General features: G+C 59.8%; 52 protein-coding genes (1 of these 52 cut by a window edge). 25 read left to right on the top strand and 27 right to left on the bottom strand.

Annotated features, from left to right (window positions below):
• From L6D63_RS26685 to rpsU, 4 genes are all read right to left on the bottom strand, one after another.
• Positions 1-655, bottom strand: partial view of a bifunctional diguanylate cyclase/phosphodiesterase gene (locus tag L6D63_RS26685; RefSeq protein WP_131670538.1) — the start only. 3,092 nt of this gene lie to the left of the window's left edge; the window shows 655 of its 3,747 coding nt (coding positions 1-655); it begins with the start codon at positions 653-655; its stop codon lies beyond the left edge, outside the window.
• Positions 656-781: 126 nt separating this feature from the next.
• On the bottom strand, positions 782-2,629 hold the full coding sequence (gene rpoD, locus L6D63_RS26680; protein ID WP_041070030.1) for an RNA polymerase sigma factor RpoD: 1,848 nt from the start codon (positions 2,627-2,629) through the stop codon (positions 782-784).
• A gap of 67 nt (positions 2,630-2,696) precedes the next feature.
• Positions 2,697-4,661 carry a DNA primase gene (gene dnaG / locus L6D63_RS26675; RefSeq protein WP_047296995.1) on the bottom strand — a complete coding sequence of 655 codons (1,965 nt, stop codon included), beginning with the start codon at positions 4,659-4,661 and terminating at the stop codon, positions 2,697-2,699.
• A gap of 478 nt (positions 4,662-5,139) precedes the next feature.
• Positions 5,140-5,355 carry a 30S ribosomal protein S21 gene (rpsU, locus tag L6D63_RS26670; protein ID WP_002551877.1) on the bottom strand — a complete coding sequence of 72 codons (216 nt, stop codon included), beginning with the start codon at positions 5,353-5,355 and terminating at the stop codon, positions 5,140-5,142.
• A gap of 199 nt (positions 5,356-5,554) precedes the next feature.
• Between rpsU and tsaD the strand changes: the two genes are divergently transcribed.
• Entirely contained in the window at positions 5,555-6,580 is a 1,026-nt protein-coding gene (gene tsaD, locus L6D63_RS26665) for a tRNA (adenosine(37)-N6)-threonylcarbamoyltransferase complex transferase subunit TsaD (protein WP_039768071.1), read from the top strand.
• A gap of 23 nt (positions 6,581-6,603) precedes the next feature.
• Here tsaD and plsY read toward each other — a convergent pair whose 3' ends face one another.
• Positions 6,604-7,173, bottom strand: a complete 570-nt coding sequence (gene plsY / locus L6D63_RS26660) for a glycerol-3-phosphate 1-O-acyltransferase PlsY (protein ID WP_041070041.1) — start codon at positions 7,171-7,173, stop codon at positions 6,604-6,606.
• A 74-nt stretch (positions 7,174-7,247) separates the two neighbouring features.
• Here plsY and folB point away from each other — a divergent pair, with 74 nt between their 5' ends.
• Both folB and folK read left to right on the top strand, forming a co-directional pair.
• Positions 7,248-7,604 (top strand): dihydroneopterin aldolase, encoded by a 357-nt coding sequence (gene folB, locus L6D63_RS26655; RefSeq protein ID WP_041070044.1) that lies wholly within the window; start codon positions 7,248-7,250, stop codon positions 7,602-7,604.
• Positions 7,595-8,110, top strand: a complete 516-nt coding sequence (gene folK / locus L6D63_RS26650) for a 2-amino-4-hydroxy-6-hydroxymethyldihydropteridine diphosphokinase (protein WP_121187488.1) — start codon at positions 7,595-7,597, stop codon at positions 8,108-8,110. The genes folB and folK overlap by 10 nt, the downstream gene beginning before the upstream one ends.
• A gap of 90 nt (positions 8,111-8,200) precedes the next feature.
• Here folK and L6D63_RS26645 read toward each other — a convergent pair whose 3' ends face one another.
• The 11 genes from L6D63_RS26645 to L6D63_RS26595 form a co-directional block, all read right to left on the bottom strand.
• Positions 8,201-9,424: a multifunctional CCA addition/repair protein gene (locus L6D63_RS26645; protein WP_131670537.1), complete on the bottom strand. Its 1,224-nt coding sequence runs from the start codon at positions 9,422-9,424 to the stop codon at positions 8,201-8,203.
• Between the two features lie 64 nt (positions 9,425-9,488).
• Positions 9,489-11,051: a SpoVR family protein gene (locus L6D63_RS26640; RefSeq protein WP_047296987.1), complete on the bottom strand. Its 1,563-nt coding sequence runs from the start codon at positions 11,049-11,051 to the stop codon at positions 9,489-9,491.
• The gene (locus L6D63_RS26635) at positions 11,048-12,319 is read right to left on the bottom strand and encodes a YeaH/YhbH family protein (protein ID WP_041070055.1); all 1,272 of its coding nucleotides are present in this window, start codon (positions 12,317-12,319) and stop codon (positions 11,048-11,050) included. The genes L6D63_RS26640 and L6D63_RS26635 overlap by 4 nt, the downstream gene beginning before the upstream one ends.
• Positions 12,320-12,524: 205 nt before the next feature.
• Positions 12,525-14,447, bottom strand: coding sequence for a PrkA family serine protein kinase (locus L6D63_RS26630; RefSeq protein WP_003228848.1), 1,923 nt, complete (start codon positions 14,445-14,447; stop codon positions 12,525-12,527).
• A 294-nt stretch (positions 14,448-14,741) separates the two neighbouring features.
• Positions 14,742-15,071 (bottom strand): thiosulfate sulfurtransferase GlpE, encoded by a 330-nt coding sequence (gene glpE, locus L6D63_RS26625; RefSeq protein ID WP_041070058.1) that lies wholly within the window; start codon positions 15,069-15,071, stop codon positions 14,742-14,744.
• A 33-nt stretch (positions 15,072-15,104) separates the two neighbouring features.
• A complete protein-coding gene (locus L6D63_RS26620) occupies positions 15,105-15,986 on the bottom strand; it encodes a symmetrical bis(5'-nucleosyl)-tetraphosphatase (protein WP_047296986.1) in 882 nt (293 codons plus the stop codon).
• Positions 15,986-16,366 carry a Co2+/Mg2+ efflux protein ApaG gene (gene apaG / locus L6D63_RS26615; protein ID WP_047296984.1) on the bottom strand — a complete coding sequence of 127 codons (381 nt, stop codon included), beginning with the start codon at positions 16,364-16,366 and terminating at the stop codon, positions 15,986-15,988. Before apaG ends, L6D63_RS26620 begins: the two co-directional genes overlap by 1 nt.
• 113 nt (positions 16,367-16,479) lie before the next feature.
• Complete coding sequence (rsmA, locus tag L6D63_RS26610) at positions 16,480-17,298, bottom strand: 16S rRNA (adenine(1518)-N(6)/adenine(1519)-N(6))-dimethyltransferase RsmA (RefSeq protein ID WP_121187483.1); 819 nt, start codon at positions 17,296-17,298, stop codon at positions 16,480-16,482.
• Complete coding sequence (pdxA, locus tag L6D63_RS26605) at positions 17,295-18,284, bottom strand: 4-hydroxythreonine-4-phosphate dehydrogenase PdxA (protein ID WP_131670536.1); 990 nt, start codon at positions 18,282-18,284, stop codon at positions 17,295-17,297. Before pdxA ends, rsmA begins: the two co-directional genes overlap by 4 nt.
• Positions 18,281-19,597 carry a peptidylprolyl isomerase SurA gene (gene surA / locus L6D63_RS26600; RefSeq protein ID WP_121187481.1) on the bottom strand — a complete coding sequence of 439 codons (1,317 nt, stop codon included), beginning with the start codon at positions 19,595-19,597 and terminating at the stop codon, positions 18,281-18,283. Before surA ends, pdxA begins: the two co-directional genes overlap by 4 nt.
• Complete coding sequence (locus L6D63_RS26595; protein ID WP_131670535.1) at positions 19,578-22,385, bottom strand: LPS-assembly protein LptD; 2,808 nt, start codon at positions 22,383-22,385, stop codon at positions 19,578-19,580. Before L6D63_RS26595 ends, surA begins: the two co-directional genes overlap by 20 nt.
• 130 nt (positions 22,386-22,515) lie before the next feature.
• Here L6D63_RS26595 and L6D63_RS26590 point away from each other — a divergent pair, with 130 nt between their 5' ends.
• Genes L6D63_RS26590 through L6D63_RS26580 form a run of 3 tightly spaced genes read left to right on the top strand, consistent with a single transcriptional unit; the run spans position 22,516 to position 24,972 of the window.
• Positions 22,516-23,535: an aminoglycoside phosphotransferase family protein gene (locus L6D63_RS26590; protein ID WP_131670534.1), complete on the top strand. Its 1,020-nt coding sequence runs from the start codon at positions 22,516-22,518 to the stop codon at positions 23,533-23,535.
• On the top strand, positions 23,532-24,203 hold the full coding sequence (gene murU / locus L6D63_RS26585; RefSeq protein WP_047296970.1) for an N-acetylmuramate alpha-1-phosphate uridylyltransferase MurU: 672 nt from the start codon (positions 23,532-23,534) through the stop codon (positions 24,201-24,203). The genes L6D63_RS26590 and murU overlap by 4 nt, the downstream gene beginning before the upstream one ends.
• A gap of 1 nt (position 24,204) precedes the next feature.
• A complete protein-coding gene (locus tag L6D63_RS26580; RefSeq protein ID WP_131670533.1) occupies positions 24,205-24,972 on the top strand; it encodes a TerB family tellurite resistance protein in 768 nt (255 codons plus the stop codon).
• Positions 24,973-25,050: 78 nt separating this feature from the next.
• Here L6D63_RS26580 and L6D63_RS26575 read toward each other — a convergent pair whose 3' ends face one another.
• Positions 25,051-26,040 carry an alpha/beta hydrolase family protein gene (locus L6D63_RS26575; protein WP_131670532.1) on the bottom strand — a complete coding sequence of 330 codons (990 nt, stop codon included), beginning with the start codon at positions 26,038-26,040 and terminating at the stop codon, positions 25,051-25,053.
• A 74-nt stretch (positions 26,041-26,114) separates the two neighbouring features.
• Between L6D63_RS26575 and L6D63_RS26570 the strand changes: the two genes are divergently transcribed.
• From L6D63_RS26570 to trpE, 10 genes are all read left to right on the top strand, one after another.
• Positions 26,115-28,511, top strand: coding sequence for a PAS domain-containing sensor histidine kinase (locus L6D63_RS26570; protein ID WP_131670531.1), 2,397 nt, complete (start codon positions 26,115-26,117; stop codon positions 28,509-28,511).
• An 85-nt stretch (positions 28,512-28,596) separates the two neighbouring features.
• Entirely contained in the window at positions 28,597-29,226 is a 630-nt protein-coding gene (locus L6D63_RS26565) for a response regulator (protein ID WP_003228820.1), read from the top strand.
• 341 nt (positions 29,227-29,567) lie between these two features.
• Positions 29,568-30,692, top strand: a complete 1,125-nt coding sequence (locus L6D63_RS26560; protein ID WP_047296967.1) for an ABC transporter ATP-binding protein — start codon at positions 29,568-29,570, stop codon at positions 30,690-30,692.
• Between the two features lie 48 nt (positions 30,693-30,740).
• Positions 30,741-31,784, top strand: a complete 1,044-nt coding sequence (locus tag L6D63_RS26555) for an ABC transporter substrate-binding protein (protein ID WP_121187472.1) — start codon at positions 30,741-30,743, stop codon at positions 31,782-31,784.
• A gap of 258 nt (positions 31,785-32,042) precedes the next feature.
• Positions 32,043-33,290 carry an ABC transporter permease gene (locus tag L6D63_RS26550; protein WP_131670530.1) on the top strand — a complete coding sequence of 416 codons (1,248 nt, stop codon included), beginning with the start codon at positions 32,043-32,045 and terminating at the stop codon, positions 33,288-33,290.
• Positions 33,291-33,302: 12 nt separating this feature from the next.
• A complete protein-coding gene (locus L6D63_RS26545; protein WP_041070101.1) occupies positions 33,303-34,127 on the top strand; it encodes an ABC transporter permease in 825 nt (274 codons plus the stop codon).
• Between the two features lie 136 nt (positions 34,128-34,263).
• Positions 34,264-35,412 (top strand): iron-containing alcohol dehydrogenase, encoded by a 1,149-nt coding sequence (locus L6D63_RS26540; protein ID WP_047296965.1) that lies wholly within the window; start codon positions 34,264-34,266, stop codon positions 35,410-35,412.
• Between the two features lie 80 nt (positions 35,413-35,492).
• A complete protein-coding gene (rpe, locus tag L6D63_RS26535) occupies positions 35,493-36,167 on the top strand; it encodes a ribulose-phosphate 3-epimerase (protein ID WP_003228808.1) in 675 nt (224 codons plus the stop codon).
• On the top strand, positions 36,164-36,982 hold the full coding sequence (locus tag L6D63_RS26530) for a phosphoglycolate phosphatase (RefSeq protein ID WP_047296963.1): 819 nt from the start codon (positions 36,164-36,166) through the stop codon (positions 36,980-36,982). The genes rpe and L6D63_RS26530 overlap by 4 nt, the downstream gene beginning before the upstream one ends.
• A 71-nt stretch (positions 36,983-37,053) precedes the next feature.
• Positions 37,054-38,535, top strand: coding sequence for an anthranilate synthase component I (gene trpE / locus L6D63_RS26525; protein ID WP_041070110.1), 1,482 nt, complete (start codon positions 37,054-37,056; stop codon positions 38,533-38,535).
• Positions 38,536-38,654: 119 nt separating this feature from the next.
• Here trpE and estP read toward each other — a convergent pair whose 3' ends face one another.
• Positions 38,655-40,565: an esterase EstP gene (gene estP / locus L6D63_RS26520; RefSeq protein ID WP_131670529.1), complete on the bottom strand. Its 1,911-nt coding sequence runs from the start codon at positions 40,563-40,565 to the stop codon at positions 38,655-38,657.
• 407 nt (positions 40,566-40,972) lie between these two features.
• Here estP and L6D63_RS26515 point away from each other — a divergent pair, with 407 nt between their 5' ends.
• The 4 genes from L6D63_RS26515 to L6D63_RS26500 all read left to right on the top strand — a co-directional run bounded on the left by L6D63_RS26515 (position 40,973) and on the right by L6D63_RS26500 (position 44,284).
• Positions 40,973-41,566 (top strand): aminodeoxychorismate/anthranilate synthase component II, encoded by a 594-nt coding sequence (locus L6D63_RS26515; RefSeq protein WP_047296959.1) that lies wholly within the window; start codon positions 40,973-40,975, stop codon positions 41,564-41,566.
• Positions 41,567-41,574: 8 nt separating this feature from the next.
• Positions 41,575-42,624, top strand: coding sequence for an anthranilate phosphoribosyltransferase (trpD, locus tag L6D63_RS26510; protein ID WP_047296957.1), 1,050 nt, complete (start codon positions 41,575-41,577; stop codon positions 42,622-42,624).
• Complete coding sequence (gene trpC, locus L6D63_RS26505) at positions 42,621-43,457, top strand: indole-3-glycerol phosphate synthase TrpC (RefSeq protein ID WP_041070123.1); 837 nt, start codon at positions 42,621-42,623, stop codon at positions 43,455-43,457. Before trpD ends, trpC begins: the two co-directional genes overlap by 4 nt.
• A 125-nt stretch (positions 43,458-43,582) precedes the next feature.
• Positions 43,583-44,284, top strand: a complete 702-nt coding sequence (locus tag L6D63_RS26500) for a lipoate--protein ligase family protein (protein WP_047296955.1) — start codon at positions 43,583-43,585, stop codon at positions 44,282-44,284.
• Positions 44,285-44,294: 10 nt separating this feature from the next.
• Here L6D63_RS26500 and crp read toward each other — a convergent pair whose 3' ends face one another.
• On the bottom strand, positions 44,295-44,939 hold the full coding sequence (gene crp, locus L6D63_RS26495; RefSeq protein WP_047296952.1) for a cAMP-activated global transcriptional regulator CRP: 645 nt from the start codon (positions 44,937-44,939) through the stop codon (positions 44,295-44,297).
• Between the two features lie 239 nt (positions 44,940-45,178).
• Between crp and L6D63_RS26490 the strand changes: the two genes are divergently transcribed.
• Positions 45,179-45,601, top strand: coding sequence for an OsmC family protein (locus L6D63_RS26490; protein ID WP_016772921.1), 423 nt, complete (start codon positions 45,179-45,181; stop codon positions 45,599-45,601).
• A 237-nt stretch (positions 45,602-45,838) separates the two neighbouring features.
• The gene (gene speD, locus L6D63_RS26485; RefSeq protein WP_047296949.1) at positions 45,839-46,633 is read left to right on the top strand and encodes an adenosylmethionine decarboxylase; all 795 of its coding nucleotides are present in this window, start codon (positions 45,839-45,841) and stop codon (positions 46,631-46,633) included.
• A 116-nt stretch (positions 46,634-46,749) separates the two neighbouring features.
• On the opposite strand, the gene coq7 is transcribed toward speD, so the two are convergent.
• The 6 genes from coq7 to hemJ form a co-directional block, all read right to left on the bottom strand.
• Entirely contained in the window at positions 46,750-47,397 is a 648-nt protein-coding gene (coq7, locus tag L6D63_RS26480) for a 2-polyprenyl-3-methyl-6-methoxy-1,4-benzoquinone monooxygenase (protein WP_047296947.1), read from the bottom strand.
• 200 nt (positions 47,398-47,597) lie between these two features.
• Positions 47,598-47,936, bottom strand: coding sequence for a histidine triad nucleotide-binding protein (locus L6D63_RS26475; protein ID WP_003228789.1), 339 nt, complete (start codon positions 47,934-47,936; stop codon positions 47,598-47,600).
• 80 nt (positions 47,937-48,016) lie between these two features.
• On the bottom strand, positions 48,017-48,805 hold the full coding sequence (locus L6D63_RS26470) for an SDR family NAD(P)-dependent oxidoreductase (RefSeq protein WP_041070136.1): 789 nt from the start codon (positions 48,803-48,805) through the stop codon (positions 48,017-48,019).
• A 61-nt stretch (positions 48,806-48,866) separates the two neighbouring features.
• Positions 48,867-49,814, bottom strand: a complete 948-nt coding sequence (locus L6D63_RS26465) for a DUF805 domain-containing protein (protein WP_047296945.1) — start codon at positions 49,812-49,814, stop codon at positions 48,867-48,869.
• 79 nt (positions 49,815-49,893) lie between these two features.
• Positions 49,894-50,862, bottom strand: a complete 969-nt coding sequence (locus tag L6D63_RS26460) for an NAD(P)H-dependent flavin oxidoreductase (protein ID WP_095668182.1) — start codon at positions 50,860-50,862, stop codon at positions 49,894-49,896.
• 35 nt (positions 50,863-50,897) lie between these two features.
• On the bottom strand, positions 50,898-51,326 hold the full coding sequence (hemJ, locus tag L6D63_RS26455) for a protoporphyrinogen oxidase HemJ (RefSeq protein WP_236170458.1): 429 nt from the start codon (positions 51,324-51,326) through the stop codon (positions 50,898-50,900).
• A gap of 134 nt (positions 51,327-51,460) precedes the next feature.
• Here hemJ and argC point away from each other — a divergent pair, with 134 nt between their 5' ends.
• A complete protein-coding gene (gene argC, locus L6D63_RS26450) occupies positions 51,461-52,495 on the top strand; it encodes an N-acetyl-gamma-glutamyl-phosphate reductase (protein WP_047296942.1) in 1,035 nt (344 codons plus the stop codon).
• Between the two features lie 168 nt (positions 52,496-52,663).
• Positions 52,664-53,014, top strand: a complete 351-nt coding sequence (erpA, locus tag L6D63_RS26445; RefSeq protein ID WP_003228776.1) for an iron-sulfur cluster insertion protein ErpA — start codon at positions 52,664-52,666, stop codon at positions 53,012-53,014.
• Positions 53,015-53,089: 75 nt separating this feature from the next.
• Here the strand turns inward: erpA and L6D63_RS26440 are convergent, their stop codons facing one another.
• Both L6D63_RS26440 and L6D63_RS26435 read right to left on the bottom strand, forming a co-directional pair.
• Entirely contained in the window at positions 53,090-54,181 is a 1,092-nt protein-coding gene (locus L6D63_RS26440) for an anhydro-N-acetylmuramic acid kinase (protein ID WP_131670528.1), read from the bottom strand.
• Between the two features lie 3 nt (positions 54,182-54,184).
• On the bottom strand, positions 54,185-55,609 hold the full coding sequence (locus L6D63_RS26435) for a peptidoglycan DD-metalloendopeptidase family protein (RefSeq protein WP_131670527.1): 1,425 nt from the start codon (positions 55,607-55,609) through the stop codon (positions 54,185-54,187).
• Positions 55,610-55,821: 212 nt separating this feature from the next.
• Between L6D63_RS26435 and tyrS the strand changes: the two genes are divergently transcribed.
• Positions 55,822-57,021: a tyrosine--tRNA ligase gene (gene tyrS, locus L6D63_RS26430; protein WP_047296939.1), complete on the top strand. Its 1,200-nt coding sequence runs from the start codon at positions 55,822-55,824 to the stop codon at positions 57,019-57,021.
• The last annotated feature ends 517 nt before the right edge of the window (positions 57,022-57,538 follow it).

Raw genomic sequence — 57,538 nt, 5'->3', positions numbered from 1 at the left:
GGTAGCGATACGGGGTTTCGCCGCTTACGTATAAACCGTCGAGCTTGAGTTGGCGCAGGCTCCAGACGCTGGAGGCGAGATCGCCGACGACCGCATCTACTTCATCGGTAGCCAGGGCCTGCAAGGCCGAGCTGACATTGGGCATGGCCACCAGATTCAGGTCCGGATGGTGGGTGCGCAGCAGTTCGTGGGGGGCGTAGTTTTCCACCACGGCGATCTTCAGTCCGTACAGGTCTTCGATTTTGCGCGGTTGCGCGCCGCCGATATGGGCGAGGATCACGATCGGGAAATCGAGATAAGGGCGAGTAAACGACAGATAGTTCTGGCGCTCGGGCGTGGACATGATCCCAGGCAGCAGATCGATCTTGCCGGTTTTCACCTGCGCCAGCACCTCAGTCCAGCTCGACGGCTCGACCGGAGTGAGTTTGACGGCCAGGTGCTGGCGGATCACGTCGATGTAATCAGCGGCCAGACCTTGATAGCGATTCTGTTCATCACGGAACTCGAACGGCGGCCACGAGGCGTCTACACCCAGGCGCAAGTCCGGGTGAGCCGCGAGCCAGCTACGTTCTTCATCGGTCAGAGTCAGCGCGTTAGCCGTTGCGGTCCAGATCATCAGTGACAGCAAGAAAAGCACGGGCGCCAGTCTGGGCATAACCGTCTCGTTAGGGCACGGGATTGATTGTTTCGAGTGTAGACGGGGTATGCGGGGGAGGGGCGGTGCGAGGGATTTAATCTGCCGTATAAACAAAACCCCCGGCCTGGGCCGGGGGTTCTGGTATCACTCGTCGAGGAAGGAGCGCAGATGCTCGCTTCGCGTCGGGTGGCGCAGCTTGCGCAGCGCCTTGGCTTCGATCTGACGGATCCGCTCGCGCGTTACGTCAAACTGTTTGCCCACTTCTTCGAGTGTGTGGTCGGTGTTCATGTCGATACCGAAGCGCATGCGCAGTACTTTGGCTTCACGGGCAGTGAGGCCGGACAGCACTTCGCGGGTGGCTTCTTTCAGGCTTTCAACGGTTGCCACATCGATTGGCGACTGCATGGTCGAGTCTTCGATGAAGTCACCCAGATGAGAGTCTTCGTCATCACCGATCGGGGTTTCCATGGAGATCGGCTCTTTAGCGATCTTCAACACCTTGCGGATCTTGTCCTCAGGCATTTCCATGCGTTCGCCCAGTTCTTCCGGAGTCGGTTCACGACCCATTTCCTGCAACATCTGGCGGGAAATACGGTTGAGCTTGTTGATCGTCTCGATCATGTGCACCGGAATACGAATGGTGCGAGCCTGGTCGGCGATCGAGCGAGTGATCGCCTGACGGATCCACCAGGTGGCATAAGTCGAGAACTTGTAACCACGACGGTATTCGAACTTGTCCACCGCTTTCATCAGACCGATGTTGCCTTCCTGGATCAGATCGAGGAATTGCAGGCCGCGGTTGGTGTACTTCTTGGCGATCGAGATCACCAGACGCAAGTTGGCTTCAACCATCTCTTTCTTCGCGCGGCGGGCCTTGGCCTCACCGATCGACATGCGACGGTTGATGTCCTTGATTTCAGCGATGGTCAGACCGGTTTCGGTTTCCAGCGCAATCAGCTTCTGCTGGCAACGGATGATGTCTGGCTGCACGCGACCAATGGCTTCGGCGTATTTGCTCTTGCCTTTCGCCAGTGCGTCGGACCAGCTTTCGTCGACTTCATTGCCCGGGAACTGACGCAGGAAATCGGCGCGTGGCATACGTGCATCACGGACGCACAGTTGCATGATCGCGCGCTCTTGCTGACGCAGGCGATCCAAAGCACTGCGAACACGCTCGACCAGGGCTTCGAATTGCTTCGGCACCAATTTGATCGGCATGAACAGCTCGGCCAGGGCCAGCAACTCGGCAACGGCGGCCTTGTTGTGACGACCGTGCTTTTTCAGGGCCTTGCGGGTGATTTCCATCTGGTCGGAGACAGCGCCGAAACGCTGCGCAGCGATGACCGGATCCGGACCGCTTTCGGCTTCTTCTTCGTCATCCGAAGCTTCGGCGTCATCGTCGTCGGTATCGTCGTCAGCCTTGGCGGCTTTCGCGTCGATCGGCGGTGGCACTTCGGCAGCAGGCGGCGCAATACCGTCGTCCGGGTCGATGTAACCGCTCAGAACGTCGGACAGGCGACCACCTTCGGTGGTGACGCGAGTGTACTCGGAGAGAATGTGGTCAACCGTGCCTGGGAAGTGCGCGATAGCGCTCATCACTTCACGGATGCCTTCTTCGATACGCTTGGCGATTTCGATTTCGCCTTCACGAGTCAGAAGCTCGACCGTACCCATTTCACGCATGTACATGCGCACCGGGTCAGTGGTGCGACCGATATCGGTCTCCACCGCGGCCAACGCGGCGGCTGCTTCTTCCGCAGCGGCCTCGTCGGTATCGGCGTCGGCCAACATAAGGGCGTCCGCATCCGGAGCACTCTCGTGTACGGGGATCCCCATGTCGTTAATCATGCGGATGATGTCTTCCACCTGCTCCGGATCTGAAATATCCTCGGGCAGGTGGTCGTTGACCTCGGCGTAAGTCAGATACTTCTGCTCACGACCCAGTTTGATCAACTCAATAATACGAGACTGCTGTTGCGCTTTTCCGGACATAACACCCTATCCACTGAAGGTCTTGGCGGGCAAAAAACAAGCCGAGGATTATACCTGAGCTATGACCTCACGCGCCAGTTGAGGTCGGGTTTGATGCGGAAACATTGCGACTTAATAGGTCGCGCAGTTGATTTTTCTCTTCGGCGCTCAGTTCGCTTTGACGCGCTTTCCTGAGCAACTGTTCCAGATTTCGCTCGCGTTGGCGGGCTGACAAGCTAGTAATGGTGTCGAAAAACTGTTGTTCAAGGTTTTCTCCGTCAATCAGCCACTCCTTTTCCGCCAACGCCTTGAGCAAGCGACCCTGTTCAGTGCCATGCCATCGCGCGATCAACTGAAATGAGTTTAGCTTGGGATTCTTCTGTACGGCTTCGAGCAGCGCCACAAGCAACTGGGCATTGGTCTGATTTTCGTCCGCAATGTGTCCGGCGTCTTCGACGCGTTCGGCCAGTTGCGGGTGGTGCAGCAATGTACGCAGGGCGGTCAGCGTCGGCGACTCGACACCAATCGGCGTGCGTGGGCGCTGTTGATCGCGATCGCCGCCACGCTTGCCGTTCTTGTCCCAAGGTTTCTTGTCCCATTTCTTGCCGCCGGCGCCGGGTTTCTTTGGCGTCCACTCCTGCTGCGGCACATACATGTCCTGTGCCTGCGGCTGATGGTAGTCGCTGTAGTCCGGCATTGCGTCGTAATCGATGCCCGGATCGTAGGTCGGAGGAGCTTCCTGCGGCGCACTTTGCGCAAGCTGGCTGACCGTTTCGCTGCTCAGGCCGGTGATTTCGGTCAGGCGCTGACGCATCAGAATGCGCAAGTTGGCGCCGGGCACTTTGTCGATCAGCGGCGCGGCGAGGGTAGCCATGTGGGCCTTGCCTTCGAGCGAGCGCGGATCGGCTTCCTCGGTCAGTTGCTGGAAGAAATAGTCTGCCAGCGGCTGCGCATGCTGATTGATGCGAGCCTTGAAGGCGTCAGTGCCTTCGGCGCGAACCAGCGTATCCGGGTCTTCGCCTTCGGGTAGAAACAGGAAGCGCGCACGGCGCCCGTCCTGCAGGCACGGCAGTGTCGCTTCCAGTGCGCGCCATGCAGCATTGCGGCCAGCCTGGTCGCCATCGAAGCAGAACAGAACGTTGGGCACGACGCGAAACAGGCGCTTGAGGTGCTCTTCGCTGGTCGCCGTGCCCAAGGTTGCGACGGCATTGCGCAAGCCTTGCTGGGCGAGGGCGATGACGTCCATGTAACCCTCGACGACGATGATTTCGTCGAGGTTGCGGTTGTTCTTGCGTGCTTCATAGAGGCCGTAGAGTTCCTGGCCTTTATGGAAGACCGGGGTTTCCGGCGAGTTCAGGTATTTCGGCTTGTCGTCACCCAGTACCCGGCCACCGAAAGCGATGATCCGGCCACGGGTATCGCGGATCGGGAACATCACGCGATCGCGGAAGCGGTCATAGCGTTTGCCGGTTTCGGCGTTCTCGATCAGCAGGCCGGCGTCGATCATGGCCTTCTGCTGCAACGTGTCGCTGCTCAAGTGCTTGAACAGATTGTCCCAGCCCGGCGGCGCAAAGCCGAGACCGAAGTCCCGGGCGATCTCGCCGGTCAGACCGCGGCCCTTGAGGTAATCCACCGCAGCCTTGCGCGCCGGATGGCTCTTGAGCGCCTGGCGGTAGAAGTCGGCGGCGGCGGTGAGCAGCGGATACAGCGGCGAGTCGGTTGGCTGCCGCGGTTTGTGCGGGCGGCCGCTTTCTTCGCGGGGGACTTCCATGCCAGCGGCTTTGGCCAGGTCCTCGACAGCCTGGGGGAAATCCAGGTTGTCGTGGTCCATGAGAAAGCCGAGGGCATTGCCGCCGGCGCCGCAGCCGAAGCAGTAATAGAACTGCTTGTCGGGGCTGACGCTGAACGACGGGGTTTTCTCTTTGTGGAACGGGCAGCAGGCGGTGTAGTTCTTGCCGGCCTTTTTCAGTTGCACGCGCGAGCTGACCACGTCGACGATGTCGGTGCGGTTCAGGAGGTCGTCAATAAAGCTCTGGGGAATCAGCCCGGCCATGGCGTTCTCGTCTGCGCTGTAATGAGTCCGATGCGAAGGGCGGCCGGACACAGGTCTTGAGTGAAGCGCACAAAATGGGCGGTTCGACCGGTCGGTGCATATTCGCTGTCGGGAAGTGTATCTGCCGAAAATCCACTGACGTTAGTAACCATCAGTCTTCGACTATTTGAAAGTGTTGCGCTGAATCCGCTGACGGCCGATAAATGGCCTCGGATAGCTCAATAAAGCGGGCACGCATGGAGGTGCCTTGGGCTGATCGTCGTGAGAGGAATCAGTGGGTGTGCTCGTCAGTAGCCTTGAAAGGCTCGTCAGAAAAGACGTGCACCGCTGGCAAAAGAGCCAGGTCTGACGCGTGAAGCAGATTTGTCTCGGTCGCGTGTGCGGCTTCGACGGTGAAGCATCAAGCGTTTTACGCAAATGCCATTAGCCCGGCTGAAGGCCGGGCTTAGGCAAGAAGCTTGCTACGAACGTCTGTGTATTAGTACAGACGAACGGCGCGGCGCTGTTCGCGCTGAACTTTCTTGGCGTGACGCTTAACAGCGGCTGCTGCTTTGCGCTTACGCTCAGAAGTTGGCTTCTCGTAAAATTCGCGGCTACGAACTTCAGCCAGTACACCGGCTTTTTCGCAGGAGCGCTTGAAACGACGCAGAGCTACGTCGAAGGGTTCGTTCTCTTTAACTTTGACGGCTGGCATCCAGAGCTACCTTCATTCATTACCGGGGTCAACATCCTCGCGGCAAAAGAGCACTTGAAGACGTCGGTTTTTAAGGGTTGCGGATGTTAACCCCTCATCGCTCGGAATGCAAAGCCTCTGATCGAAAACCGCTAGTCGGGGCATCGCGTGGCGACTATTATGCGCGCCTTCGAATTCAGCCTAAACAAGGCGCAAACCCATGCTAGTACTGGGATTAGAAACCTCCTGCGACGAAACCGGCGTCGCATTATACGACAGTGAACGCGGCCTGCTGGCCGACGCGCTGTTCAGCCAGATCGACCTGCACCGCGTCTATGGCGGCGTGGTGCCGGAGCTGGCCTCGCGTGACCACGTCAAACGCATGCTGCCCTTGATTCGTCAGGTGTTGGCCGAGGCCGACTGCGTGCCGACCGAGATCGATGCGATCGCCTACACAGCGGGCCCGGGCCTGGTCGGCGCGCTGCTGGTCGGTGCCTCGTGCGCTCAGGCGCTGGCGTTTGCCTGGGGTATTCCGGCACTTGGTGTGCACCACATGGAAGGCCACTTGCTGGCGCCGATGCTGGAGCCCAAACCGCCGGAATTTCCGTTCGTCGCTTTGTTGGTGTCCGGTGGGCACACGCAACTGGTTCAGGTCGATGGCATTGGCCAATACAGCCTGCTTGGCGAGACCCTCGACGATGCCGCCGGTGAAGCGTTCGACAAAACCGCGAAAATGATGGGCCTCAATTATCCGGGCGGGCCGGAAATCGCCAAGCTGGCCGAGAAGGGCGTTGCGGGACGTTTCACCTTCCCGCGTCCGATGTGTGATCGCCCGGGTCTGGATTTCAGCTTCAGTGGCTTGAAGACCTTTGCCCTCAACACCTGGCAGCAATGCGTCAGCGCCGGGGACGACAGCGAGCAAGCCCGTTGCGACATTGCGCTGGCGTTCCAGCAGGCCGTGGTGGAGACTTTGACCATCAAATGCAAGCGGGCCCTGAAACAGGCAGGCATGAAACGTCTGGTGATCGCTGGCGGCGTCAGTGCCAACAAGGCGTTGCGTGTTTCGCTGGAAAAGATGCTCGGCGATATGAAGGGCGATGTGTTTTACGCCCGTCCCGAGTTTTGCACCGACAATGGCGCGATGATCGCGTTTGCCGGTTGTCAGCGTTTGCAGGCCGGTCAGCAGGAAAGTCTGGCGATCAGCGTGCAGGCGCGCTGGCCGATGGAGCAGTTGTCGGCGCTGTAATGTGCGGCGCTCATGGGCGGTATTTAAAAATGCCGTTCGCGCCCGGCAAACAGGTCGCGTAGATTGCCGCGGTGGCGCCAGACGATCAGAAGCGTCAGCGCGCTCATCGGCAGCAGCGCCTCCGGCTCTTGCCATGCAAGTAGGGGCAAGGTCAGTGGCGTGGCGATCAGCGCCGCCAGCGAGCTGGTACGGGTCAGGTAGAACGTCAGCAGCCAGGCGCACACCGCCAGCAGCGCGGCGGGTGGATACAGGCCCAGCAGCATGCCGGCAGCCGTGGCGACGCCTTTGCCACCGCGAAAACGGAAATACAGCGGGAACAGGTGACCGATCACGGCGCACACGCCGATCCAGGCCTGATCCTGCAGCGAAAGGCCAGCGGCTGCTGCGATCAGCACCGGCAACAGGCCTTTGCACAGATCACCGAGCAAGGTCAGGATCGCCAGTTTGCGACCGGCCAGGCGCAGCATGTTGGTGGCGCCGGCATTACCCGAGCCACTCATTCGCGGGTCCGGATTTCCGGTCAGGCGGCTGAGCAAAATGGCGAAGGACAGAGAGCCGAGCAGGTAGGCGAGGGTCGCCAGTAACCAAAACATGCTAACTATTCCGGGCGAGGACGCCCTGATTCTAACGGCGCATTGCGCCCTTGTCGTGCAGCGGAGAAAAGTGCTTGGACAGAGTGTTTATCGAGGGCCTGGAAGTCGACACCGTGATCGGTGCCTATGACTGGGAGCGCGGCATCCGTCAGTGCTTGCGTCTTGATCTGAGCTTCGCCTGGGACAATCGTCCGGCTGCGGCCGGTGACGACCTGACTCTGGCGCTCGATTACGCCAGCGTTTCCACGCGCATCCAGGCCTTTGCCGAACAAGCGCAATATCAATTGGTCGAGACCTTTGCCGAGCGTCTGGTCGAAGTGCTGATGACCGAGTTCAAGATTACCTGGGTTCGCCTGAAACTGACCAAGCCGGGCGCCGTGCCGGCCGCCAAGGGTGGCGTGGGTGTGGAGATCGAGCGCGGATGTCGCTGACTCAGGTGTACCTCGGGCTCGGTAGCAATATCGAGCGCGAAACCCATTTGCGCGCCGGGCTCGACGCTTTGGCGACATTTCTGGTGGATATCCGCTGTTCGGCGGTGTTCGAGAGCCAGCCGGTGGGAATCAAGAGCGGGCCGTTCTTCAATTTCGTGGTCTCGGCGTTTACCGATCTGCCGTTGATGGAACTGGATCGACGCCTGAAATTCATCGAGGCCGATAATGGTCGCTATGCCCCTGATCGCAAAGGGCTGCCGCTGGATATCGACGTGTTGTTGTACGGCGATCTGACGGGTAATTTCGACGGTTTGATCCTGCCGCGTGCCGAAATTCTGAAAAACGCCTTTGTGCTGTGGCCGCTGTCGCTGATTGCGCCGGATCGGGTGCATCCGGGTGTGGGAAAAAGCTTCGCGACATTGTGGGCCGAGGCGCAGATTGATCAGGTGTTGGCACCGGTGGGGTTTGAATGGCGTGGCGAACAGCTCACGCCTTTGAACCTTTGAAGCAAAAGATCGCAGCCTGCGGCAGCTCCTACACGGGGACGCGCGTTTCCATGTAGGAGCTGCCGCAGGCTGCGATCTTTTGATCTTGCTTCAGCGGTTTTCCTTGTACGCTTTCAACGCCTTGAGTCGCTCACGCTTGAGCGCTTCCCCAAGCTCCGGCCCTTTAAAGCCCTTCTCCAGCAGCGGCTGCACCGCCACCCCGCGTGCCACATCGGCCGCCCCACGCAGATAATCGGCCTGTGGATAACTGCGCTGTTCCAGCCCCTTGCGTCCGCGCGCATCCATCTCGCACGCGACGATGAACTCCTCGAAACGCTGCGGGCGACGATACACGTCAAAGCTCTGCAAAAGCTCCAGCAAGGTCGATGCCTTCAGCTCCAGGGCGCGGTGGCCGTGGGTGTGGTACTGGCCAACCAGCAACGCCAGTTCCTGACAGTCCTTTGGCGCCTTGAAGCGTTCGTTGACCGCTTTGATCAGCTTCAACCCCGTGTGTTCATGGGCGATGTGCCGTGGCCAGGCTTCTTCAGGAGTCAGGCCTTTGCCAAGATCGTGGAGCAGGCAGGCCCAACGTACGGTTAGCGGTTGTTTGTGCAGCGCTGACTGTTCCAGCACGCTAAGTGTGTGGAGCCCGGTATCGATTTCCGGGTGATGCGCCTCCGGTTGCGGCACACCAAACAGCGCGTCAACTTCCGGCATCAGTACTTTCAGCGCGCCGCAGTCGCGAAGTACCTCAATGAATACCTGTGGCTGATCCTCCATAAGCGCGCGGGATATTTCTTTCCAGCTGCGCTCAGCGGTCAACGCTTCCAGCTCGCCGGATTCGCTGAGCTGACGCATCAATTCCAGCGTTTCTGAGGCAACGGTGAAACCCAGTCCGGCATAACGCGCGGCAAAGCGCGCAACGCGCAGTACCCGGAGCGGATCTTCGGCAAATGCGGGGGAAACGTGACGCAGAATGCGCGCTTCGAGATCGCGCTGGCCATGGTACGGATCCGTCAGGTTCTGCTGATCATCCTCGGCCATTGCATTGATGGTCAGGTCGCGGCGGATCAGGTCCTCTTCAAGGGTGACTTCGGGGCTGGCGTGAAAGGTGAAGCCGCCATAACCGCGACCGCTTTTGCGTTCGGTGCGGGCGAGAGCGTATTCCTCGCCGGTTTGCGGGTGAAGGAATACCGGAAAATCCGCGCCAACCGGGCGATAACCCTTGGCGAGCATCTCGTCCGCCGTGGCGCCGACCACTACCCAATCAATATCGGTCACCGGTAACCCGAGCAAGCGATCGCGTACCGCACCGCCAACCTTGAAAATCTGCATAAAAAACCTCCGTTAGCCCGACAGGATAAACCTTGTGTCGGACTTTCGGAGGTCAGAACCGCATCTAGAGATGAATCACGGCCAGGTCGAGCCGACCGTAATCACCCTCGCTGTGCTCACTGCGTGGCGGCACGTGGTGGGTTTTCATGATCTGGTCGCCCTGCAGGGTTTCCAGGTGAATGTCGAAGCCCCACAGCCGGTGCAGATGCTTGAGTACCTCATCGGTGGAGTCGCCCAGCGGTTTACGGTCGTGTTGCTGGTGACGCAAGGTCAGCGAGCGGTCGCCGCGTCGGTCGATGCTGTAGATCTGCACGTTCGGCTCACGGTTGCCGAGGTTGTACTGCGCCGCCAGGGTTTCACGGATGATCCGGTAACCGGTTTCGTCGTGGATCGCCGGCACCAGCAAATCGTCCTTCTGGTCGTCATCGAGGATGCTGAACAGCTTGAGGTCGCGGATGACCTTGGGTGACAAGTACTGCAGGATGAAGCTTTCGTCCTTGAAGCTGCTCATGGCGAACTTGATGGTCGAGAGCCAGTCGGAACCGGCAATGTCCGGGAACCAGCGCCGGTCTTCCTCGGTAGGGTTTTCGCACATGCGGCGGATGTCGCGATACATCGCAAAGCCCAGTGCGTAGGGGTTGATTCCGCTGTAATACGGGCTGTCGAAACCTGGCTGGAACACCACGCTGGTGTGCGAGGTAAGGAATTCCATCATGAAGCCGTCGGTCACCAGGCCTTCGTCATACAGGTCGTTCATCAGTGTGTAGTGCCAGAACGTGGCCCAGCCTTCGTTCATCACCTGCGTCTGACGCTGTGGATAAAAATACTGGGCGATCTTGCGCACGATGCGCACGATTTCCCGCTGCCACGGCTCCAGCAACGGTGCGTGCTTCTCGATGAAATACAGGATGTTTTCCTGCGGTTCGGCCGGGAAGCGGGCGTTGTCCTTGTCGCTGTATTTGTCTGCGCCTTTGGGAATGGTGCGCCACAGATCGTTGATCTGCTTTTGCATGTGCTCTTCGCGGTCCTTCTGCCGCCGACGTTCCTCTTCAGCAGAAATCGGATACGGACGCTTGTAGCGGTCGACGCCGTAGTTCATCAGCGCATGGCAGGAATCGAGCAGGTCTTCTACCGCATCGATACCGTGGCGCTCCTCGCACTGCATGATGTACTGCTTGGCGAACACCAGGTAATCGATGATCGAGCTGGCGTCGGTCCAGGTGCGGAACAGGTAGTTGCCCTTGAAGAAGCTGTTGTGGCCATAGCACGCGTGCGCCACCACCAGCGCCTGCATGCAGATGGTGTTTTCCTCCATCAGGTAGGCGATGCACGGGTCGGAGTTGATCACGATCTCGTAGGCCAGCCCCATCTGTCCGCGGCTATAGGACTTCTCGGTGCTGAGGAAGTGTTTGCCGTAGGACCAGTGGTGATAGCCCAGTGGCATGCCAACCGAGGCATAGGCGTCCATCATCTGCTCGGCGGTGATCACTTCGATCTGGTTGGGGTAAGTATCCAGAGCGTACCGGGCCGCAATCCGGGCGATCTCGCGGTCGTAGGCCTGAATCAGCTCGAATGTCCATTCGGAGCCGGTGGAAATGGGTTGGCGCTTCTGCTCTTTGGCGGTCATGTCACTAACCTGCGCTGGAAGAGTTCACGGAAGACCGGATAAATATCCCCGGCCGAGACCAGCTGCTGCTGGGCAAACGTGTCGGAAAAGGCTTCGGCGATGCGTTCGTATTCGTACCAGAGGGCCTGGTGTTCGCGTGGGGTGATCTCCACATAAGTGTAGTACTGCACAAACGGCATGATCTGGTTGATCAGGATGTCGCGGCAGATCGGTGAGTCGTCGTTCCAGTTGTCACCGTCGGAAGCCTGCGCGGCGTAGATGTTCCATTCGTTGCTCGGATAACGCTCGGCCATGATCTCCTGCATCAGTTTCAAGGCGCTGGAGACGATGGTGCCGCCGGTTTCCCGCGAGTAGAAGAACTCTTCCTCGTCCACTTCCCGGGCGCTGGTGTGGTGGCGGATGAACACCACATCGATCTTGTCGTAGTTACGTTTGAGGAACAGGTACAGCAGGATGAAAAAGCGTTTGGCGATGTCCTTGGTGGCCTGGGTCATCGAACCGGAAACGTCCATCAGGCAGAACATCACCGCTTTGGAGCTGGGGTTGGGCTGCTTGACCAGCAGGTTGTATTTGAGGTCGAACGTATCGAGAAACGGCACACGGTGGATGCGCGCACTGAGTTTCTCTATTTCGGCTTCGAGTTCCTGAATATCGCCGAAGTTGTCCGGCTCTTCGCGCTTTAATCGCGCCAGTTCCTCTTTGGCCTCGCGCAGCTTGGCGCGGCTGCTGCCGGACAGGGCAATGCGCCGGGCATGGGCCGAGCGCAGGGTGCGGATGATATTGATCCGCGACGGGTTGCCTTCGTTGCTGATCCCGGCGCGCACGGTCTTGAACGTGTCAGTCCCGCTGAGATTGCGTTTCACCAGATTCGGCAGTTCGAGGTCTTCGAACATGAATTCGAGGAATTCTTCCTGAGTGATCTGGAAAACGAATTCGTCCATGCCCTCGCCGGAATTGCCAGCCTTGCCGGGGCCGCGTCCGCCGCCGCCTCCCGGTGGCCGGGCGATGTGTTCGCCGGCAGTGAATTCCTTGTTGCCGGGGTGAACCACGGTCTGCTTGCCGCCGCGACCGTGGTGAAGCACCGGTTCGTCGATGTCGCGACCGGGAATGCTGATCTGTTCACCGTGTTCCATGTCCGTGATGGAACGCCGGCTGACCGCCTCTTCGACAGCCTTCTTGATGTGATCACGGTAACGCCGCAGAAAGCGCTGGCGGTTCACCGTGCTCTTGTTCTTGCCATTGAGACGTCGGTCGATCACATAGCTCATGACTGCTCCTTAGAAGCTGTCCTGCAAAGGCGGGAGCGGTCATGCAGCATTGAGCCGAATGCCAAGGGACGGAAACGCTCCCCCAAGCGCTCTGGATGCTGCCTGTACCTCGCTACCGACTTGCGGACACCTTCCAGAGGCCTGTGTAGCAGAAAATGCGGGCACAGGCCTCGGGCTGACGACAACCGGTCTTACCGGCCGCGGTTTACTGTGACTTTCTGACTCGCAGGTACCACTCGGACAGCAGTCTTACCTGTTTGTCGGTGTAGCCGCGTTCGACCATTCGAGTAACGAAGTCGTTGTGTTTCTGTTGATCCTCTTTGCTGGCCTTGGCATTGAAGCTGATGACTGGCAGCAGGTCTTCGGTGTTCGAGAACATTTTCTTCTCGATGACCACCCGCAGTTTTTCGTAGCTGAGCCAGGTCGGGTTCTTGCCGTTGTTGTTGGCTCGGGCGCGCAATACGAAGTTGACGATCTCGTTGCGGAAATCCTTCGGATTGCTGATGCCGGCCGGTTTCTCGATTTTCTCCAGTTCTTCGTTCAGGGCGACACGGTTGAGAATCTCGCCGGTTTCCGGATCGCGGTATTCCTGATCCTGAATCCAGAAGTCCGCATACAGCACGTAGCGGTCGAAGATGTTCTGCCCGTACTCGCTGTAAGACTCCAGGTAAGCGGTCTGGATCTCCTTGCCGATGAATTCGATATAACGCGGCGCCAGGTACTCCTTGAGGTAGCGCAGGTAGCGTTCACGGGTTTCAGCCTGGAACTGTTCCTGTTCGATCTGCTGTTCCAGCACGTACAGCAGGTGTACCGGGTTGGCGGCGATTTCATGCGGATCGAAGTTGAACACTTTGGACAGGATCTTGAAGGCAAAGCGGGTCGACAGACCGTTCATGCCTTCGTCGACGCCGGCCGAGTCGCGGTATTCCTGAATCGACTTGGCCTTCGGGTCGGTGTCCTTAAGGTTTTCCCCGTCGTAGACGCGCATCTTCGAATAGATGTTGGAGTTTTCCGGCTCCTTGAGGCGCGACAGTACAGTGAACTGCGCCAGCATCTTCAGGGTGTCTGGCGCGCAGTGGGCCTTGGCCAGGGAGCTGTTGAACAGCAATTTGTCGTAGATCTTCACTTCGTCACTGACCCGCAGGCAGTACGGCACTTTGACGATATAGATCCGGTCGATGAAGGCTTCGTTGTTCTTGTTGTTGCGGAAGGTGTGCCATTCCGATTCGTTGGAGTGGGCGAGCAGGATCCCGGTGAACGGAATCGCACCGAGGCCTTCGGTACTGTTGTAGTTGCCTTCCTGGGTGGCGGTCAGCAATGGGTGCAGCACCTTGATCGGTGCCTTGAACATTTCGACGAATTCCATCAGGCCCTGGTTGGCCCGGCACAGCGCGCCGGAGTAGCTGTAGGCGTCGGCGTCGTTCTGTGGGTATTCCTCGAGTTTGCGGATGTCGACCTTGCCCACCAGCGCGGAAATGTCCTGGTTGTTCTCGTCGCCCGGTTCGGTCTTGGCCACGGCGATCTGATTGAGGATCGACGGGTACAGCTTGACCACGCGGAACTGGCTGATATCGCCGCCAAATTCAGCGAGGCGTTTGGTCGCCCACGGCGACATGATGGTGTTCAGATAGCGCCGCGGGATACCGAAGTCTTCCTCGAGGATCGCGCCATCTTCGGTGGCGTTGAACAGACCCAAAGGTGATTCGAATACCGGCGAGCCCTTGATCGCATAGAAGGGCACTTTTTCCATCAACTGTTTCAGCTTCTCGGCCAGGGACGATTTACCGCCACCGACGGGGCCGAGCAGGTAGAGAATCTGTTTCTTCTCTTCCAGGCCCTGGGCGGCATGGCGGAAATACGAGACGATCTGGTCGATGCATTCTTCCATCCCGTGGAAGTCTTCAAAGGCCGGATAGCGACGAATCACCTTGTTGGAGAAGATCCGCGACAGCCGCGAGTTGGTCGACGTATCGAGCAGCTCGGGTTCGCCAATAGCCATCAGTAGACGCTCGGCGGCGGAAACGTAAGCGCTGCGATCCTTTTTGCACAGCTCCAGGTACTCCTGCAGCGAGAGTTCTTCCTGGCGTGTGGACTCGAAGCGTTGTTGGAAGTGGCTAAAGATACTCATGACGTCACCTCGCTCGATACGTGGAGCCGACGCCGGATCACTCAGTCGATGCTGGCAAGCAGCCGTGGTGGCCACTTGTTTACCCCCCAGAACACTTTCGCGGTCGACAACCTTGAAAGTCACTCCCGATGACCCGTGCGCCGGTGTACCGGCTCTCCCCTGTTTTGGATGGCCTGGGCTTAAGGATAGTTGGGAATTCGAGAGGTAAAGGCGAGATACGTAATTAGTTGTGGCAGACCGTTCGTCTGTCACGCGCAGGCCCGCGTGAGCCGGGGCCTGCGCGTGACAAAAAAATTATTCGGCGCCGCCTTGCGCGGTTTCCGCAGGATAAGTCGTACGCCACAGCTCGAAGCCGCCGTCCATGCTGTAGACGTCGGAGAAGCCCTGGCTGATCAGGTAAGCCGCAGCGTTCTGGCTGGAGTTGCCGTGATAGCAGACCACCACCAACGGTGCGTCGAGATCGGCGTTACGGATGAATTCCGAGATCGAGTGGTTATCCAGATGGGTCGAGCCGGCGATGTGCAGCGCGGCATAGGTTTGCGGGTCGCGGATGTCGACCACCACTGCGCCTTGTTCACGCAGGGCCTGGGCCTGTTCCGGGGGGATTCGTTTGAATTCGCTCATGGCGGGTTCCTGTAGCTCGGCAGAATGCGCAGTCTAACGCGGGACGCTGACTGGCGACGTTTCGGGGATAAGTGGCGCGACGGTCGGGGCAAGTCCGCCGTGCTCATCGCATTTGCACGACACGCGCTCGCCGCTGTCGACGTTCATCAGGGTCAGGCTGCCGCCCCAGACACAACCGGTGTCCAGTGCCGAGACGCCCGGTTCACGGACATCGCCTTCCAGTGCGGCCCAGTGGCCGAAAATGATCCGCAGGCCACGGGTTTTGCGCTCCTTGTGCTGAAACCACGGTTTGTAGCCCGGTGGTGCGGTGTCGAGGCCTTCCTTGCTCTTGAGGTCGAGCTTGCCGTCGGCGGTGCAGAAGCGCATGCGGGTGAAATAGTTGGTGATCACGCGCAGGCGGGTCACGCCGGTGAGATCGCTGTCCCACTTCGCGGGCTCGTTGCCGTACATGCCATCGAGGTACAAGGGAAACAGGTTGTCGTCACGCAGCGCGGCTTCGGCTTCGGCGGCGTACTTCAAGGCCTTGCGCAAGGACCACTGCGGGGGGATGCCCGCGTGCACCATGGCGACTTCGCGTTGTTCGTCGTAGTGCATGAGTTTCTGCTGGCGCAGCCATTCGAGCAGGTCAGCCGCATCGGGGGCTTCGAGAATCTCGCGCAGGGTGTCGGATTTCTTCAGGCGCTCGATGTTGTTGGCGGCGGCGAGCAGATGCAGATCGTGGTTGCCGAGTACGCAGACCAGTGAGTCGCGCATGCCATAGAGAAAGCGCAGAGTCTCCAGCGACTGAGGTCCGCGATTAACCAGATCACCGACCAGCCACAGCCGATCAAGCCTGGGGTCGAACGCGACTTGCTTGAGCAAGCACTTGAGCGGATCAAGGCAGCCTTGCAGGTCGCCGACGGCGTACGTCGTCATCAGTGCAGGGCTCCAGGCACGGCGAGGCGAAAAGGCTTGATGATCGCATCGAAATGCTTGCCATCGTCAGCGACCATTTCGTAAGAGCCCTGCATGGTGCCGACCTTGGTGGTCATCACTGTGCCGCTGCTGTAAGTGTGACTTTTGCCGACCTCGATCAGCGGTTGCTGGCCGACAACACCGGCGCCGCGAACCTCTTCGACATGCCCGTCACCGTCGGTGATCACCCAGTGCCGCGACATCAGGCGGGCGGGCTTTTCGCCATTGTTCTGTACGGTGATGGTGTAGGCGAAGGCGAAGCGGTCGTGCTCGGGTTGCGACTGGTCTGCCAGATAATGGGTAACGACGCTGACATCGACCTGGTAACGGGAATCGGACATGCAAAAGGGCCTTAACGAAGCGGAACGCGTGGCGTAGCTGATGAAGAGTCAGTCTAGGCAAGTATCGGGCAGTAAACCAGAGTGGCGTCCTGCCCGATAGCGTTCATCGCCGGTCAGTCGGCGGCGGGGGCGGCAGCAACCTGCTCGGCGAGCTTGTCGGCCAGGCGCACGAATGCGGCCAGGTCCAGTTGTTCGGGACGCAGGCTGCCATCGACGCCGGCGGCTTCGATCTCGGCGGCGGTCATCAATTGCTTGAGGGTGTTGCGCAGGGTCTTGCGACGCTGGTTGAAGGCTTCGCGAACGACGCGCTCCAGCAGGCGATGATCCTTGGCCGGGTGCGGCAGCACCGCGTGCGGCACCAGACGGACGATGGCCGAGTCGACCTTCGGCGGCGGATTGAACGCGCCCGGGCCGACGTTGAACAGGTGTTCCACGCGGCAGTGGTACTGAACCATGATCGACAGACGACCCCAGTCGCCGCCGCCCGGGCCGGCCGCCAGACGCTCGACCACTTCTTTCTGCAGCATGAAGTGCATGTCGCGAATGATGCCGGCGTTGTTCAGCAGATGGAAAATCAGCGGCGTGGAAATGTTGTAAGGCAGGTTGCCCACCACACGCAGGCTGTTCGGCGCGGCGTTGAGGGTGTTGAAGTCGAACTTCAGCGCATCGCCCTGATGCAGGTTGAAGTTGCTCTTGCCGGCGAACTGCTGGTTGAGGATCGGGATCAGGTCCTTGTCCAGTTCCACCACGTCGAGTTGCGCGCCGGAATTGAGGATGCCGGCGGTCAGTGCGCCCTGGCCCGGGCCGATTTCCAGCATGCGGTCGTCAGGCTTGGCGCTGATGGAGCGCAGGATGCGGTCGATGACGCCAGCATCGTGCAGGAAGTTCTGGCCAAAGCGTTTGCGCGCCTTGTGTTGGTATTGCTCGGTCATAAACGGGTCTCGGCCATCTGGTAGGCGGTTTCCAGGGCGACCTGCAGGCTGCCGGTGTCGATCTTGCCGCTGCCGGCCAGATCCAGGGCAGTGCCGTGGTCGACCGACGTGCGGATGATCGGCAGGCCGAGGGTCACGTTGACCGCCGCGCCGAAGCCTTTGTACTTCAGCACGGGCAGGCCCTGGTCGTGGTACATCGCCAGCACTGCGTCGCAGTGCTCCAGATATTTGGGGGTAAACAGAGTGTCGGCAGGCAGCGGGCCACGGAGGTCCATGCCCTCGCCGCGCAGGCGCTCCAATGTCGGTTCGATGATGTCGATTTCTTCATGGCCCAGGTGTCCGCCTTCGCCGGCGTGCGGGTTGAGTCCGCAGACCAGAATACGTGGCCGGGCGATGCCGAATTTGTCTTGCAGGTCGGCGTGCAGAATTCGCGTGACCCGCTCCAGCCGCTCCGGGGTGATTGCATCGGCAATCTCGCGCAGGGGCAGGTGAGTGGTCACCAGTGCCACGCGCAAGCCGCGGGTAGCGAGCATCATCACCACTTGGGCGGTGTGAGTCAGGTCGGCGAGGAATTCCGTGTGTCCGGAGAACGGGATACCGGATTCGTTGATCACGCCCTTGTGTACCGGTGCGGTGATCATCCCGGCGAAGTCGCCGTTCAGGCAGCCGTTGCCGGCACGGGTCAGGGTTTCGAGGACGAAGGCGGCGTTAGCCTTGTTCAGTTGACCAGCGACCACGGGAGTGCTGAGTGGAGTGTCCCAGACATACAGGCTGCCAGCGGAGGCTGGAACAGCCGGCCAGTTGTCAGGCGCAACTTCAAGCAAATTGACGGCCAGCCCCAACTGCGCGGCCCGCTCGGTGAGCAGGTCGCGGCTGGTGATGGCAATCAGGGGATGTGGCTGGGCTTGCGAGGCGAGCAGCAGGCACAGGTCGGGACCGATGCCGGCTGGTTCGCCGGGTGTCAGCGCGAAACGCTTGGGTTTCACTGCGCTGCCTGGTCTGCACCAGGGAGTTTGATTTCTACGTAGGCTTCTTCACGAATCTGACGCAGCCAGTTTTGCAGCTCTTCATCGTATTTTTTGTTACGCAGAACATTCATAGCCTGTTGCTCGCGTGCCGATTCGGTGCTGTCGGTGGCGCGGCGGCCAAGGACTTCCAGCACGTGCCAGCCGTACTGGGTCTGGAACGGCTTGGACAGCTGACCTTGTGGGGTCTTGGCCATCACTTCGCGGAATTCCGGTACCAGTGCGTTCGGGTCGATCCAGTTCAGGTCGCCGCCGTTGAGCGCCGAGCCCGGGTCTTCGGAGTAGTTCTTCGCCAGTTCAGCGAAGTCTTCACCGGCCAGGATGCGCTCGTACAGCGATTGCACCAGGGCTTTGGTCTTGGCTTCGTCGCGGATCGGGCTTGGCTTGACCAGGATGTGGCGCACATGCACCTCATCACGCATCTGGGTTTCACCACCCCGTTTGGCCAGCAACTTGAGGATGATGAAACCACCCGGGGTACGTGCAGGCTGAGTGATGTCGCCAACGGCCATGCTGCTCAGCTCACGGTCGAACGGCGGTGGCAATTGCGCAGCTTTACGCCAGCCCATGTCGCCACCTTCCAGAGCGTTGTCGCTGCCGGATTTGGCCACGGCCATCTGACCGAAGTCAGCGCCTTGCTTGAGTTGCTGGTAAACGTCCATCGCCTGACGGTAAGCACTCTGAATCGCATCAGAGTTGGCGCTTTCCGGTGTAGGAATCAGGATGTTGGCCAGGTGCAGTTCTTCGGACAGTTGCATCTTGCCCAGGTCGGAAGCGAGGAAGTTCTTCACTTCCTGCTCGGAGACCTGAATGCGTTCTGCCACGCGGCGCTGACGCACACGGCTGATGATCATCTCGCGCTTGATCTGGTCACGGGCGTCGTCATAGGACAAACCGTCGTGAGCCAGGGCGGCGCGGAATTGATCCACGGTCATGTTGTTGCGCTGGGCGATGGTGCCGACTGCCTGGTTCAGCTCTTCGTCGGTAATGCGGATGCCGGAACGCTCGCCGATCTGCAGTTGCAGGTTTTCGACGATCAGGCGCTCGAGCACCTGCTGATCCAGCACGCCCGGCGGCGGCATGCCGCCGCCACGCTTGGCGATGGTCTGCTGAACTTCATGGACACGCTGGTCCAGTTGGCTCTGCATGACCACGTCGTTATCAACGATCGCAACCACTTTATCGATGGACTGTACTGCGGCGTTGGCCGCAGTACCCAGGAACAGCGCGCCCAGCAACAGCGGGCGCAGAGAATCAGAAAGCTTGGTCTTCACGTTGACGATAACCTTGGATGCCTTTGTCGAGGAAGCTCTCTACCTTGGCGCCAGTCAGGCCGCCGAGTCCCTTCAGAACAATTTGGAGGAAGACGCCGTGGTCGCCTTTTTCGTTTTGTGGAGCTTCCTGACTGAATTCGTCGTAGGAAACCCAGTAACGGTTGATCAGGCGCAGTTTCCAGCAGCAGTTGTCGTACTCGAAACCACCAAAGGCTTCCAGTGTACGGTTGCGGTTGTAGTCGTACTGCCACCGGCTGATCGCGCTCCACTGCGGAACGATCGGCCAGATGACCGAGAAGTCATGCTGCTGGATCTTGTAGTAGTCCTTTACGTAGCCAGGCTGACCCGGGGTGCCGTAGTCGCCACCACCCACCGACCATTTGCCGGTGGTCTGATCGTAACGAACCTGGTCGTTGCGATAGCGATAACCGACGTTGACCACCTTGTTCGGGTTGTCTTCTGGCTGGTAATGGAACATCGCGCTGCCGGAACGCGGGCTGCGGCTGTCCGGGTCCCAGTTGTAGTCGGCCGTGGTGCGCCAATCGCGGTTCCAGCGGTATTCGTATTCCAGCGCGTATGGCGACACGTCGGACTGGGCATCCTTGCGATCCTTGAACGCGATGCCTGGCAGTTGTACTTCACGATCCTTGAAGTAGTACGCCTGACCGACGCTGATACGTTGACGCTCGAAACCGTCGTCTTCGATCCAGCGGCTGGTCACACCCAGCGACAGCTTGTTCTCGTCGCCGACACGGTCGGAGCCAGAGAAGCGGTTGTCACGGAACAGTGACGCGTAGTTGAAGGTGTATTCACTGGTGTCGAATACCGGAATGTCTTCCTGATCAACCTTGGGTACATACAGGTAGAACAGGCGCGGTTCCAGAGTCTGGCGATAGTTCTTGCCGAAGTACGACGTGTTGCGGTCGAAGTACAGCCCGCTGTCGACGCTGGCGATCGGTACGCCACGACTCTGATTGCTGTCGAAGGTGCCGTTGAGTTTGTTCTGCTCAGCGGTTTGTGCAGCAATCTGGGACTTGCCGGTACCGTCCAGATCCAGCTGATACTGGGTGTACTGGTACTTGAGCGATGGCTTCAGGAAACCATAGGTCCAGTTCATCGGCAGGCTGACGCCCGGCTTCAGATTCAGACGGTCGCCGTTGGCGCGCGCCAGACCCTGTACGTTGGTATCGAGGCGTGGCGAGACGTTGCCGTCCTCGTCCGTGAAGTTTCCTTTTTCCAGATCACGATCAAACCGAACGATCTCGGTCTCGTAATCGAAATTCAGACCTTCCGGGTGATACGGCAGTTGACCATTAAAGGTGATCTGCGGCAGACGGCCGTACGGCGTGATGTTCGAAACAGTAGCCAATTGGTACTGCTGAGCATTCAGGCGTGCGGTATAGCTGTCACCGCGGTAGGTCACCGAACCCTGCTGATTCACATAGTCAGCGCTCTTCACACCAATCTGATCGGTGGTCAGGTCCTGGAAGTAGTACGGATCGCTGATCTTGGTGTAGTCAACCTGAGTCATCACACGGGAGTCGAGTCCGCCCTTGTGCTGCCAGTTGTACATGTAGCGATTTTTTTCGTAATCGGTCTGCTTGCTGCGATCGGTATCTTCGTCGTTCAGATACGCCGCACCGAACTGGCCTTCGCTGGACTTGGTCAGGTAACGGAACTCGCCTTCGACCAGCATGCCGCGCTTGCTCATGTAACGCGGGTACAACGTGGCATCGTAGTTCGGTGCCAGGTTGAAGTAGTACGGGGTGACCAGCATGAAGCCGGTATCGCTGCCGGTACCGATGGTCGGCGGCAGGAAACCCGATTGGCGACGATCGTCGATCGGGAAGTAGATGTACGGCGTGTACAGGATCGGAATGTCTTTGACCCGCAGTGTCACGTTGGTCGCGGTACCGAAGCCAGTGGCCGGGTTCAGGGTGATGTTGTTGCCCTTGAGCTGCCACGCGTTGCTGTTCGGTTCGCACGTGGTGTACGTGCCGTCCTTCAAGCGGATGATCGCGTTCTCGGCACGCTTGGCGTACAGCGCGTTACCGCGGATGCGCGATTTGTGCATCACGTATTCGGCGTTGTCGACCTTGGCTTCACCGGTGTCGAGCTGCACATCGGCGTGGTCGCCGACGATCAGTGCACCGTTGTCGCGAATGCGCACGTCGCCGTTGAGTTCGGCACGGCTCTCGGCCTGATAGAGGCTGGCCTCGTCGGACTCGACCTGCATGCTGCCCTGACGCAGGACCACGTCGCCGGCCAGCGTACCCACCTGATCTTCGGTGTTGTAGCGCGAGGCCTTGGCGCCGATAAAGGTCGGTGCGTCACTTTTATTCGTCTTGTCATTCATGCCAGGACGAATCGGTTCGATATAGGAACCAGAGCAGTAAGGACCGGTCTCGGCCAATTGGGCGGCGGTGAGCTTCTCGCGCGGAACCCAGTCGAGGTGACTGTAGTCTTCGCTACGGGATTTCAGGCCGCGGCCCTTGGCTTCGGTGACCAGCACAGGCTTGGCGCCGGTGTCGGCAGTGGAACCGTTCTGGGCCGTGGCTTCGCCGGCGGCGCTGACAGCGCTGACAGCGCTGCCGTCATGCACCGGACGCGGCGGCAATGCAGCTGCCGGCGTCTTGGGCGCACAGGCCCAGCCACCCGTTACCGAGACGGCGCAGTCATACTGCTCGGCGGCAACAACGAATTGACTGGCCAGAGGTTGCATAGCCAGCAGACTGCCGGTTACCAACAACGGAAATTTTTTACGAAACGCGGGGGATTTCAATGCCATCTTATTAGTCCGGGCTTCCTGCGTGCCATCTGCCCGCGGTGTGGGCCGCACGCCTCTCGATGGTCTGAAAAAGATGCTGGATAATAAAGCATGACCCGCTTGACGGCTAGCGCCGTCGGAGACCCTTGCAATGCCTGACCAAGATGTACGCTTGCAACACCTGAAAGTTTGGCTCGATGAGCAGTTGGCAATCCTGTTTGCAGATCAAGGCTGGGGCACCGTGCCCCCGGCCACGTTGACCGCGGCCAGCAGCGACGCGAGTTTCCGCCGGTATTTCCGTTGGGAAGGCGCGGGTCGCAGTTTCGTCGTGATGGACGCGCCACCGCCCCAGGAAAACTGCAAACCGTTCGTGGATATCGCCTTTTTGCTGGCGAAATCCGGAATTAACGTGCCGAAAATTTATGCAGAAGACCTCGAACGCGGTTTTCTTTTGCTCAATGACCTGGGCAACAAGACCTATCTCGACGTAATCGACGGCGAAAATGCCGATGCTTTGTTCAGCGATGCCCTGCAGGCGCTGTTGGCTTTTCAGCAATTGCCGATGATCGCACCACTGCCGAGCTACGACGTCGCGCTACTGCGCCGTGAGCTGGAATTGTTCCCCGAGTGGTACGTGAAACGCGAACTCGGCATCGAGTTCGACGCAGCACAGCAGCAACAATGGCAGTCCGTCAGCGAACTGCTGATCGACAGCGCACTGGCCCAGCCGAAAGTTCTGGTGCACCGCGACTACATGCCGCGCAATCTGATGCTCAGCGAGCCGAATCCCGGCGTGCTGGACTTTCAGGATGCGGTCTACGGCCCCGTCACCTACGACGTCACCTGCCTGTTCAAAGACGCCTTCCTCAGTTGGCCTGAAGAGCGCGTGCGCGGCTGGCTGGAAAGTTATTGGCAGCAAGCCTCGGCGCTGGACATTCCGGTGCAGGCCGACTTCGAAGACTTCCTGCGTGCCAGCGACCTGATGGGCGTACAGCGGCACCTGAAAGTCATCGGTATCTTCGCCCGCATCTGCCATCGCGATGGCAAACCGCGCTACCTGGCCGATGTGCCGCGTTTCTTCGCCTATATAGAAGCGGTGATTGCGCGTCGTCCTGAACTGGCGGATCTGCAGGCATTGCTCGCCAGTCTGCGTGGTGGAGCGATCGCATGAAGGCGATGATACTGGCAGCAGGCAAGGGCGAGCGCATGCGCCCCCTGACCCTGACCACCCCGAAACCGCTGGTGCGTGCCGGTGGCGTGCCGTTGATCGAATACCACCTGCGGGCGCTGGCGGCGGCCGGTTTCAGTGAAATCGTGATCAACCATGCCTGGCTCGGTCAGCAGATCGAGGATTACCTGGGCGACGGTTCGCAGTTTGGCGTGAGCATCCAGTACTCGCCGGAAGGCGAGCCGCTGGAAACCGGCGGCGGGATTTTCCGTGCTTTGCCATTGCTCGGTGACGACGCCTTTTTGGTGGTCAACGGCGATATCTGGACCGACTACGACTTCAGCGTACTGCACCAACCGATCAACGGTCTGGCGCATCTGGTGCTGGCGGACAACCCGGCCCACCACCCGCAAGGCGATTTCACCTTGACCGACGGTCAGGTGATCGATGGCCAACCGGACGCGGCAACTCTGACCTACAGCGGCATCGCCGTCCTGCATCCGCAGTTGTTCGATGGTTGCGCGGACGGCGCATTCAAGCTTGCACCGTTGCTGCGCATAGCCATGGCAAACGGGCAGGTCAGCGGTGAACGTCTGAAAGGCCATTGGGTGGATGTCGGCACGCATGAGCGTCTGGCCGAAGCTGAAGCATTGATAGAAGCGAGTCGTTGATATGTTGTGGCCAGGGACTCTGATTGGAGCCGGAGCGGGTTTTGCGATCGCCAGCATTCCGGGGGCCATGCTTGGGGCATTGTTGGGACAGGCGCTGGATCGGCGCCTGCACTTGCAAAGCTGGGGGCATTTGCGGGAAAAGCTCGGCGGGCGACCGATGTTGCGCAACGACGAACTGTTGTTCGTGCTGCTCGGGCGTCTGGCCAAGAGTGACGGGCGGGTGACGGACGGCCATATCCAGCAGGCGCGCAACGAAATGAACGCGTTGGAAATGAGCGAGCCGGCGCGGCGGCGGGCGATTGCGGCGTTCAATCGTGGCAAGTCCGGCGGTGACCGCCTGCGCGGTTATCTGCGGCGCCTGAGTGCTCAGCCGCATGCCGCCGAAGGCGTGTTGCGTGCCTGCTGGCGGATGGTCTGGGCCGACGGTCGTGCGGGTGTCAGTGAGCGCGAATTATTGGCGCAGTGGGGCAAGTGGCTGGGCTGGACGACGCACCAGATCCAGGCGCTGGCCAATGATTACGAGCCGAATAAACGGCCGATTGTCAGTGCGGCGGTGAGTTATCAGGAAGCGATGCGCCTGCTCGGCGTGTCGGCGACCAGCGAGCCGGCACAGATCAAGCGCGCCTATCGACGGCTGCTCAGTCGTCATCACCCGGACAAGATCGCCGGCAGCGGTGCGACGCCTGAGCAGGTGCGCGAGGCGACCGAGAAAACCCGTGAGTTGCACAACGCGTTTACCCTGATTCGGGCGCGGCGGGGTTTTCGCTGATCGTTGCCGTTAAATATGGGTTGGCTGAAATGGCCTCATCGCGAGCAGGCTCGCGAATGGGGCGACTCGGTCTTCCAGTCAGTCAGTCTTCTGCGGATTCAACCAGCCACGCACCCGCCGAAACAACTGTTCCTGCTCAGCCTTTTTATCCGGCAACGCCTTGAGCGCCACCTGGCTGAACGCCGAAGTCTTCAGGCGCTTGCTGGCCTGCATGCGCTCCAGCGCCGCGTTACGATCCAGCGCCTTGTCCATGTAGAAAATGTCAGCCGTCGGCAACTTCAGGGTCGGCGTCAGCTCGGCCAGTTGCGGCTTGGCTTTACTTGGCGTTTGCGCATCGACCATCACTAGCTTCTCGACCTGCGAACTCTGCCGCTCGCTGAGGAAACGCGCCGCCCAGTACGCGCCCGTACCGTGACCGAGGATCACGACCCGGCGTGCGCTTTGTTGCTCGGCGTAGGCAATGGCCGCGTCGATCCGCGCAAAGATTCGCTCGGCATCCGCCTTGGATTGTTCTTCAGTCGTTTCGGCCACGACCTGATCCGCCACGTCCGCTTCGCCGCCCGCAGCCTGTTCGATCGGTTGCGCGGTGGTGGAATCCTTGCTGCCACTTTCCGCGGCTTTTGGCGCGGCGGCGGGCGCAATCACGCGTGGAGCGATGACATCGCTTTGCAGATCCGGCAGGGTGATACTCAGGCTGCTCCACTCGACGTCGGGCAATTTGTTGCGCAGCGGGGCGATCACTTGCGGCCAGTCAGCGGTTTCGCCGGCGCCCGGCACAATAATGACCGCACCTTTGGGTTCGGCAGTGTTGGCCGGTTTCCACAGGGCGAGGAAAGTGTCGGCGCCGGCCTGCAGTTGCTGCTGCTCTTGCGCCGGGACTTTACGTTCGAGTGCTGCGGCTTCTTCCTGACTACGCTCAAGCAGTGGCTGGCGCTCGGCGGGTTTTTCGGCGGGCGGTTGCTCGGCGGTGGAGGCGGGCGCCGGATCGGCGGCTTCGACGGAAAACGCACAAGGCAGGATCAGCGACAGGCACAATGCTGGCATTGCCAGGCGATAGACAGAGGGCATCGGTTATTCCAGGCCAGAAAAGTATCCCGGCAGCCTAATGGGTTGGTCAGAATTTGTCAGTGCAAGAGACTTCAATGATGCGTTTTTGCTGCCTGTGGGTTATCGGCTGGTTGTGTTTTCCCTTGATGGGCTGGGCGGCGTCTGCGCCGGCGGCGCATGCAGCGCTGTTGACGCCCGCCGAGCAGCAATGGCTGGCGCAGCACCGTGAGTTGCGTGTGGGCCTGGTGCTGCAGGCGCCGTACGCGCAGTACGACCGACGTCTGCAGCGCTTGTCCGGGGCCAATGTCGAATTGATGAAGTCACTGGCCAAGACCTTGAACGTCGAGCTGAGCTGGCGCAATTTTCAGGATCTGGCGCAACTGGAGGAGGCCGCCCGCGAAGGCGAAATCGACATCGCCCCGGGCCTGACCCAGACCCCGGGTGCACTGCGCCTGTGGCAGTTTTCCGATCCCTACATGCGGGTGCCGCAGCTGGTGGTCAGCGACCAGAAGAGCGGCGGCGTGGTCGAGCTGGAAAAACTCGACAGCCTGTCGCGCGTCGCCGTGCGCATGCCCAGCGTGACGGCAGACTATTTGCGCAGCACCTATCCCCATCTGAATCTGCAAGGCGTGCCGCTGGAGCGTCAGGCGCTGCAACTGCTGTTGACCCAGCAGGCGTCCTACGCCGTGGTGGATGAGGCGCAACTCGGACGGTTGTCTGCCGAACCTGAGTTCGCCGGGTTGGTGGTGGTCGGCGATATCGGCTTGCCGCAGCTGTTGCGCATTGCCACACGGCGCGACTGGCCGGCGTTGGCTGGCATTGTTGAAAGTGCTCTGCGGGCGATTCCCGCGAAGGATCTGGAACGCCTGCACACGCAATGGCTGCAACCCAAATACCCGCGTCTGTCGGAGTCGCCGGGGTTCTGGCAGAACCTCAGTTTGCTGTTTGCGGTGTTGTTGCTCAGTTGTGTGGCCATTGTGGTCTGGCAACGACGCCAGCAACACAGCCTCGAACACCGTCTGTTGACCGCCCGGGAAGACATCGCCTTGCGCGCGGCCAGCGAAGAAGCCTTGCGCCTGACCCAGTTTTCCATCGATCAAAGTACTGTCGGCATTCTTTGGGTCAACTGGGACAGCCATGTGCGTTACGCTAACCGCGCGGCGGAAAGCATGCTCGGTTATCCACAGGGCGCGTTGATCGAACGGCCGCTGATCGATTTCGAACCCGGTCTGCACATGGACCGCTGGCTCAACCTGTGGAAACGCGCGCGGGCCAGTGAAGAAGGACCGCTGAGCTTTGAAACCAGCTGCGTGCGCGCTGATGGCAGCGTCCTGCCGGCGGATGTTTCGCTGAGTTTTCTGCGCTTTCGCGACAGCGAGTATCTGGTGGTTTATCTCACCGACGTCACCGAGCGTCGCCGCGCGCTGGCCGCGTTACAGGAAAGTGAAGCGCGCCTGCAAGGCATCGCCGCCAACGTACCGGGGCTGGTGTTTCGCCTGGAGCGGGCGCCAGTGACCGGGCAGATCGATTTCGCCTACATCAGCGAGGGCAGCGAGACTCTGGTCGGCTACGCGCCGGCCGCCATTGCGCACCGCGACATGGGCTTGCGCAGCCTGGTGCACCCGGACGACAAGGCCAGTTACCACCAGACCCAGGATCAGGCACTGGACACCGACAGTGACTGGTCGTGGCAGGGCCGCATCCTCACCCGTCAGGGTGAACAGCGCTGGGCCGAGATCAAGGCAATCACCCGTCAGCTGGAGGATGGCGCCTATGTCTGGGACGGCATCGTCTGGGACATCAGCGAAAGCAAGCGCATCGAACTGGAACTGGCGGCGTCCCGCGAGCAGCTGCGCGAGCTGTCGGCGCACCTGGAAAGCGTGCGTGAAGAAGAGAAGGCGCGCATTGCCCGTGAAGTGCACGATGAGCTGGGGCAGATGCTCACGGTGCTGAAACTGGAAACCTCGATGTGCGAGCTGGCCTACGCGCAACTCGATCCGGGCCTGCACGAACGGTTGAACAGCATGAAACGCCTGATCGCCCAGTTGTTCCAGCTGGTGCGCGATGTGGCGACGGCGCTGCGCCCGCCGATCCTCGATGCCGGGATCGCTTCGGCGATTGAGTGGCAGGCGCGGCGATTCGAGGCGCGCACGCAGATTCCATGTCTGGTGCAGGTGCCGGACAATCTGCCGGTGCTCAGCGACGCCAAGGCGATCGGGCTGTTCCGCATCCTGCAGGAGGCGCTGACCAATGTGATGCGCCACGCCCAAGCGCATACTGTGGAGCTGACGCTGGCGCTGAAAGGCGACGAGTTGTGTCTGACGGTCAGCGACGATGGCGCAGGCTTTGTCGCGACGGCGCAGCGGCCGACATCCTTTGGCCTGGTTGGCATGCGCGAGCGGGTGTTGATCATGGGCGGGCGGCTGGTGCTTGAGAGTGAGCCGGGTGAGGGCACCAGTCTGAAGGTGTGGGTGCCGGTGAGTGAGGTTTGAAGGTTTGTGGTGTTTGAGCTGACGCTATCGCGACCAGGCTCGCTCCCACAGGGTTTGGTGTGTACCTGAAATCTGGAGAAAAAATTTGATCCGTGTACTGGTAGCCGAAGACCACACCATCGTCCGGGAAGGCATCAAGCAATTGATCGGCCTGGCCAAGGACCTGCAAGTGGTGGGGGAGGCGAGCAATGGCGAGCAGTTGCTCGAAACCCTGCGCAGTGTGCCGTGCGAGGTGGTGTTGCTGGACATCTCGATGCCTGGCGTCAACGGTCTGGAGGCGATCCCGCGGATTCGCGCGTTGAACAATCCACCGGCGATTCTGGTGCTTTCGATGCACGATGAAGCGCAAATGGCCGCTCGCGCGCTAAAGGTCGGCGCTGCTGGTTATGCGACCAAAGACAGTGATCCCGCGTTGCTGCTGACGGCGATTCGCAAGGTCGCGGCGGGTGGGCGCTACATTGACCCGGAGCTGGCCGACCGGATGGTCTTCGAGGTCGGCCTGACCGACACGCGACCGTTGCATTCGTTGCTGTCCGAGCGCGAATTCTCAGTGTTCGAACGCCTGGCCCAAGGCGCCAACGTCAACGACATCGCCCAGCAACTGGCGCTGAGCAGCAAGACCATCAGCACGCACAAGGCGCGGCTGATGCAGAAGCTCAACATCACCTCGCTGGCCGAACTGGTCAAATACGCGATGGAGCACAAACTCCTTTAGCAACACTGTAGAAACTTGTGGGAGCTGGCTTGCCAGCGATGACGGACTGTCTGCTAATTCAATGCCGACTGACCCACCGCAATCGCTGGCAAGCCAGCTCCCACAGGTTCAGTGTCAGCATGCCCATTAGCGACAGCCTGTAAATCCGCTAAAGCCTTTACTTGCAGCTTGCAGCCCATCGCTTGCCGCTGCGTTTGCCAAAACGCGCCATCCTTGTAGGGCAATCCCTACCCCCAACCTTCCATCCCGCTGAGGCGATTCTCTCCTGCGCCCCGATTTGCGTGGCTGGCGCCAGCCACTAGGCTTAACCCACAGCAGTTACCAATAACAAAGGTGTGGGTATGAGCCAGGTCGATTCAAACGCAGGGGCCAGTGACGTGCTGGTCAGCTTTCGTGGAGTGCAGAAGAGCTACGACGGCGAGAACCTGATCGTCAAAGACCTCAACCTGGACATTCGCAAAGGCGAGTTCCTGACCCTGCTCGGGCCGTCCGGCTCGGGCAAGACCACCAGCCTGATGATGCTCGCCGGGTTCGAAACGCCGACCGCCGGCGAAATCCTCCTCGCCGGCCGTGCAATCAACAACGTGCCGCCGCACAAGCGCGACATCGGCATGGTGTTCCAGAACTACGCGCTGTTCCCGCACATGACCGTGGCCGAGAATCTGGCCTTCCCGCTGACCGTACGTGGCCTGAACAAGAGCGACGTCAGCGACAAGGTCAAGAAAGTCCTGAGCATGGTCCAGCTCGACGCGTTCGCCTCACGTTATCCGGCGCAACTCTCCGGCGGTCAGCAGCAGCGGGTGGCGCTGGCCCGGGCGCTGGTGTTCGAACCACAACTGGTGCTGATGGACGAACCGCTGGGCGCGCTCGACAAGCAACTGCGCGAACACATGCAGATGGAGATCAAGCACCTGCACCAGCGTCTCGGCGTGACGGTGGTCTACGTGACCCACGATCAGGGTGAAGCGCTGACCATGTCCGACCGCGTCGCCGTGTTCCATCAGGGCGAAATCCAGCAGATCGCGCCGCCGCGCACTCTCTACGAAGAACCGAAAAACACCTTCGTCGCCAACTTCATCGGCGAGAACAACCGCCTCAACGGCCGCCTGCTCAGTCAGAGCGGCGAGCGTTGCGTGGTCGAGCTGGGCCGGGGTGAGAAGGTCGAGGCGCTGGCGGTCAACGTCGGCCAGACCGGCGAACCGGTGACCCTGTCGATCCGCCCGGAGCGCGTCAGCCTCAATGGCTCGAGCGACCAATGCGTCAACCGCTTCTCAGGGAGGGTGGCGGAATTCATCTATCTGGGCGACCACGTCCGGGTGCGCCTGGAAGTCTGCGGCAAGACCGACTTCTTCGTGAAACAGCCGATTGCCGAGCTCGATCCCGGGCTCGCGGTCGGAGACGTGGTACCGCTTGGCTGGCAGGTCGAGCACGTTCGTGCACTCGACCCACTTCTAGAGGCGCATTGATCGCCCCGGCAATACCAACACCAACCCTGCACGTGGAGAGAACAATAAATGTTGAGATCCCTGAAGTTCACCGCCCTGACCCTGGGCCTGATGGGTGCGGCCAGCGCGATGGCCGCCGGTCCCGATTTGACTGTGGTGTCGTTTGGCGGGGCGAACAAGGCGGCGCAAGTCAAAGCCTTCTACGCACCGTGGGAAGCCGCGGGCAACGGCAAGATCGTGGCCGGCGAGTACAACGGCGAAATGGCCAAGGTCAAAGCCATGGTCGACACCAAGAGTGTGTCGTGGGATCTGGTGGAAGTTGAATCGCCGGAGCTGTCCCGTGGTTGCGATGAAGACATGTTCGAACAACTCGACCCGGCGCTGTTCGGCAAAACCGAAGATTACGTCAAAGGTGCGATTCAGCCTTGCGGCGTGGGCTTCTTCGTCTGGTCGACCGTACTCGCGTACAACGCTGACAAGCTGAAAACCGCGCCAACCAGCTGGGCCGATTTCTGGGACACCAAGAAATTCCCGGGCAAGCGTGGCCTGCGTAAAGGCGCCAAGTACACCCTGGAATTCGCGCTGATGGCCGACGGTGTGGCGCCGAAAGACGTCTACAAAGAACTGGCGAGCAAGGGTGGTCAGGATCGTGCGTTCAAGAAACTGGATGAGCTCAAACCGAACATTCAGTGGTGGGAAGCCGGCGCCCAGCCACCGCAGTACCTCGCTTCCGGTGACGTGGTGATGAGCTCGGCCTACAACGGTCGCATCGCCGCCGTGCAGAAAGAATCCAACCTGAAAGTGGTGTGGAATGGCGGCATCTACGACTTCGACGCCTGGGCGATCCCGAAAGGTCTGGACGCCAAGCGCGCCGAAGCGGCGAAGAAATTCATCGCGTTCTCGGTGCAGCCGCAACAGCAGAAGACCTACTCGGAAAACATCGCCTATGGACCGGCCAACTCCCAGGCCGTGCCGTTGCTGGACAAGGCGATCCTGAAAGACATGCCGACCACTCCGGAAAACATCGCCAACCAGGTGCAGATCGACGTCAGCTTCTGGGCTGACAACGGCGAGCAACTGGAGCAGCGCTTCAACTCCTGGGCTGCGAAGTAACCACAATCTGAAGGAAGACTTTGTGGCGAAGGAGCTTGTGTGGTGAGGGGATTCATCCCCGATGGGTTGCGAAGCAGCCCCCGAAGCCATACCCGCTCGGTGTGTCAGATAAACCGGATTCTCAGGTTTTACGACTGCTGCGCAGCCGATCGGGGATGAATCCCCTCGCCACAAAAACTCATCTGAGAGTTTTGGTGTTTCAACACAACAGAGGTGGTTCGCCACCTCTGTAATGATCAAAGATTTGCGGAGTACGTCATGGCCATCGCCGTTCCCCTGAACGAGGGCGCCAGCCCCACCTTGAAGCAGAAGCTCAAGCACGCCGAGCGGGTCAACCGCTGGAAGGCCCAGGCGTTGATTGCGCCGCTGGTGCTGTTTCTGTTGCTGGTGTTTCTGGTGCCGATCGTGGCGCTGCTCTATAAAAGCGTCGGCAACCCGGAAGTGGTTGGCGGCATGCCGCGCACCGTGGCGGCCATCGCCAGTTGGGATGGCCGTGGCCTGCCTGCTGAACCGGTGTACAAAGCGGCTGGCGAAGACCTCGCTGAAGCGCGCAAAAACCAGACGCTGGGCGATTTGTCCAAGCGCTTGAACATGGAGTTGGCCGGCTATCGCAGCCTGTTGACCAAAACCGCCCGGGCGCTGCCTTTCGCCAGCGAACCGGCCTCCTATAAAGAAGCCCTCGAAGCGCTCGACGAGCGCTGGGGCGATCCGGCCTATTGGCAAGCGGTCAAACGCAACACCAGCAGCATCACCCCGTATTACCTGCTGGCGGCGGTTGATCACCGTATCGACGATCTCGGCGAACTGGCCCCGGCCACCCCGGATCAGGCGATCTACCTCGACATCTTCGCCCGGACTTTCTGGATGGGCCTGGTCATCACCGTGATCTGCCTGTTCCTCGCTTATCCATTGGCTTACCTGCTGGCCAACCTGCCATCGCGGCAGAGCAACCTGCTGATGATTCTGGTGTTGCTGCCGTTCTGGACCTCGATTCTGGTGCGGGTTGCGGCGTGGATCGTGTTGCTGCAGTCGGGCGGGCTGATCAACAGCGCGCTGATGGCCATGGGCATCATCGATAAACCGCTGGAGCTGGTGTTCAACCGCACCGGGGTCTACATCTCGATGGTGCACATTCTGCTGCCGTTCATGATCCTGCCGATCTACAGCGTGATGAAAGGCATCTCGCCGACCTACATGCGCGCCGCCATATCGTTGGGCTGCCATCCGTTCGCCAGTTTCTGGCGGGTGTATTTCCCGCAGACCTACGCCGGTGTCGGCGCCGGTTGCCTGTTGGTGTTCATCCTCGCCATCGGCTACTACATCACCCCGGCGCTGCTCGGCAGTCCGAACGATCAGATGGTCAGCTACTTCGTCGCGTTCTACACCAACACCAGCATCAACTGGGGCATGGCCACTGCACTCGGCGGCTTGTTGCTGCTGGCGACCGTGGTGCTTTATCTGATCTACGGCTGGCTGGTAGGCGCCAGCCGCCTGCGCCTGAGCTAAGGGGAATTTGAAATGCTGAGTCCTTACATGTCGCCCATTGAACGGGTGTGGTTCTACAGCTTGCGGATCCTCTGCGGCCTGATCCTGCTGTTCCTGATCCTGCCGGTGCTGGTCATCGTGCCGCTGTCGTTCAACTCGGGCAGTTTCCTGGTGTATCCGCTGCAAGGCTTCTCGCTGCACTGGTATCAGGACTTCTTCGCCTCGGCGGAATGGATGCGCTCGCTGAAGAACAGCATCATCGTCGCCCCCGCCGCGACCGTGCTGGCGATGGTTTTCGGCACCCTGGCCGCGATCGGCCTGACCCGCGGCGATTTCCCCGGCAAGGCGCTGGTGATGGCGCTGGTGATTTCGCCGATGGTGGTGCCGGTGGTGATCATTGGTGTGGCGAGTTACCTGTTCTTCGCGCCGCTGGGGCTGGGTAACAGCTTCTTCTCGCTGATCGTGGTGCACGCGGTGCTCGGCGTGCCGTTCGTGATCATCACCGTGTCGGCAACGCTGCAAGGGTTCAACCACAACCTGGTACGGGCGGCGGCCAGCCTAGGGGCTTCGCCATTGACCACGTTCCGCCGGGTGACTCTGCCGCTGATCGCACCGGGGGTGATTTCCGGGGCGCTGTTCGCCTTCGCCACGTCGTTCGATGAAGTGGTGGTGACGCTGTTCCTCGCCGGCCCCGAGCAAGCGACGCTGCCCCGGCAGATGTTCAGCGGGATTCGCGAGAACCTCAGCCCGACGATTGCTGCTGCGGCAACCTTGCTGATCGCGTTCTCCGTCATCCTGTTGCTGACCCTTGAATGGCTGCGTGGGCGCAGCGAAAAACTACGTACCGCTCAGGTCTGACGCAGCTCCTATATAGGAATGTTCGTGCGTACAGCAAATCTATGTGTGGTTGTCATTCATGGGGTGAATGGCAGACAACCCGGTTTCCCCAGCTACGCTTGTGCTCAGCTCCCACATCTATAAGAGGCTGCGCACGATGAGTCTGTCCCAGTTCAAAATTGCTCACAAACTGATCACCGGCGCCGGGGCCATTGAGCAACTGGCAGCGGAACTCACCCGCCTCGATATCGACAACCCGCTGATTGTCACCGACGCCGCGCTGGTCAAGTCCGGCACTGTGGAGCTGGCGCTGTGCCAATTGGGCGGGCGCGAGTACGAGATTTTTGATCGGGTGCTGCCGGACCCGGAAATCGCCATTGTCGAAGATTGCATGCGCGTGTACCGCGAGGGCGGGCATGACGGTTTGATCGGCCTCGGTGGCGGCAGTGCCATCGATATTGCCAAGAGTGTCGCCGCGTATGCCGGGTACCACGGCGCGCTGGAAGACCTGTTCGGCGTCGATCAGGTGCCGCGCAAAGGCCCGCCGCTGATCGCCATCCCGACCACCGCTGGCACCGGTTCGGAAGTGACCAACGTCGCCATTCTCTCGGACAAGGTCGCGCAACTGAAGAAAGGCATCGTCAGCGACTACCTGTTACCGGATGTGGCGCTGGTCAGTCCGCAGATGACCCTGACCTGCCCGCGCAGCGTCACCGCCGCCAGTGGCGTCGATGCGCTGGTGCACGCCATCGAATCCTATCTGTCGGTCAATGCCTCGCCCATTACCGACTCACTGGCCATCGGCGCAATCAAGTTGATCGCCAAAGCCCTGCCCAAGGCCTACGCCAATGGCGCCAATCTCCAGGCCCGTGAAGACATGGCCACCGCCAGCCTGATGGCCGGCATGGCGTTCGGCAATGCCGGGGTCGGCGCGGTGCATGCGTTGGCCTATCCGCTGGGCGGGCGTTTCAACATCGCCCACGGCGTCAGTAACGCCTTGCTGCTGCCGTATGTCATGACCTGGAACAAGATGGCCTGCGTCGAGCGCATGCAGGATATCGCCGAAGCCATGGGAGTGAAGACCGCTCATTTGAGCGCCACCGAGGCGGCGGACAAAGCCGTGCAGGCGATGACCGAGTTGTGCGCGGCGGTGGAAATTCCTGCCGGGTTGCGCAGTTTTGGCGTCCCGCAAGAGGCGATCCCGGCCATGGCCGTGGAGGCCGCGGGAATCGAGCGTCTGATGCGCAACAACCCGCGCAAGCTCAGCGCTGCGGATATCGAGAAGATCTACCGAGCGGCGTACTGATCATCGCGGTCACGGTGCGCGCACGGAAACTTGAGGTATACAATGCGCGCCATCGTGATTTAGCTCAGAAAAGGTGCGTCATGCAGCCCTTCGTAATTGCTCCGTCGATTCTCTCCGCCGACTTCGCCCGCCTCGGCGAAGAAGTGGACAACGTTCTGGCCGCCGGTGCCGACTTCGTTCACTTCGATGTCATGGACAACCACTACGTGCCGAATCTGACCATCGGCCCGATGGTCTGCGCCGCATTGCGCAAGTACGGCATCACCGCGCCGATCGACGCGCACCTGATGGTCAGCCCGGTGGATCGCATCGTCGGCGACTTCATCGAGGCCGGCGCCACCTACATCACCTTCCACCCGGAAGCCACGCTGCACGTCGATCGTTCGCTGCAACTGATCCGTGAAGGCGGCTGCAAATCCGGCCTGGTGTTCAACCCGGCGACCCCGCTGGATGTGCTCAAGTACGTGATCGACAAGGTCGACATGGTGCTGCTGATGAGCGTCAACCCGGGCTTTGGCGGGCAGAAGTTCATCCCCGGCACCCTCGACAAACTGCGCGAAGCGCGGGCGATCATCGATGCCTCGGGGCGTGATATCCGTCTGGAAATCGATGGCGGCGTCAACGTCAACAACATTCGCGAAATCGCGGCCGCTGGCGCTGACACCTTTGTGGCCGGCTCGGCGATCTTCAATGCGCCGAACTATCAGGAAGTCATCGACAAGATGCGTTCCGAACTGGCGCTGGCCCGCCCATGAGCGGTTTTGAGCAGCTGTTCCCGGGGCAACTGCCACGGTTGGTGATGTTCGATCTGGATGGCACGCTGATCGACTCGGTTCCCGACCTGGCGGCGGCGGTGGACACCATGCTGCTCTCCCTCGGCCGCAAGCCTGCCGGCATCGAGGCGGTACGCGAGTGGGTCGGTAACGGCGCACCGGTGCTGGTGCGCCGGGCGCTGGCCGGCGGCATCGATCATTCGGCGGTGGATGACGTCGAGGCCGAGCACGCGCTGGAAGTGTTCATGGAGGCCTATGGCGCGAGCCACGAGCTGACCGTGGTCTATCCGGGTGTGCGCGACACCCTCAAGTGGCTGCACAAGCAGGGTGTGGCCATGGCGCTGATCACCAACAAGCCGGAGCGCTTTGTCGCGCCGCTGCTGGATCAGATGAAGATCGGCCGCTACTTCAAGTGGATCATCGGCGGCGATACCCTGCCGCAGAAGAAGCCTGATCCGGCCGCGCTGTTCTTCGTGATGAAGATGGCCAACATCCCGGCCTCGCAATCGCTGTTCGTCGGCGACTCGCGCAGCGACGTGCTGGCGGCGAAGGCGGCGGGGGTCAAGTGCGTGGCGCTGAGCTACGGCTACAACCATGGCCGGCCGATTGCCGAAGAATCCCCGGCACTGGTGATCGACGATCTGCGCAAGCTAATTCCCGGTTGCCTCGGTACAGCCGCTGAGATAACGTTGCCCGACGCATCTCAATCCCATTCTGGAAACGCCATCGTGGTGGTCACCCGCAAACTCTGGATGAAAGTCATCAAGGCCCTGGCCCGCTGGCGTTGGCGCGCCTGACGGGTTCCTGGCCGGCTTGCCGGCGCGTTTGCACACCTGACTGATTTGCCCCTCACACCACGAGGCACCCCATGATCCGCGAAGAATTCCTGCGCCTGGCCGCTGACGGCTACAACCGCATTCCGTTGGCCTGCGAAACCCTGGCCGACTTCGATACGCCGCTGTCGATCTACCTGAAACTGGCCGACCAGCCCAACTCCTACCTGCTCGAATCGGTGCAGGGCGGCGAGAAATGGGGCCGTTACTCGATCATCGGCCTGCCGTGCCGCACCGTACTGCGGGTGCACGACCATCACGTAAGCATCACCGTCGATGGTGTCGAGACCGAAAGCCATGACGTCGAAGACCCGCTGGCCTTCGTCGAAACCTTCAAGGCCCGCTACAACGTGCCGACCATTGCCGGTCTGCCGCGTTTCAACGGTGGCCTGGTCGGTTACTTCGGTTATGACTGCGTGCGCTATGTCGAGAAGCGTCTGGGCAAATGCCCGAACCCGGATCCGCTGGGCGTGCCGGACATTCTGCTGATGGTGTCCGATGCGGTAGTGGTGTTCGACAACCTCGCCGGCAAGATGCACGCGATTGTCCTCGCCGACCCGGCGCACGCCGATGCTTACGAGCAGGGTCAGGCGCAATTGCAGGCACTGCTGGAGAAACTGCGCCAGCCGATCACCCCGCGCCGTGGCCTGGATTTCAGCAAGCAACAAGCGGCTGATCCGCTGTTCCGCTCCAGTTTCACCCAGAGCGACTACGAAAAAGCCGTCGACACCATCAAGGAATACATCCTCGCAGGCGACTGCATGCAAGTGGTGCCGTCGCAGCGCATGTCGATCGACTTCAAGGCCGCGCCGATCGATCTGTACCGCGCCCTGCGTTGCTTCAACCCGACGCCGTACATGTACTTCTTCAACTTCGGCGACTTCCACGTCGTCGGCAGTTCGCCGGAAGTGCTGGTGCGGGTCGAAGACAACCTGATCACCGTGCGCCCGATCGCCGGCACTCGTCCACGCGGAGCTACCGAAGAGGCGGATCTGGCGCTGGAAGAGGATCTGCTGTCGGACGACAAAGAGATCGCCGAACACTTGATGCTGATCGACCTCGGTCGTAACGACACCGGTCGTGTTTCGGAAATCGGATCGGTGAAGCTCACCGAGAAAATGGTCATCGAGCGTTATTCCAACGTGATGCACATCGTCTCCAACGTCACCGGCCAGTTGAAGGCCGGGCTGACCGCGATGGACGCGCTGCGGGCGATTCTGCCGGCGGGCACCTTGTCTGGCGCACCGAAGATCCGTGCGATGGAAATCATCGACGAACTGGAGCCGGTCAAGCGTGGGGTGTATGGCGGTGCGGTCGGTTACTTCGCCTGGAACGGCAACATGGACACCGCGATTGCGATTCGTACCGCGGTGATCAAGAACGGCGAACTGCACGTGCAGGCCGGTGGCGGCATCGTGGCCGACTCCGTGCCGGCGCTGGAATGGGAAGAAACCCTGAACAAGCGCCGCGCGATGTTCCGCGCCGTGGCCCTGGCTGAGCAGACTCCGGACGCCTGACCCACATGGGCTTTATGGTCAGGCATAAAAAACGCGACACCCGTAAGGGCGCCGCGTTTTTTGTACCTGCCAAGCCCCTGTAGGAGCTGGCGCAGCCTGCGATCTTTTGCTTTTCCGCCTCAGAAATCGAGACTGACCCCGACGTTCACCCCTTGCTGGGTAAAGTCATCATCCTTGCGCACGTTGTAGCTGGCGCGCAACGCCAAATCCTGCGTGAGCTTGTGGCTCACGCCCAGGTTCAGGCGATTGAGGTTGGTCTGCGGCTCGTAGCCTTCGAGCGTGAAGCGGTTGTTCGGCAAGCTGTTGAGGTTGATGGTCAGATCCTGACGGTCATCGTTGTACTCACGTTCGTGAGCGAACTCGCCAAACACTTCGGTCTGCGCCGTGATCTGGTACTTGCCCTGAATACCCAGGCCCAGACGCCGCGAGTTGCGCGACTGGTCATCGAAGGTCAGCGCGGTGGAATCCGCGCCTTTTTCCGAGTAACCGTCGACCTCGACCTTGCCAAAGTCGGCGCTGACGAACGGCGACAGGTGCCACGGGCTGCTGGCCTGCTGTGCGATGTCGTAGCCGATACGGCCGCTGATCGCCAGCACGTAGCCATCGGTATCGCCTTTCTCCCCGCGCTCGTTGACCCCGAGTTGGAATTTACGCTTGAGGCTGTCGTAGTCGAGTTTGCCGGCGGTCATTGCCAGATCGCCCCACCAGCGGTTTTGTTGATACTGGGCGAACGCGGTGCCCATGTAGGAGTTGAGTTTGTATTCCGAATCGGCGTCGCCGGCCTCGAGTTTCTGGTTATAGAAACCAGCGGCCAATCCGACACGCCAGGCGTCGTTGACGCGATAGCTGCCGCCGATGTTCAGGTTGTAGCCGTTGCCGTCGGCACTGGCGGCGCTGTGCTGGCCGTCGAAGTCCTGATGCTGTCCGCCACCGGCGACGATAGCGCGCCATTGGCCCACGGCCTGCCAGTTTTCCCAGTCGGCCAGCCATTGATTGCGCAGTTCATCCTGATGCGCGCGCAACGAACCTTGGGCCATTTCCGGCAGCAGGGTCAGTTCCCACGGGGCGGCGAGCAGCGAGTAGGCGTAGTCGGCAATCAGGCGCTGGCCAGCTTCGGTGGGGTGCACCGAGTCGTTGTAGATCAGCTTGGTCGGATCCGGCGTGGCGCTGTTGATGCCGTATCGGGCGTTCTCGGTGCAACTGTTGCCGCTGAAGCAGGTGGCCGTCAGGTTCTGGTCGGTCGCGAGGCCGAACTGCGCCGGGTTGGCGAACGCTTCTTTGAGCAGCACCGGAATGTTCAGTGGAATGATTTCGGCGTTGATGCCCTGCAACTGGCTGACCAGTTCGGTGTTGAATTGGGCGCTGAGCTGCGAGGTGAAGCTCTGCAGCGGTGAGCCGTTGATCGCCGGGGTCAGGCCGATGTCTGGCAGCAGCCAGACCATGATGTATTTGGCGCCGGCACCTTGCAGCGTGCGCACGCTGTCGGCCAGTCGGTCGGCCGCCGAGCTGGCCTGATCGAGGCTGAGCACGCGGCCCTGAAGGAAGTCGTTGCCGCCCCCGGACAGGTAATACAGCGCGTTCGGATCAGCGCGGAAGCCATTCGACGGCAGGTAACCGCTGCGCGTGCGTTCACCGGTGGCGGACTGGGTAGTGATCGAGTCGAGGATCTGGTCGGTACGGTAACCACCCACCGCCCAGTTGTTGCCATCGGCCAGACCTTCACCGGCACGCACGGCCGAGGACGCGGAGGCGATCTGATCCGGGCTGAAACCGAGTTTGCCGCCGATGATCTGGGTGGCGTTGAGGTCGCGGTTTTCCCCGGTGCCATCCTTGTACAACGGGCCGGTGCGGTTGGTGTAGCGCTGCGTGGCGCCGGCCGGGCCGCCGGTGTCCTTGAAAGTCCCGGCATCGTTCAGGCTGTCGCCGAACACGATGAAGTTCGAATAGGGTGCGGGGGCTGCGTAGGCCTGGGCGCAAGCCATGGCGAGCAGGCAACCGGCGAGCGGTACAAACAACGTCTGTTTGATCATGAGCAAGTCCGTTTATTTATTGTTGTAGGTGAACGAAACGACAGTACCAAAAACTCCCGGCGTTTTGCCATCGGTCGCGAAGCCTCCCATAGTTTTGTCCCCCGTCAGCCCCGCCATATTGCACGCTCTGCCCAGCTAAGTTACTGTGCCGGAACGTATGAACGAGACCTTCCCCGTGTTGATCGTCAGCAAACTTCTGGATCAAGTCATCAAGGCACACGCCCGTTGGCGTTGGCGCGCCTGAATCTTTTCTGCCGGCCCGGCCGGATCTGTATCGCTTTGCCTTCCTCGCCCGTTTGAAATGCCGCTGTGCCGACGCTCTCTGTGCGTCCGACATCGTGCAGCGCCCTGCGGGCAAGTCATCTGAAGGCTGTCTTCAAGTCAGAATTCAAGAGGTTCGAAACGCCATGTTGCTGATGATCGACAACTACGACTCCTTTACTTACAACGTTGTGCAATACCTCGGCGAGCTGGGTGCCGAGGTCAAAGTGGTGCGCAACGACGAACTGACTGTCGCCGAAATCGAAGCGCTCAACCCCGAGCGCATCGTGGTCTCGCCAGGTCCGTGCACGCCGACTGAAGCCGGCATCTCCATTGAGGCCATCAAATACTTCGCCGGCAAACTGCCAATCCTCGGCGTCTGCCTCGGCCATCAATCGATTGGCCAAGCGTTCGGCGGCGACGTGGTGCGCGCCCGTCAGGTGATGCACGGTAAGACTAGTCCGGTATTCCACGAGGACAAGGGCGTTTTCGCCGGTCTGAATCATCCGCTGACGGTTACCCGTTACCACTCGCTGATCGTCAAGCACGGTACTTTGCCCGATTGCCTGGAGCTGACCGCGTGGACGCAGCACGATGACGGCAGCGTCGATGAAATCATGGGCCTGCGGCACAAGACCCTGAACATTGAGGGCGTACAGTTCCACCCCGAGTCGATCCTCACCGAGCAGGGTCATGAACTGTTTGCCAACTTCCTCAAACAAACCGGCGGCACGCGCTAAGGACTCCCATGAATATCAAGACAGCCCTGAGCCGTATCGTCGAACACCTCGACCTCAGTACCGAAGAAATGCGCGACGTGATGCGCGAAATCATGACCGGGCAATGCACCGACGCACAGATCGGCGCATTCATGATGGCCATGCGCATGAAGAGCGAGAGCATCGATGAAATCGTCGGCGCCGTGTCGGTGATGCGTGAGCTGGCCGATCAGGTCGAACTCAAGACCCTCGACGGCGTGGTCGATGTAGTCGGCACCGGCGGTGACGGTGCGAACATCTTCAACGTATCGACGGCTTCGGCGTTCGTTGTCGCGGCAGCCGGTTGTACCGTGGCCAAGCACGGTAACCGTGCGGTGTCGGGCAAGAGCGGCAGCGCCGACTTGCTGGAGGCCGCCGGTATCTACCTGAACCTGACCCCGGTGCAGGTTGCCCGTTGCATCGACAACGTCGGCATCGGTTTCATGTTTGCCCAGACTCACCACAAAGCGATGAAGTACGCCGCCGGCCCACGCCGCGATCTTGGCTTGCGTACGCTGTTCAACATGCTCGGCCCGCTTACGAATCCGGCCGGTGTCAAACATCAGGTGGTGGGCGTGTTCACTCCAGCGCTGTGCCGGCCATTGGCCGAAGTCTTGCAGCGCCTGGGCAGCAAACATGTGCTGGTAGTGCATTCGAAGGATGGCCTGGACGAGTTCAGCCTTGCCGCGCCGACCTTCGTCGCTGAGCTGAAAAACAACGAGATCACTGAATATTGGGTCGAGCCGGAAGATCTCGGCATGAAGAGCCAGAGCCTGCACGGTCTGTCGGTCGAAGGTCCGGAGGCATCGCTGGCATTGATCCGTGATGCGTTGGGCAAGCGCAAAACCGAAAGTGGCCAGAAAGCTGCTGAAATGATCGTGCTCAATGCCGGTGCGGCGCTGTATGCCGCCGACCTGGCGACCAGTCTCAAAGAAGGCGTGGCGCTCGCGCACGACGCACTGCACACCGGTCTTGCTCGGGAAAAACTCGAGGAGTTGGGTGCCTTTACCGCGGTATTCAAAGTGGAGAATGAGGGATGAGTGTACCGACGGTTCTGGAAAACATTCTGGCGCGCAAAGTCCAGGAAGTCGCCGAGCGCAGCGCTCGCGTCAGCCTGAGCGAGCTGGAAAGTCTGGCCAAGGCGGCCGATGCACCCCGTGGTTTTGCCCAGGCATTGCTGGCGCAGGCCAAGAAGAAGCAACCGGCGGTGATCGCCGAAATCAAGAAGGCTTCGCCGAGCAAAGGCGTGATACGCGAGAACTTCGTGCCTGCCGATATCGCCAAGAGCTACGAGAAGGGCGGGGCGACCTGTCTTTCGGTGCTGACCGATATCGACTACTTCCAGGGCGCTGATATCTACCTGCAACAGGCCCGCGCCGCGTGCAAATTGCCGGTGATCCGCAAAGACTTCATGATCGATCCGTACCAGATCGTCGAAGCTCGCGCGCTGGGCGCCGACTGCGTACTGTTGATCGTCTCCGCACTGGACGACGTAAAAATGGCCGAGCTGGCCTCGGTGGCCAAAGGTGTCGGTCTCGATGTGCTGGTGGAAGTGCACGACGGCGATGAGCTGGAGCGCGCACTGAAAACCCTCGACACACCACTGGTCGGGGTCAATAACCGCAACCTGCACACGTTCGACGTCAGCCTGGAAACCACCCTCGACCTGCTGCCGCGCATTCCGCGCGACCGACTGGTGATTACCGAGAGTGGCATCCTCAACCGTGCCGATGTCGAGCTGATGGAAATCAGCGATGTGTATGCCTTTCTGGTGGGCGAAGCGTTCATGCGCGCGGAAAGCCCGGGCACCGAACTGCAACGCCTGTTCTTCCCTGAACGCGGCGTACCGGTCAGTGGTTCGACCCTCGACTGACCGAGTCGACCTCATTCGTGAGCAGGCTCGCTCCCACATTGGAATGCATTTCCCCTGTGGGAGCGAGCCTGCTCGCGAAAAGGCCCTCAAAATCCCTAAAGATTCCAGATCTGCCGGAGCCCTCCATGTCGCTGCCCACCTTCCTGACCATCGAGGCCGGCCTGCAAGCCGAACAAGACTTGCTCGCTTCCGTCTGCGCCGGCGACGCCGAGTTCGGCCTGCTGTTCTGGCAACCCAGCGATAACGCCCTGGTCATGCCGCGCCGCCTTAATCGTCTGCCCGGTTTTGATCACGCCTGCGAAGTCTCCGCCACTGCTGGTTGGCCAGTATTGCTGCGGGAAACCGGCGGTGAACCCGTCCCGCAGTCCTCCTCAACCATCAACATCGCACTGGTCTACGCTCCGCCCCGCAGCGAGGGCGATCTGAATCGCATCGAAACTGGCTATCGGCGTCTGTGCGATCCAATCTGTGAGTTGCTGGATGAGTTGGGCGGCACATCGTCGTTGGGCGAAATCGACGGTGCGTTCTGTGACGGCCGGTTCAACGTCAATCTCGACGGCCGCAAGATGGTCGGCACTGCTCAACGCTGGCGCCAGAGTCAGGGCGGTCAGCGTCCGGTGGGGTTGGTGCACGGGGCGATGTTGATCGATAACGAGCGCGAATCGATGGTCGCGGCGGTCAATCGCTTCAACGAGGCTTGCGGTCTGGAGCAGCGAGTGCGGGCTGAAAGCCACATTGCCCTGCATGAGAAGTTCGTCGCGCCAAATGCTTTGGCGCGTCTGGATGAGCTGTTTCGACGGATGCTGGCGCAGGTCTACAGCGCCTGAGCTTGCGCGCTTAGCGGGTGCCGAAGACCACCATGGTCTTGCCTTTCACATCGACCAGGTTGCGTTCTTCAAGATCCTTGAGCACGCGACCGACCATTTCCCGCGAACAACCGACAATTCGCCCGATTTCCTGACGGGTCACCTTGATCTGCATGCCGTCCGGGTGGGTCATTGCGTCAGGCTGTTTGCACAACTCCAGCAGGCAACGGGCAACGCGACCGGTAACGTCGAAGAACGCCAGGTCGCCGACCTTGCGCGTGGTATTGCGCAGACGTTGTGCGATTTGTCCGCTGAGGACGTAAAGAATGTCGGGATCCTGCTGTGACAGTTCGCGGAACTTCACATAGCTGATTTCGGCGATTTCACTTTCAACCTTGGCCCGCACCCAGGCGCTGCGTTGTTGTTCCTGACCCGCTTGTTCGAACAAACCCAGTTCGCCAAAGAAATCCCCGGCGTTGAGGTAGGCAATGATCATTTCGCGGCCGTCGTCATCTTCAATCAGGATCGTGACCGAACCCTTGATGATGAAGTACAGCGTGTCCGAGCGATCGCCGGCGCAGATGATGTTGCTTTTGGCCGCATGGCGACGGCGTTGGCAATGCATCAACAGTTTGTCGAGGTTTTTGATTTTGGGTGTGGGGGTAATAGCAACCATGGTTGTATCCCGAAAAGACTGCACGGTGATGTTTGATTTTTATATGAGGCGCTGAAGGCGGTCGCTACACAGGCTGACAATTGGCGCCAGCGAATTGGCGCCAGCTTACCAGACACTTCGTCGAAAATTCGAGAAATTACCTACGCAGCTTAGGCATCTTTCCCAGGAACGCCGGGCGCTGTCAGAGCAAAGGCCTGTGCTAAGCTGGCGACCCTTTTTTCTACAGTGGAGTCTTGGCGATGAAGGCACGCATCCAATGGGCTGGCGAAGCCATGTTCCTCGGCGAATCCGGTAGCGGTCATGTCGTGGTGATGGACGGTCCGCCCGACGCCGGTGGTCGTAACCTGGGTGTTCGCCCGATGGAAATGCTTCTGCTGGGCGTGGGTGGTTGCAGCAACTTCGACGTGGTGAGCATCCTGAAGAAGTCGCGTCAGGCGGTTGAAAGCTGCGAAGCGTTCCTTGACGCCGAGCGCGCGACCGAAGACCCGAAGGTGTTCACCAAGATCCACATGCACTTCGTGGTCAAGGGCCGAGGCCTGAAAGAAGCCCAGGTCAAACGCGCCATCGAACTGTCTGCCGAGAAGTATTGCTCGGCCTCGATCATGCTCGGCGCGGCCGGCGTGGCGATCACTCACGATTATGAAATCGTCGAACTCGGTTGAACCGACATTCAACTATCATAAAAGCAGTGCAGACTCTGGCGATCCCTCGCTGACGTCTGCATAATGCGCCACTTTTTTCAGGGCAGTGATCGGTCAGCCGACGGATCATCCGCCTGAACAGATAACCAAAATCGCCATCGCGAAGAGGTGTTAACCGTCCTACGCAGGTGCGTTGTTCGCACTTGACGGGCATGCTTGATCACGCGGCTGCGCCGCATACATAGAGAGTTTTTAACGGTGAAAAGCAAACTCAAGCTCCACGGGTTCAACAACCTGACAAAGACCTTGAGCTTCAACATCTATGACATCTGCTACGCGGAAACCCCGCAAGACCAGCAGGCTTACGTCGAGTACATCAATCAAGAGTACAACGCCGAACGCCTGACGCAGATCCTCACGGAAGTTGTCGAAATCATTGGTGCCAACATTCTGAACATCGCGAGTCAGAACTATGAGCCTCAGGGTGCCAGCGTCACGATTCTGATCTCGGAAGAGCCGGTGACCCCGACTGACAGCCAGATCGAGGAGTCCCCGGGCCCATTGCCCGAAATCATCCTTGCCCACCTCGACAAGAGCCACATCACGGTGCATACCTATCCGGAAATCCATCCGGACGCCGGTATTGCGACGTTCCGTGTGGACATCGACGTGTCGACCTGTGGTGTCATTTCACCGCTTAAAGCGCTCAACTTCCTCATTCACCAGTTCGATTCGGACATCGTGACTGTGGATTACCGTGTGCGCGGTTTCACCCGTGACGTTGAAGGCAACAAGCACTTCATCGACCACGAGATCAACTCGATCCAGAACTACCTTTCCGAAGACACCCGCGACGCGTACCAGATGACCGACGTGAACGTGTACCAGGAAAACCTGTTCCACACCAAAATGCTGCTTAAGAACTTCGAGCTGGATAACTACCTGTTCGGCGACGCCACCAGCAACCTGTCCGCTGAACAGCGGGCACAGGTAACTGAACGTGTGAAACACGAAATGCTGGAAATCTTCTACGCGCGCAACATGCCGGCGTAAGATTCCCGGGCACAAAAAAGGCGACTACTTTGCGGTAGTCGCCTTTTTTATTACCGAAACAGAGCCCTGTGGGAGCGAGCCTGCTCGCGAAGGGGCCCTCAGCAGCAATACTGATCTCAGATCCGATAAGTACTCTTGGTCATCACCTTCGCCAACAGACTCATCCCGAACTTCACCGGCGCCGGAAAACGGAAACCACCCGCATCCAGTGCACTCTCCGCATGATGTTGTTCATCAATGCGCATCTGTTCCAGAATTGCCCGGGACTTCTCGTCCTCGGCCGGCAATTGCTCCAGGTGCTCGTTCAGGTGCTTGCACACCTGATGCTCGGTAGCTGCGACGAAGCCAAGGCTGACCTTGTCACTGATCAGACCGGCCACAGCGCCGATGCCGAACGACATTCCATAGAACAGTGGATTGAGCACACTGGTATGGCTACCCAGTTGATGAATGCGCTGTTCGCACCACACCAGATGATCAATTTCCTCTTCGGCGGCGTGTTCCATGGCAGCACGCACCTGCGGCAACTTGGCGGTCAGCGCCTGACCTTGGTACAACGCTTGGGCGCACACTTCACCGGTGTGGTTGATGCGCATCAGGCCGGCGACGTGGCGGGTGTCTTCATCGCTCATCTGCACTTCCGGCTGCACAATGGCTGGAGACGGACGGTACGGCTGACCACTGAAGGGCAGCAGAGTACGCATCGCGGCATCGGCTTGCAGCAGAAGACGGTCAATCGGCGAGTAGTGACGTTGGGTAGTCATGCTGACCTCCGGGAAAAATCTCGACCGCCAGTTTAACCGAATCGGCCGGGGAAGGTTTGCGCTGGGTCATTTGCCACTGTGTTGCGCTTGATTTGCTGTATGTAGGAGCTGCCGAAGGCTGCGATCTTTTGATCTTGTTTTTTCAGGATCAAGATCAAAAGATCGCAGCCTTCGGCAGCTCTTGCACAGATTTGCTGGTATCAGCCCGGCGGCCAGTTCATCTGGCGCTGACCGAGTACATGCATATGAATGTGATAGACGGTCTGCCCACCTTTTTCATTGCAGTTCATCACCACCCGGAAGCCTTCCTCGCAGCCCAGTTCCAGCGCCAGACGCTGGGCGGTGAACAGGATGTGCCCGGCCAGTGCCTTGTCGTCTTCGGTCAGGTCGTTGAGGGTGCGCACCGGTTTCTTCGGGATCACCAGAAAGTGCACCGGTGCCTGAGGGGCGATGTCGTGGAACGCCAGAACCTGGTCGTCCTCGTAAATGATCTTGGCCGGGATTTCCCGGTTAATGATCTTGGTGAACAGAGTATCCACTGCTGTTTTCTCCGTTGTGGGGGCTGGCCTGAGTGTACTCATGGGAAATGACCGCGCCCAGTGATTTGCCGTAGGACAGTTCAGCGCGGGCAGTAAGCCTTGTTGACCATGCCGACGAGGGTGCGATTGAGCCAGCGCGAGCCGAGGCGCGGCAGGAACGCCAGCCAGCGGTTGCGTCGTCCCGGGATAATGATTGCGCGGTTTTTCTCCAGCGCACGCACGGTGTACAGCGCGACTTCCTCGGGGCTCATCAGCAGTTTGCTGTCCTTGAGTTTGTCGCTGTTGAGCTGAGCGGTGCGGAAGAAAGCGGTGCGTGTCGGGCCGGGGCAGAGCACCGAAACCTTGACCGCGCTCTGTTTCAGTTCAACCCGCAGCGCTTCGGAGAAGTGCAGAACGTAAGCCTTGCTGGCGTAGTAAGTGCTCATCCACGGACCGGGATTGAACGCCGCCACTGAGGCGACGTTGAGGATCTGCCCGCCGCCCTGCAGCGCCATGCTGTTGCCGATGGCATGGCACAGACGGGTGAGGGCTAGGATGTTGACTTCGATCAGGTCCTGCTCGGTCATCCAGTCCTGGGCGAGGAATGGGCCGCAGGTGCCGATACCGGCGCAATTGACCAACAGATCGATCTGCCGGTCGCCTTCTTCCAGCTCCAGCAGGAAGCCGGACAGGCGCAATGGCTCGCCCAGATCGCAGGCGCGGAACAACACTTCCACGCCAAAGCGCTGGGTCAGTTCGATCGCGATACTTTCCAGCTGATCACGCTGTCGAGCCACCAGAATCAAGCTGCGTCCGCGTCGGGCCAGCGCTTCGGCCATGGCCAGGCCGATGCCGCTGGAGGCGCCGGTGATCAGAGCGTAACGGGTCATGCATTTCTCCATCGCAACAGCCCCGCGCCAGCGACGCAGGTGTCACGGCGGGGAGCGTTGTTCATTCTTTCGCAGAGTCTACAGGGGCCGGGGCCGCTTCGGCTGCATCGTCCACGGAATTCGCAGGTTCAGTTTCGACCTCGACTTCATCCGTGGTGACCGAGCCACTTTCATAGCTGCTCTCGAGGTTGGTTTCATATTCTTGCTGAATGGCCGAAATACCGCCGAGCATGCCGCCGGCAAATACCAGGGCGAAGAACACGATCCACAACGAGCACAGCACTTTGACCGCGGTGCTGTTGGGCGGGGGCGGCGGGCCGTAGCGGTTGGCCCCGGTGTTGCCCGGCACGACCATGATCACCAGCGGGAAGAAGCTGCCCACGAACGGCACCAGATTCAGCAGCCAGAGCCAGCCGGACCAGCCGATGTCGTGCAGGCGCTGCACGCTGAACAGAATGCTGACAATGATGAAACCGAGGAACAGGAAGAACGCGAATAGCCCGCCGATGATCAGGCCGGTGGTGGAGTCGCCACTGACCAGTCCGAGCCCGATAAACGCGAATATCGCCACGATCGGCAGAGTCACCAGGCTCAGGACCATGGTCCAGGCCAGAAAGCGCAGGCGACCGATCCGGCCCTCGACGCTGAAGGGCTTGAGGGTGGCGAAGGCTGGCAGGTTTTCGCCGACGTTGGCCTGAGGGGGCGCATAAGGTGATGCGGAGTCGTTGAAGGTTGCCGGTTGCTCATGCACGTCCGACAGACTCAGTTCGATCGCCGTTTCGCTTTCGATCCGTGCATCGATCCCGGTCTTGTTCAGTGCTTGCAGATAGGTTTGCGCATCGCTGTAGGTCAGGTCGCGTTTGAGGGCGACGGTGCTGCCATTGAACAGGCGCTCTATGGCGGCGACATCGCTTTTGAACAGGGCCGCGAGATTGAGCTTGGCGGTGGTGAGATCGACACCGGGCTGTAGAGCTCCGGCGAAAACGATCTTGTAACGAGGTTCGCTCATGGCCGAGGCATCCTTGTCGCGAATTAATTGAGGGTCAGCAAGTGTAAGGCCAGTCACTCTAAGACTGGCCTGATTTTTCTCAGCGTGGCCAACGCTTCGGCAACTGCGCCGCACGCTCCAGCGCCTGACGGTATTCCGCGTCGAGCCGGGCGATCAACTGATCCACGCTCGGCAGGTCGTCAATCTGGCCAACGCCCTGGCCGGCCGACCACACGGTCTTCCAGGCCTTGGCTTCGTCGTTGATCGGTTTGAGCTTGTCACCGAAATTGACCTCGCCTTTGCCTTGCAGCGCGGCCATGTCGAAACCCGCAGCTTCCAGACTTTGGCGCATGAAGCTTGCGGGTACGCCAGAGACCGCAGGCGTATGAATGATGTCCGCCGCTTTGGCCGTCAGCAGCATGTCCTTGTAGGCGTCAGGCGCATGACTTTCGGTGGTGCCGATAAATCGCGTGCCGAAGTAGGCCAGATCCGCGCCAAGCAGTTGTGCAGCCAAAATCTCATGGCCGTGGTTCAGACATCCGGCAAGCAGCAGGGTTTTATCGAAGAACTCGCGGATCTCGGCGATCAGCGCAAACGGACTCCAGGTGCCGGCATGGCCACCGGCACCCGCCGCAACCGCGATCAAACCGTCGACGCCGGCTTCGGCGGCTTTCTCGGCATGCCGGCGCGTGGTCACGTCGTGGAACACCAGGCCGCCGTAGCTGTGCACGGCATCGACCAGTTCCTTCACCGCACCGAGGCTGGTGATGACAATCGGCACCTCGTGCTCGACGCAGATGTTCAGATCCGCCTGCAAGCGCGGATTGCTGTTGTGCACGATCAGATTCACGGCATACGGCGCCGGGTTGTCCAGTGTCGCCAGGCCCGCTTCAATCTCCTCCAGCCAGGCCTTGAAACCGCTGCTTTCACGCTGGTTCAGCGCCGGGAAGCTGCCGACCACGCCGTTACGGCAGCAGGCGAGCACCAGTTCCGGGTTGGAGATCAGGAACATCGGCGCCGCCACTACCGGCAAGCGCAGACGTTGTTCGAGCAGAGCGGGCAGCGACATTGGAAATCCCCCGAGGTGTGATGTCTGTTATGAAATTAGAACGGCTTGACCACGACCAGAATTACGATAGCCAGCAATATCAGAACCGGCACTTCATTGAACCAGCGATAAAAGACATGGCTGCGGGTGTTCTCGCCACGGGCGAAGCGTTTTACCTGCACGCCGCACATGTGGTGGTAGCCGATCAGCAGGACCACCAGGGTCAGCTTGGCGTGAATCCAGCCGCCCATGCTGAAGATGCCCGGATTGAGGTAGATCAGCCAGCCGCCGAAGATCAACGTGGCGATCATCGCCGGGCCCATGATGCCGCGATACAGCTTGCGTTCCATGAGGCTGAAGCGTTCCTTGCTGATCGTGTCTTCACTTTGTGCGTGATAAACGAACAGCCGTGGCAAGTAGAACAGCCCGGCAAACCAGCAGACGACGCTGACAATATGAAGCGCTTTGATCCATAGATAGAGCATTTTGGTTATTCCCAGGTTCACGGTAGCCGGGATAGTAGAGGCTTGAGCGTCCGCACGTCACCTTGATGGTTGTCGCAGGGCCGCGCGGCCCCTATTATCGACGGCTTTCCAGTGGGTTCGTTGAGGGCAGGTTTATGGTCAAGGTCGGTATCGTCGGCGGCACGGGTTACACCGGTGTCGAACTGCTGCGTCTGTTGGCACAGCATCCGCAGGCAGAAGTGGTGGTGATCACTTCCCGATCCGAGGCCGGTCTGGCCGTGGCTGACATGTACCCGAACCTGCGCGGTCACTACGACGGCCTGGCGTTCAGCGTGCCGGACATCAAAACCCTGGGCGCATGTGATGTGGTGTTCTTCGCCACCCCGCACGGCGTTGCTCATGCGTTGGCCGGTGAACTGCTGGCGGCGGGCACCAAGGTCATCGACCTGTCCGCGGACTTCCGTTTGCAGGACGCTGAAGAATGGGCCAAATGGTACGGCCAGCCACACGGCGCGCCCGAATTGCTGGACGAGGCGGTCTACGGCCTGCCGGAAGTCAATCGCGAGCAGATTAAGAAAGCGCGTCTGATCGCTGTGCCGGGTTGCTACCCAACCGCTACGCAGTTGGGTTTCCTGCCGCTGCTTGAAGCGGGTCTGGCTGATACTTCGCGGCTGATTGCCGACTGCAAATCCGGCGTCAGCGGTGCCGGTCGCGGCGCATCTGTAGGCTCGCTGTACTCCGAGACGTCGGAAAGCATGAAGGCTTATGCGGTCAAAGGTCACCGTCATCTGCCGGAAATTCGCCAGGGTCTGCGTCGCGCTGCGGGCAAGGATGTCGGTCTGACTTTTGTGCCGCACCTGACGCCGATGATCCGTGGTATTCACTCCACGCTCTACGCGACCGTGGTTGATCGTTCGGTGGATCTGCAGGCTCTGTTCGAAAAGCGTTATGCCAACGAGCCGTTCGTCGATGTGATGCCGGCCGGCAGCCATCCGGAAACCCGCAGCGTGCGCGGTGCCAACGTCTGCCGCATCGCCGTGCACCGCCCGCAGGATGGCGATCTGGTGGTGGTGCTGTCGGTGATCGACAACCTGGTCAAAGGCGCGTCGGGTCAGGCGGTGCAGAACATGAACATCCTGTTCGGGCTGGATGAGCGTTTCGGCCTGTCCCACGCCGGTATGCTGCCGTAACACGTTCGTCAACACAGCAAAAAGGCCCGTCAACCGGGCCTTTTTGCATTCTGGGCAGTTGGTCGGGTTTATTGATATACCGTAACAATAGTTGACCGATTTTCTAGGACAAGCGGATAATGCGCGTCATCACGCATTATGGCGGCGTAACGCCGGGAGATAGTCAGCATGAGCGTCGAATCCTTCACCCCCACGGCTTTGCAATTCACTCAAGGTGCTGCGCACAAAGTGAAGAGCCTGGTCGATGAAGAGGGGAATGATCGCTTGAAGCTGCGCGTATTCGTTACGGGCGGCGGTTGTTCAGGGTTTCAGTACGGCTTCACCTTCGATGAAGATGTGGCCGAGGACGACACCATCGTCGAGCGCGAAGGCGTGAGCCTGGTGGTGGATCCGATGAGCTTCCAGTATCTGGCGGGTGCCGAAGTGGATTACCAGGAAGGTCTGGAAGGTTCGCGCTTCGTGATCAAGAACCCGAACGCCACCACTACTTGTGGTTGCGGCTCTTCGTTCTCGATCTGATCGCGCCTCGCTGCACGCAACAAAACGCCGCAGAGCCTTACGGTTCTGCGGCGTTTTTTGTTGCCGGCGTTTTGCTCAGTTGGGGTAGATGGCGCCGAGTACCCGCAGGCCTTTGGCGCCGGTGACGCTCGGGCGATTGGCGGCAATGCCTTCGAGGCAGCAATGGGCCAGCCAGGCGAAGGCCATGGCCTCGACCCAGTCCGGATCGACACCGTGAGTCGCGGTGCTGGCGACGATAGCGTTCGGCAGCAGATCGGCCAGACGCTTCATCAGCGTGGCGTTATGAGCGCCGCCGCCGCAGACCAGCATTTCCCGGGTATCAGATTGAGCGCTTTGCAGCGACTCGACGATGGTCAGTGCCGTCAGTTCCAGCAATGTTGCCTGGACGTTTTCAGCAGCAAAGGTCGGCAGTCTGGATAGGTGTTGTTGCAGCCACGGCAGGTTGAACACTTCGCGGCCGGTGCTCTTCGGGCCCTTTGTGACGAAGAACGGGTCGCTGAGCAGCGCTGACAGCAAGGCGGGCTGGACCGTACCGCTGGCTGCCCACTGACCGGCGCGATCATAATTCTCACCGCGTTGCTGATGAATCCAGGCATCCATCAGCACATTTCCGGGGCCGCAGTCGAAACCGGCTACAGGCCGCGTCGGCTCTATCAGGCTCAGATTGCTGAAACCGCCGACATTCAAGACTGCACGGTTGCCGCTACGCTCTTCGAACAAAGCTTCATGGAAGGCTGGCACCAGCGGCGCGCCCTGGCCGCCGGCAGCCACGTCGCGGCTGCGGAAGTCGCTGACCACGGTGATACCGGTCAGCTCTGTAAGAAGCGCAGGATTGCCGATCTGTACGGTGAGGCCGCGAGCGGGCTCATGGCGAATGGTCTGGCCGTGGCTGCCGATTGCACGAATGGCGTCGGGCTTGAGCTGCTGCTGATCGAGGAGGGTATGGATGCCCTGTGCGGCGAGTTTCACCCAGTGCTGTTGGGCGATCGCCGAGCGTGCGATCTCGTCGGGGCCGCTGGCGCACAAGCCAAGCAGCTCGGCGCGCAGGGATTCAGGCATGGGGATGTAGTGCGTGGCGATCAGTTTGATCGCCGAGGTTTGCTCGATCAGGGCGATGTCCAGCCCGTCGAGACTGGTGCCGGACATCACGCCAATATAAAGCGCCATGGCTTAGCGCTTGCTCGAAGCCAGCATGGTGGCCTTCTCTTGATCCATGCGCGCCATCAGCGGCTGGCTCTGCGCAAGGAAACGTGCGCGTTCGGACTTGGCGATCGGATCCGCCATTGGCAGCTTCTGGCCCAATGGGTCGACGTGAACACCGTTGACCTGGAACTCATAGTGCAAGTGCGGGCCGGTGGACAGACCGGTAGTCCCGATATAACCGATCACCTGACCCTGCTTGACGTTACCGCCGGTCTTCACGCCCTTGGCGAAACCCTGCATGTGGCCATACAAGGTGCGGTAGGTGTTGCCGTGCTGGATGATCACCGTGTTGCCGTAGCCACCGCGGCGACCGGCCAACAGCACTTTGCCGTCGCCGGCAGCCTTGATCGGCGTGCCGCGTGGCGCTGCGTAATCGACGCCCTTGTGGGCGCGGATTTTGTTGAGGATCGGATGTTTGCGGCCCATGGAGAATTTGGAACTGATGCGGGCGAAGTCCACCGGGGTACGGATGAACGCTTTGCGCATGCTGTTGCCATCAGCGGTGTAATAGCTGCTGTTGCCTTGCTTGTTGGTGTAACGCACGGCGGTGTAAGTCTTGCCGCGGTTGGTGAAGCGCGCCGACAGAATCGGGCCACTACCGACGGCTTTGCCGTTAACCACTTTCTGCTCGTAGATCACGTCGAATTCGTCGCCCTGACGGATATCCTGAGCGAAGTCGACGTCGTAGCCAAATACGCTGGCCATGTCCATGGTCAGACTGTGGGACAGGCCTGCGCGGGCAGCGGATTGTGACAGGGAGCTATTGATCACGCCGTGCACGTAAGCCGTGCGAACAGTCGGTTTTGCGGTGACGCGGTTGAATGCATAGCCCTTGTCGTTCTTGGTCAGGGTGATGGTTTCAACGTCGCTGACTTTGCTGTGCAGGCTGGTCAGTTGGCCTTGCGGGTTCAGTTCGAACTCAAGCTTCTGGCCGTGCTTGAGCTGGCTGAATTGTTTGGCTTGCTTGTCGCTCGCCAGGACTTCATGCACGGCGGCGGCTGGCAGACCGACTTTCTCGAACAATGTAGAGAGCGTATCGCCTTTGGAGACAACGACTTCGCGGTGTCCTGGAGCTTTTGGCTTTTCGGCAACCGGAGCGGGCGCAGGTGCGGCTTCAGCGGCTTGCGGAGTGTCTTCGGTGCTGTTTTCGATCTGGGCGAAAGGTGAGGCTACTGGCTCATTTGTGGCTTGAGCCGCGTCAGCAGCGTCTTGATCTTGTGTCAGTTGTTCAGCAGGACTTTCCAGTTCAAGGCTCAGGGTCGTCTTTTTGGCTTCAACATCACTGGAAGGGAATACCAGGAGCGCCAGGCTGAGAAGGGCGGCGATTCCACTTGCGGCGAGCAGGTGGGTCTTCGGGTAAAGCGGTGGCGCTTTAGACGGTTCAGTGGTCATAAGTATTTTTGACTTTGAAAAAAGATGAATTGGAAAAGATGAATGACATGATGAAGATGAAATAACTGTATAAAATATAACCAAATCATCCCCGAAGCAAGTCTACAGACACCCTGTCTGCAGATTGGTGTCCGTGCGCCGGGCAAAACTTGTAATTGGTGCACGATCTTGTATGGTTGGTTCCCTTTGAATCTGAGCCTTGCGGGTCTGTTATGAAGTCGGTTGAAGAGCAGCTAGCGCTGATTAAACGTGGTGCGGAAGAACTATTGGTCGAGTCCGAGCTGATCGAGAAGCTCAAGCGCGGCCAGCCGCTGCGTATCAAGGCTGGTTTCGATCCAACCGCCCCGGATCTGCACTTGGGTCACACCGTGCTTATTAATAAGCTGCGCCAGTTCCAGGAATTGGGGCATCAGGTGATTTTCCTCATTGGTGACTTCACTGGAATGATCGGTGATCCAAGCGGCAAGAGTGCGACTCGTCCTCCCTTGACTCGCGAGCAGGTTCTGGAAAACGCCGAAACGTACAAGACTCAAGTGTTCAAGATTCTTGATCCGGCGAAAACCGAAGTCGCATTCAACTCCACCTGGATGGATCAGATGGGGCCGGCGGACTTCATTCGTCTGACTTCGCAATACACCGTCGCGCGCATGCTAGAGCGTGATGACTTCGACAAGCGTTACACCACCAATCAGCCGATCGCTATTCATGAGTTCCTCTATCCGCTGGTTCAGGGTTATGACTCGGTTGCTCTGCGCGCGGATGTCGAGCTGGGCGGTACCGATCAGAAGTTCAACTTGCTGATGGGGCGAGAGCTGCAGCGTGGTTATGGTCAGGAAGCTCAGTGCATTCTGACCATGCCGTTGCTCGAGGGCCTGGATGGCGTGAAGAAGATGTCCAAGTCGTTGGGCAATTACGTCGGTATTCAGGAAGCGCCAGGTGTGATGTACGGCAAGCTTGTTTCGATTCCGGATGTGCTGATGTGGCGTTACTTTGAGCTGCTCAGCTTCCGTTCGATGGATGAGATCGATGCCTTCCGTGCGGATGTTGAGGCGGGGGCCAATCCGCGCGATATCAAGATCAAGCTGGCGGAAGAGATTGTTGCGCGTTTCCACGGTGAGGAGGCTGCGGCCAATGCTCATCGGGCTGCGGGTAATCGTATGAAGGATGGTGAGTTGCCGGATGATCTGCCGGAGATCGAGCTGGCCTCTGTTGAGGATATGCCAATTGCTGCTGTCCTTAATAAGGCGGGCTTGGTGAAGAACTCGGCGGCGGCGCGCGATCTGTTGGCTTCCGGTGGTGTGCGTGTCGATGGTGAGGTGGTTGATCGCTCCTTTATATATGTACTGGGTGCGACTCACGTCTGTCAGGCCGGCAAGAAGGCGTTTGCGCGCATCACGCTGAAATCGGAATAAAGTTTGAAATAAGGGTTGACGGCGAATTTTAGAAGCCTATAATTCGCCCCACTTCCGGCGCAGTCGAAACGGAAAACTCCTTGAGATTCAACGAGTTACGCAGTTTTCGACGGCGGATCGCTTCAGTTCATCGAAGCCTGGAGGGAGTTGAAAGAGCGGTGATGTTTGGCTCTTTTGACGGTTCGATCTTCTCGGTCGAAAGCGGTGAAAAAGAGGTGTTGACAGCAGCGAGTAACGCTGTAGAATTCGCCTCCCGCTAACGAGAGATCGGAAGCGCAAGTGGTTGAAGTTGTTGAAGAATTCTTCGAAAATTTCTGAAATAATCACTTGACAGCAAATGAGGCTGCTGTAGAATGCGCGCCTCGGTTGAGACGAAAGATCTTAGCCAATCGCTCTTTAACAACTGAATCAAGCAATTCGTGTGGGTGCTTGTGGAGTCAGACTGATAGTCAACAAGATTATCAGCATCACAAGTTACTCCGCGAGAAATCAAAGATGTAACCAACGATTGCTGAGC

This window comes from Pseudomonas parakoreensis (assembly GCF_021602155.1).
In the GTDB taxonomy this organism is placed as follows: domain Bacteria; phylum Pseudomonadota; class Gammaproteobacteria; order Pseudomonadales; family Pseudomonadaceae; genus Aquipseudomonas; species Aquipseudomonas parakoreensis.
This window is presented reverse-complemented; position numbering and strand designations above follow the sequence as displayed.

Coding starts and splice junctions, on each gene's coding strand:
- rpsU (WP_002551877.1), bottom strand. CDS start 5,355: ATGCCAGCCGTCAAAGTTAAAGAGAACGAACCCTTCGACGTAGCTCTG.
- L6D63_RS26560 (WP_047296967.1), top strand. CDS start 29,568: ATGAGCCAGGTCGATTCAAACGCAGGGGCCAGTGACGTGCTGGTCAGC.
- coq7 (WP_047296947.1), bottom strand. CDS start 47,397: ATGACTACCCAACGTCACTACTCGCCGATTGACCGTCTTCTGCTGCAA.
- trpC (WP_041070123.1), top strand. CDS start 42,621: ATGAGTGTACCGACGGTTCTGGAAAACATTCTGGCGCGCAAAGTCCAG.
- L6D63_RS26575 (WP_131670532.1), bottom strand. CDS start 26,040: ATGCCCTCTGTCTATCGCCTGGCAATGCCAGCATTGTGCCTGTCGCTG.
- L6D63_RS26465 (WP_047296945.1), bottom strand. CDS start 49,814: ATGAGCGAACCTCGTTACAAGATCGTTTTCGCCGGAGCTCTACAGCCC.
- L6D63_RS26590 (WP_131670534.1), top strand. CDS start 22,516: ATGCCTGACCAAGATGTACGCTTGCAACACCTGAAAGTTTGGCTCGAT.
- L6D63_RS26460 (WP_095668182.1), bottom strand. CDS start 50,862: ATGTCGCTGCCCGCTCTGCTCGAACAACGTCTGCGCTTGCCGGTAGTG.
- folK (WP_121187488.1), top strand. CDS start 7,595: ATGTCGCTGACTCAGGTGTACCTCGGGCTCGGTAGCAATATCGAGCGC.
- glpE (WP_041070058.1), bottom strand. CDS start 15,071: ATGAGCGAATTCAAACGAATCCCCCCGGAACAGGCCCAGGCCCTGCGT.
- L6D63_RS26500 (WP_047296955.1), top strand. CDS start 43,583: ATGTCGCTGCCCACCTTCCTGACCATCGAGGCCGGCCTGCAAGCCGAA.
- L6D63_RS26530 (WP_047296963.1), top strand. CDS start 36,164: ATGAGCGGTTTTGAGCAGCTGTTCCCGGGGCAACTGCCACGGTTGGTG.
- rsmA (WP_121187483.1), bottom strand. CDS start 17,298: ATGACCGAGCAATACCAACACAAGGCGCGCAAACGCTTTGGCCAGAAC.
- L6D63_RS26635 (WP_041070055.1), bottom strand. CDS start 12,319: ATGAGCTATGTGATCGACCGACGTCTCAATGGCAAGAACAAGAGCACG.
- L6D63_RS26515 (WP_047296959.1), top strand. CDS start 40,973: ATGTTGCTGATGATCGACAACTACGACTCCTTTACTTACAACGTTGTG.
- rpoD (WP_041070030.1), bottom strand. CDS start 2,629: ATGTCCGGAAAAGCGCAACAGCAGTCTCGTATTATTGAGTTGATCAAA.
- L6D63_RS26645 (WP_131670537.1), bottom strand. CDS start 9,424: ATGCAGATTTTCAAGGTTGGCGGTGCGGTACGCGATCGCTTGCTCGGG.
- L6D63_RS26570 (WP_131670531.1), top strand. CDS start 26,115: ATGATGCGTTTTTGCTGCCTGTGGGTTATCGGCTGGTTGTGTTTTCCC.
- dnaG (WP_047296995.1), bottom strand. CDS start 4,661: ATGGCCGGGCTGATTCCCCAGAGCTTTATTGACGACCTCCTGAACCGC.
- murU (WP_047296970.1), top strand. CDS start 23,532: ATGAAGGCGATGATACTGGCAGCAGGCAAGGGCGAGCGCATGCGCCCC.
- L6D63_RS26630 (WP_003228848.1), bottom strand. CDS start 14,447: ATGAGTATCTTTAGCCACTTCCAACAACGCTTCGAGTCCACACGCCAG.
- plsY (WP_041070041.1), bottom strand. CDS start 7,173: ATGTTTTGGTTACTGGCGACCCTCGCCTACCTGCTCGGCTCTCTGTCC.
- L6D63_RS26550 (WP_131670530.1), top strand. CDS start 32,043: ATGGCCATCGCCGTTCCCCTGAACGAGGGCGCCAGCCCCACCTTGAAG.
- tsaD (WP_039768071.1), top strand. CDS start 5,555: ATGCTAGTACTGGGATTAGAAACCTCCTGCGACGAAACCGGCGTCGCA.
- L6D63_RS26555 (WP_121187472.1), top strand. CDS start 30,741: ATGTTGAGATCCCTGAAGTTCACCGCCCTGACCCTGGGCCTGATGGGT.
- erpA (WP_003228776.1), top strand. CDS start 52,664: ATGAGCGTCGAATCCTTCACCCCCACGGCTTTGCAATTCACTCAAGGT.
- trpD (WP_047296957.1), top strand. CDS start 41,575: ATGAATATCAAGACAGCCCTGAGCCGTATCGTCGAACACCTCGACCTC.
- trpE (WP_041070110.1), top strand. CDS start 37,054: ATGATCCGCGAAGAATTCCTGCGCCTGGCCGCTGACGGCTACAACCGC.
- crp (WP_047296952.1), bottom strand. CDS start 44,939: ATGGTTGCTATTACCCCCACACCCAAAATCAAAAACCTCGACAAACTG.
- apaG (WP_047296984.1), bottom strand. CDS start 16,366: ATGTCCGATTCCCGTTACCAGGTCGATGTCAGCGTCGTTACCCATTAT.
- L6D63_RS26545 (WP_041070101.1), top strand. CDS start 33,303: ATGCTGAGTCCTTACATGTCGCCCATTGAACGGGTGTGGTTCTACAGC.
- hemJ (WP_236170458.1), bottom strand. CDS start 51,326: ATGCTCTATCTATGGATCAAAGCGCTTCATATTGTCAGCGTCGTCTGC.
- L6D63_RS26620 (WP_047296986.1), bottom strand. CDS start 15,986: ATGACGACGTACGCCGTCGGCGACCTGCAAGGCTGCCTTGATCCGCTC.
- tyrS (WP_047296939.1), top strand. CDS start 55,822: ATGAAGTCGGTTGAAGAGCAGCTAGCGCTGATTAAACGTGGTGCGGAA.
- L6D63_RS26470 (WP_041070136.1), bottom strand. CDS start 48,805: ATGACCCGTTACGCTCTGATCACCGGCGCCTCCAGCGGCATCGGCCTG.
- L6D63_RS26540 (WP_047296965.1), top strand. CDS start 34,264: ATGAGTCTGTCCCAGTTCAAAATTGCTCACAAACTGATCACCGGCGCC.
- L6D63_RS26490 (WP_016772921.1), top strand. CDS start 45,179: ATGAAGGCACGCATCCAATGGGCTGGCGAAGCCATGTTCCTCGGCGAA.
- L6D63_RS26580 (WP_131670533.1), top strand. CDS start 24,205: ATGTTGTGGCCAGGGACTCTGATTGGAGCCGGAGCGGGTTTTGCGATC.
- L6D63_RS26440 (WP_131670528.1), bottom strand. CDS start 54,181: ATGGCGCTTTATATTGGCGTGATGTCCGGCACCAGTCTCGACGGGCTG.
- L6D63_RS26640 (WP_047296987.1), bottom strand. CDS start 11,051: ATGACCGCCAAAGAGCAGAAGCGCCAACCCATTTCCACCGGCTCCGAA.
- argC (WP_047296942.1), top strand. CDS start 51,461: ATGGTCAAGGTCGGTATCGTCGGCGGCACGGGTTACACCGGTGTCGAA.
- L6D63_RS26435 (WP_131670527.1), bottom strand. CDS start 55,609: ATGACCACTGAACCGTCTAAAGCGCCACCGCTTTACCCGAAGACCCAC.
- L6D63_RS26595 (WP_131670535.1), bottom strand. CDS start 22,385: ATGGCATTGAAATCCCCCGCGTTTCGTAAAAAATTTCCGTTGTTGGTA.
- estP (WP_131670529.1), bottom strand. CDS start 40,565: ATGATCAAACAGACGTTGTTTGTACCGCTCGCCGGTTGCCTGCTCGCC.
- rpe (WP_003228808.1), top strand. CDS start 35,493: ATGCAGCCCTTCGTAATTGCTCCGTCGATTCTCTCCGCCGACTTCGCC.